At 38.5% G+C, this 44,418-nt stretch carries 29 protein-coding genes; 18 read left to right on the top strand and 11 right to left on the bottom strand.

What is annotated here, in order from left to right; genetic code table 11:
- The first annotated feature begins 228 nt into the window (after window positions 1-228).
- From QNJ50_RS17475 to QNJ50_RS17440, 8 genes are all read left to right on the top strand, one after another.
- Window positions 229-429, top strand: coding sequence for a hypothetical protein (locus QNJ50_RS17475; RefSeq protein ID WP_027843351.1), 201 nt, complete (start codon window positions 229-231; stop codon window positions 427-429).
- Window positions 430-1,133: 704 nt separating this feature from the next.
- Window positions 1,134-2,411, top strand: coding sequence for a GNAT family N-acetyltransferase (locus QNJ50_RS17470; RefSeq protein WP_300637485.1), 1,278 nt, complete (start codon window positions 1,134-1,136; stop codon window positions 2,409-2,411).
- 106 nt (window positions 2,412-2,517) lie between these two features.
- Window positions 2,518-2,964, top strand: coding sequence for a Holliday junction resolvase RuvX (ruvX, locus tag QNJ50_RS17465; RefSeq protein ID WP_300637483.1), 447 nt, complete (start codon window positions 2,518-2,520; stop codon window positions 2,962-2,964).
- 181 nt (window positions 2,965-3,145) lie between these two features.
- On the top strand, window positions 3,146-3,718 hold the full coding sequence (locus QNJ50_RS17460) for a DUF3727 domain-containing protein (RefSeq protein ID WP_300637480.1): 573 nt from the start codon (window positions 3,146-3,148) through the stop codon (window positions 3,716-3,718).
- Between the two features lie 123 nt (window positions 3,719-3,841).
- Window positions 3,842-4,903 (top strand): endolytic transglycosylase MltG, encoded by a 1,062-nt coding sequence (gene mltG, locus QNJ50_RS17455; protein ID WP_300637478.1) that lies wholly within the window; start codon window positions 3,842-3,844, stop codon window positions 4,901-4,903.
- A 214-nt stretch (window positions 4,904-5,117) separates the two neighbouring features.
- Window positions 5,118-5,657, top strand: a complete 540-nt coding sequence (locus tag QNJ50_RS17450) for a YqeG family HAD IIIA-type phosphatase (RefSeq protein ID WP_300637476.1) — start codon at window positions 5,118-5,120, stop codon at window positions 5,655-5,657.
- Between the two features lie 571 nt (window positions 5,658-6,228).
- Entirely contained in the window at window positions 6,229-7,338 is a 1,110-nt protein-coding gene (gene proB, locus QNJ50_RS17445) for a glutamate 5-kinase (protein ID WP_300637474.1), read from the top strand.
- A 582-nt stretch (window positions 7,339-7,920) separates the two neighbouring features.
- Complete coding sequence (locus QNJ50_RS17440; protein ID WP_300637472.1) at window positions 7,921-8,805, top strand: ParA family protein; 885 nt, start codon at window positions 7,921-7,923, stop codon at window positions 8,803-8,805.
- A 118-nt stretch (window positions 8,806-8,923) separates the two neighbouring features.
- Here QNJ50_RS17440 and ileS read toward each other — a convergent pair whose 3' ends face one another.
- Window positions 8,924-11,818 (bottom strand): isoleucine--tRNA ligase, encoded by a 2,895-nt coding sequence (gene ileS, locus QNJ50_RS17435; protein WP_300637470.1) that lies wholly within the window; start codon window positions 11,816-11,818, stop codon window positions 8,924-8,926.
- A gap of 884 nt (window positions 11,819-12,702) precedes the next feature.
- On the opposite strand from ileS, the gene QNJ50_RS17430 reads away from it, so the two are divergent.
- The 9 genes from QNJ50_RS17430 (at window position 12,703) to QNJ50_RS17390 (ending at window position 31,373) form a co-directional block, all read left to right on the top strand.
- On the top strand, window positions 12,703-16,161 hold the full coding sequence (locus tag QNJ50_RS17430) for a caspase family protein (RefSeq protein ID WP_300637468.1): 3,459 nt from the start codon (window positions 12,703-12,705) through the stop codon (window positions 16,159-16,161).
- A gap of 156 nt (window positions 16,162-16,317) precedes the next feature.
- Window positions 16,318-18,036 (top strand): alpha/beta hydrolase, encoded by a 1,719-nt coding sequence (locus QNJ50_RS17425; protein WP_300637466.1) that lies wholly within the window; start codon window positions 16,318-16,320, stop codon window positions 18,034-18,036.
- A 43-nt stretch (window positions 18,037-18,079) separates the two neighbouring features.
- On the top strand, window positions 18,080-22,525 hold the full coding sequence (locus tag QNJ50_RS17420; protein WP_300637464.1) for a caspase family protein: 4,446 nt from the start codon (window positions 18,080-18,082) through the stop codon (window positions 22,523-22,525).
- 212 nt (window positions 22,526-22,737) lie between these two features.
- On the top strand, window positions 22,738-24,849 hold the full coding sequence (ligA, locus tag QNJ50_RS17415) for an NAD-dependent DNA ligase LigA (protein ID WP_300637462.1): 2,112 nt from the start codon (window positions 22,738-22,740) through the stop codon (window positions 24,847-24,849).
- 256 nt (window positions 24,850-25,105) lie between these two features.
- Entirely contained in the window at window positions 25,106-26,098 is a 993-nt protein-coding gene (locus QNJ50_RS17410; protein ID WP_300637460.1) for a hypothetical protein, read from the top strand.
- Window positions 26,083-27,027 (top strand): MoxR family ATPase, encoded by a 945-nt coding sequence (locus QNJ50_RS17405; protein ID WP_300637458.1) that lies wholly within the window; start codon window positions 26,083-26,085, stop codon window positions 27,025-27,027. Before QNJ50_RS17410 ends, QNJ50_RS17405 begins: the two co-directional genes overlap by 16 nt.
- A gap of 166 nt (window positions 27,028-27,193) precedes the next feature.
- Window positions 27,194-28,678: a hypothetical protein gene (locus QNJ50_RS17400; protein ID WP_300637456.1), complete on the top strand. Its 1,485-nt coding sequence runs from the start codon at window positions 27,194-27,196 to the stop codon at window positions 28,676-28,678.
- Window positions 28,675-30,288, top strand: a complete 1,614-nt coding sequence (locus tag QNJ50_RS17395) for a formylglycine-generating enzyme family protein (protein WP_300637454.1) — start codon at window positions 28,675-28,677, stop codon at window positions 30,286-30,288. Before QNJ50_RS17400 ends, QNJ50_RS17395 begins: the two co-directional genes overlap by 4 nt.
- 299 nt (window positions 30,289-30,587) lie before the next feature.
- Window positions 30,588-31,373 (top strand): CHAT domain-containing protein, encoded by a 786-nt coding sequence (locus tag QNJ50_RS17390; protein WP_300637452.1) that lies wholly within the window; start codon window positions 30,588-30,590, stop codon window positions 31,371-31,373.
- Between the two features lie 25 nt (window positions 31,374-31,398).
- Here the strand turns inward: QNJ50_RS17390 and QNJ50_RS17385 are convergent, their stop codons facing one another.
- The 10 genes from QNJ50_RS17385 to QNJ50_RS17340 all read right to left on the bottom strand — a co-directional run bounded on the left by QNJ50_RS17385 (window position 31,399) and on the right by QNJ50_RS17340 (window position 43,099).
- The gene (locus QNJ50_RS17385; RefSeq protein ID WP_300637450.1) at window positions 31,399-32,265 is read right to left on the bottom strand and encodes an FkbM family methyltransferase; all 867 of its coding nucleotides are present in this window, start codon (window positions 32,263-32,265) and stop codon (window positions 31,399-31,401) included.
- A gap of 181 nt (window positions 32,266-32,446) precedes the next feature.
- Entirely contained in the window at window positions 32,447-32,983 is a 537-nt protein-coding gene (locus QNJ50_RS17380) for a hypothetical protein (RefSeq protein WP_300637448.1), read from the bottom strand.
- Between the two features lie 248 nt (window positions 32,984-33,231).
- Entirely contained in the window at window positions 33,232-33,450 is a 219-nt protein-coding gene (locus tag QNJ50_RS17375) for a hypothetical protein (protein ID WP_300637446.1), read from the bottom strand.
- 81 nt (window positions 33,451-33,531) lie between these two features.
- Window positions 33,532-33,765, bottom strand: a complete 234-nt coding sequence (locus QNJ50_RS17370; protein WP_300637444.1) for a hypothetical protein — start codon at window positions 33,763-33,765, stop codon at window positions 33,532-33,534.
- A gap of 111 nt (window positions 33,766-33,876) precedes the next feature.
- Entirely contained in the window at window positions 33,877-34,089 is a 213-nt protein-coding gene (locus tag QNJ50_RS17365) for a hypothetical protein (protein ID WP_300637442.1), read from the bottom strand.
- A 944-nt stretch (window positions 34,090-35,033) separates the two neighbouring features.
- Window positions 35,034-35,654, bottom strand: coding sequence for a heme-copper oxidase subunit III (locus QNJ50_RS17360; RefSeq protein WP_300637440.1), 621 nt, complete (start codon window positions 35,652-35,654; stop codon window positions 35,034-35,036).
- Between the two features lie 362 nt (window positions 35,655-36,016).
- On the bottom strand, window positions 36,017-37,762 hold the full coding sequence (ctaD, locus tag QNJ50_RS17355; RefSeq protein WP_300637438.1) for a cytochrome c oxidase subunit I: 1,746 nt from the start codon (window positions 37,760-37,762) through the stop codon (window positions 36,017-36,019).
- Window positions 37,763-37,849: 87 nt separating this feature from the next.
- Window positions 37,850-38,836 carry a cytochrome c oxidase subunit II gene (locus QNJ50_RS17350; RefSeq protein WP_300637436.1) on the bottom strand — a complete coding sequence of 329 codons (987 nt, stop codon included), beginning with the start codon at window positions 38,834-38,836 and terminating at the stop codon, window positions 37,850-37,852.
- Between the two features lie 1,877 nt (window positions 38,837-40,713).
- Window positions 40,714-42,327 carry an NAD(P)H-quinone oxidoreductase subunit 4 gene (locus QNJ50_RS17345; RefSeq protein WP_300637434.1) on the bottom strand — a complete coding sequence of 538 codons (1,614 nt, stop codon included), beginning with the start codon at window positions 42,325-42,327 and terminating at the stop codon, window positions 40,714-40,716.
- 613 nt (window positions 42,328-42,940) lie between these two features.
- Window positions 42,941-43,099: a hypothetical protein gene (locus tag QNJ50_RS17340; protein ID WP_201026174.1), complete on the bottom strand. Its 159-nt coding sequence runs from the start codon at window positions 43,097-43,099 to the stop codon at window positions 42,941-42,943.
- A 966-nt stretch (window positions 43,100-44,065) separates the two neighbouring features.
- On the opposite strand from QNJ50_RS17340, the gene QNJ50_RS17335 reads away from it, so the two are divergent.
- Window positions 44,066-44,418: COX15/CtaA family protein (locus tag QNJ50_RS17335; protein ID WP_300637431.1), on the top strand; the 353-nt coding region annotated here is incomplete at its 3' end.

The raw sequence follows: 44,418 nt of genomic DNA, 5'->3' as shown, positions 1-44,418 counted from the left end.
GACTCCTGACTCCTGACTCCTGACTCCTGACTCCTGACTCCTGACTCCTGACTCCTGACTTCTGACTTCTGACTCCTGACTCCTGAATCCCGACTCCCGACTCCCGACTCTCCTTAATCCTTCTTTACAAATCTCACCACAAGCATTACAGTTCTTTGCAAATAAGTTGGTCAAGCTGCCAGCACATGATAACTTTTTATAAAGTCTACTAAAGGAGAACTAATGGCAATGGAATCAAATTCTATCGTGAGCCAAGACGCAGAACGTGAAGATATCAGCGAATATGTTGCCCATTTGCAGCTTCATATGACTCTCCAAGCTCGTAACCTGGTTCCAAGCCTGAATCCTAAAAACCAAGACAGTCGGGAAGAATTACTTCATCAAACACAAGCTAATTTTGAAAAGTTAATCTCTCGACAAGTAATATAATCGAAGTATAAATATATTAATATATCCATTCAAATATTTTAAATTTTTTAGATTTTAGAGCAGATTTTGTTATTTTGTCTTTGCTGGAGATAATTAACAAATCTGCTTTTAAATTTTAGCGTTTAAGATGTAACTATTTAAGATTGACAATTTGAACCTGAAAAATTATACTGGCGAGGCGGTAGCACTTTTTTTGTTGATTACCGAATAAAAACACTATCTCCTGATTTAAACATTTTTATCCCAACAAAGTATTAGTTACAGTTTGTGCTAACCTATAAGAAAAAGTCAAATGTTTATAACAATAGCCATAGCAAAAGTAAAATTGAGTTCGAGAAAATAAGTTTGAAAATTTGAATGCACTGAAACTTGAATTCAAAAAAAATTGAACTTGAAAATTTGAACTTGAAAATTTGAACTCGAAAATTTGAACTCGAAAAGTTAAGAAATCAAGCTTTAGAATCTTATATCAATATCTAAAAATCGAATAAAATAGGCGATAAAGCAGGAAAATCTTTTCTATGCTTGATCGTATGATTACTTACTCTGAAGCAGAACTATTGAAATATCCACACTATAATGTAACGTGTTGGTGTGAGATTGTGTCACTAAAATCACTCTTTTGGGTCAGTGGTAACGAACTCAAAGCCTTTAAAATTATAAAGGGAATATATTCCCAACAACGGTAGTAAATTTAATGCTGAATAGCGGCTCGAATGAAAATGACTTCATTTCTACCTCGGAACCTCAGCGTTGTCATCCGTCCTCTGCAATACCGGGACTTGGATGGTATTGAACGCTTAACACAAGAGTCGTTTGCAGCTTCTTCGGAAAAAGAAGCTGAGATCGCTATGCAGCAGATGCATTGGTTGCGTCGCTGGTTTGGTTTTCTCAAATTTCTGAGTTGGTTCCCTAATCCCTTACAATATCGTTTTTGCGCTTATGTTGCAGAGCAGGGACGAACCTTACTGGGAATGGTTCAAGTTTCACCGTTCAACAAAACTCGCAGCACCTGGCGTGTGGATAGAGTAATGTTGAATCGTGCATTTGAGAAACAAGCAGTTGGTTCGCAGTTATTACGTCACTGCTTTGAATCAATCTTGGAAGCAAGAACTTGGATTTTAGAAGTAAATATTAATGACAAACAAGCATTAGCTTTATATCGACAGAATGGTTTTCAACGTCTTGCAGAATTAACCTATTGGGAAATTTCTCCAGATGCTCTGGCTGAACTCGCGAAGAACGAACCAGATTTACCCAACTTGTTACCTGTAAGTAACGCTGATGCTCAATTGTTATATCAATTGGATACCCAGTCAATGCCTCCTTTGGTCAGACAGGTATTTGACCGTCAGACTTGTGATTTTAAGACTAGTTTATTCAGCGCTTTAACAAATGCGATTGCGCAGTGGATCAACCGTAGTGAAGTGGTTAGTGGTTATGTTTTTGAGCCACAACGAAAAGCTGCAATTGGTTATTTTCAACTGAAAATAGATCGTAAAGGTCAAGAGAGTAATGTCGCACATTTAATCGTTCATCCGGCTTATACTTGGCTGTATCCAGAGTTATTGTCTCAGTTAGCTCGAATTACCCAAGATTTCCCCCAACAGCCTTTGCAACTATCAACTGCAGATTATTTGTCGGAGGGGGAAGAATATCTAGAGCATATTGGAGCAAACCGAATTGAGCATACCTTAATTATGTCTCGTTCTGTATGGCATAAAGTAAGGGAATCCAAATTTGTATCTCTAGAAGGTATTCAATTACCGGAAGTTTTGCAGGGTTTACAACCAGCACGTAAACCGATACCAGGTGGGATGTCTTGGAAAGCTCATCAGCAGATTTCTACCCAAGGGAACCGGACACCTAAAAATTCTTCCTCAGAAAGTATATCTTTACCTCAACATAAACGTAATTTAGAAATATCTAATAATAAAAAAGAACCAATAGACAAATCCCAGGAGAAATCTGGTGGAAATTGATCCCCACAACCAACCAGAAAATCAATCGAATCGAGGAGATATTTCTGAAGAAGAAGTTTCTGAAGCAGAAATATCTGAAGAAAAGAATAATTCAGAACAAGTAACTATTTCCCATAAGCAAGAGTCAAGCTCATTAGTTTTGGCTCTTGCTTTAGACGTTGGTCGGAAAAGAATTGGTGTCGCAGGATGCGATCGCACTGGTTTAATCGCGACTGGACTCACAACAATTGAAAGAACATCTTTTGAACGAGACGTAGAACAAATCCGTCAATTAGTCCGACAAAGACAAATTAATGTATTAGTCGTTGGGTTACCATATTCCATGGATGGTTCCTTAGGATTTCAAGCTCGTCAAGTCAAAAAATTTGCTTATAGAGTAGGAAAAGCACTAGAATTACCGATTGAATATGTTGACGAACGATTAACTTCTTATCAAGCAGAACAATTAATAATTGCGGAAAAGCGTTCTCCGTCCCGCAATAAAGGTTTAATTGACCGTAAAGCTGCATCTTTAATCTTACAACGATGGTTAGATGCTAGAGTAAGAACTTGATAATAAGCTATTTAAGTTAGTAGCATATCAGCTAAGTTATCATTGCTTGGAAATGATATTCTGAATTTTGTTGACTAGCATTGAATCTGTATCGAAAATTATTTAGTTAGCATCATCGCTTATTGAATAGTTCAACGATTCTCAGAGACAGCTGGTTGTTTTATAATCTCACAACACGGCTATGTTTCCCTCTCCATTTCCAGAAGAAAATGAGAATAATAATCTGACAACAGTTACTTTGACAGATGACAATAATCGGTCACTTGAATGTTATGTCGAAAATTCTCTAAGTGTTGATGGTCAAGAGTATGTTTTACTTCTCCCCGTCGATTCTCCCGTAGAAATTTTTGCTTGGCAAGGTGAAGAGGAAGAAGAAGAACCCGTATTCATCGAAGATGATGCAATTCTTGAGGAAATATTTAACACTGCTCAAGCTGTACTGTCGGAGTACGACCTAGTGTTAAAATATACTGCCTATGCCCTGACAGTTGCTGGTGAATTACCTCCATTTGAAGAATCAGAAATCACCATTTTAGAAATTGAAGATGAAGAAGCGGATTTAGAGCCAGAGCAATTACAGCTTCTAGCTGGCTTCTATCATAAAGAGCAAGAGTATAGAATTTATACGCCAGTAGATCCGCTGTTGTTCTTCGCACGAGTATCGAAAAACGGTAAACCAGAATTACTCTCTCCGGAAGAATTTCGCCAAGTTCAACCTTATTTGGAAGAACATCTGTTTGACGAAGTTGAATAATAAAAATTAAATGAGTGAATTCAATGATTAAAAATTGAAAATTAGAATGAAAATTTTAGTTTTCGGTTTTTAATTTTTTTAATGGTTAATTTTTTCTAAGTGATTGATTTTTTTAGTGAATTTATGGTTGTAGAGAAAAAAAATTGGTCGCGATTATTACTGTTTGGATTACCGTTAACTTTAGTAATTTTTATTTTGCAGAGTTTTATTTGGTGGACAAAAGTTAGTTCTCCCATTCACTCCATAGGGACTAATACAGAACCATTACAAATAAAAATTCTTCCTGGAACTGCGATCCAGGAAATAGGTAATAAACTTACAGAAGTAGGATTAATTCGTTCTCAGTTAGCATGGGATTTATGGGCGAAATATTTAAATTTTCAAGATCCCCAAGGTGGTTTTAAAGCAGGAACTTACAAAATATCTCCTTCATTATCTTTACCAGATATCGCCGCAAAAATTTGGCAAGGTGATGTAGTTCAATATTCCTTTACTGTACCGGAAGGCTGGTCTTTGCAACAAATGGCGGTTTTTTTTGAAAAACAAGGTTTTTTCCCCGCTCAAGATTTTTTCCAAGCTGCAGCAAAAGTTGATCGCAAGAAGTATCCTTGGTTACCTGCAGATATTCCTTTCTTAGAAGGTTTTTTATATCCCGACTCCTATAACTTCGATCCCAATAGTATTACTCCCGAAGCTGTGGTTACAAAAATGTTGCAACGATTTGAGCAAGTTGCATTACCCGTATATCAAAAAGCAAGTAATAATACTTCTCTGAGCTTAAAAAATTGGGTTACTCTCGCCAGTATCGTTGAAAAAGAAGCAGTAGTTGCAAAAGAAAGACGGTTAATTGCTGGTGTATTTACTTCCCGATTGCGGATCGGTATGCCGTTACAAAGCGATCCAACGGTAGAATATGCCTTAGGTATTCGCCAAACAGCAGATCGACCCCTTACCTTTCGACAAGTTAGAACAGCATCTCCCTATAATACTTATATTAATCCTGGCTTTCCTCCTACACCCATCGCCTCACCTGGGTTAGCAAGTTTGAAAGCAACATTGGATCCGCAGAAAACTGATTATCTTTATTTCGTCGCTCGCTATGACGGTACCCACATATTCAGTCGCACCTTACCAGAACATCAAGCTGCTGTGAAGCAAATCCGCAAACAAAGACAAAAAAGGTAAGTTTCTTTATCATCTTCCCTATTTATAAAGTGGTATCATTTCAGCCTATAAGCGTAATAAACGCGTAATATTCATAGACTTGTTATTATTTTTGACTCCGGGTAATGAAACAGACACTAATTTAGCAATTACCAATTATTAATTACCGGATATCCCTGAAAATAAAAGAGTCCGATTAAGATTTATTTTCTAGTTTCGATTTTGAGTTTTGATAATGACTTGGAGTAATCTTTTACAGCCCGACTTAATTTTACAAAATTCGGTTTTAGAATTGACACCAGACACAATCCGGAAATATGGACTTAAGGGTCTGATATTAGACGTTGATGAAACCCTAGTACCGGTAAAAGCAGCTTCTGCTTCTGAGGAATTACAAGCATGGGTTGAAGAAATCCGTTCTTGTACATCTTTATGGTTGGTTAGTAACAATCTGAGTGAAAGTCGAATTGGTAGTATCGCCCGTTCTTTAGATTTACCTTACTATCTTGGAGCCGCAAAACCATCCCGTCGCAAACTTCGGGAAGCACTCAGGGGAATGAATCTACCCGCACAGGAAGTAGGAATGGTTGGCGATCGCTTATTTACAGATGTGATTGGTGGTAACCGTTTGGGGATGTTCACCATTTTAGTTGAACCTATTGTTAATCCTGGTGTTGCACTACGCAGTCATCCGATTCGCAATTTTGAAGTCTGGATTTCTGAAAGCTTGGGAGCGACCATCACTGCAAAAAACACAAATGTACACAAAAATTGAGACTACTTGAAAAAAGTAAATCTAAAGAGATAATTAAGAAATCTGTCTTTGATACAAAAATCGGGGACGATAATAGTAATAAATACCGGGTCAGCCCAAATAAAGACCCAAAAATAGCAAATTTTTATATGTGTAGAATGTCAGCCTTCACGCTATAGAGGGACTGGCATTTTACAGTTTTTGGTAATTGGTATAGCGCTACGCGCAAGTAAAAAGTAAGAAGTAAAAAGTAAAAAGTCAACAGCTTACTACACATAGGTTTAAGAATTCATAGATGTTCTAACCTAACTACGTAGCGCTATATTTAGTGATTGGTGATTGGTCTTTAGAGTTACCAAGTTTGATTTCAGTTTTACTTGGTTGTTTTTGATAACTCTCTCCACCACAACCATGAAAATGGCGATCGCTTTTTCTAATCTACTCATCACTGTGCGCTAACATTACTTCTTATTACTTCTTACTCATTACTTATTACTTCTTACTTATTAACAATTACCCACCATCAAAGATATGATAAATCTTGAACCGGACATGGGATAACCAAGCAAATCTTGGTAATGCATTTTGATTGATGTCACAAACAATAGTCGTCAAAATTGGAACTTCTAGCCTTACTCAACCTGAAACGGGTAAATTGTCGCTCTCTACAATAGCGACTCTTGTAGAAACTCTTTCACAATTAAGACAGAAAGGTAACCGTGTAATTTTAGTTTCTTCTGGAGCTGTAGGGGTTGGTTGCGGATGCTTGGGTTTAACCGAAAGACCAAAAGCGATCGCTCTCAAGCAAGCAGTCGCAGCGGTGGGACAAGGTAAGTTAATGCGGGTTTATGACGATCTATTTACGACTCTACAGCAACCTATCGCTCAAGTTTTATTGACTCGTAGTGACTTAGTGCAGCGCAGTCGCTATCTTAACGTTTACAATACCTTCAAGGAACTTTTGGGATTGGGAGTTATTCCAATTGTTAACGAAAATGACACGGTCGCCATAGATGAATTAAAGTTTGGCGATAATGATACTTTGTCCGGTTTAGTTGCAAGTTTAGTAGAAGCAGATTGGTTATTTTTACTAACTGATGTAGATCGACTTTACTCAGCAGACCCGCGTTTTGTACCGGATGCTCGACCGATTTCTTTAGTGAGTGATATTAAAGAACTGACTAAATCGCAAGTAAAAACTGGTACTCAAGGCTCTCAGTGGGGTACTGGGGGAATGGTAACAAAAATTTCTGCAGCCCGTATCGCTACTGCAGCTGGGGTTCGTACGGTAATTACAGAAGGTAAATATCCAAGAAATATCGAAAAAATTTTGCAGGGAGAAAGTATTGGTACCCACTTTGAGCCCCATCCAGAAACAACTTCGGCTCGAAAACGCTGGATTGCTTACGGTTTAGTTCCATCAGGGAAGTTATATTTGGATGCTGGTGCAGTACAAGCAATTTCTACTGGAGGAAAATCTTTACTGGCTGCTGGAATTGCTGAAGTTGAAGGTGAATTTGATACCCAAGAAGCAGTGCTTTTATCTGACCGCGATGGTAATGAAATTGCCAGAGGATTAGTTAATTACAATAGTGTTGAGTTACAAAAAATTCAAGGTTCCCGTTCCGGTGAGATTCGAGAAATTTTAGGTTATGAAGGTGTGGAAACGGTGATTCACCGAGATAATTTGGTGCTGATTTAAGATTAGAAACCAATTGATAATAAGTTTGTAGCGATAGAATGTAAGTCCTGTCTCTTAACTTCTGACTTCTGCTACAAATTCTTAACATAGTTGACTAAAATTTTCTGTCATTATGACCTGATGAAAGCTATTTGGTAGTGAAGCATTATTAGTATATTCATCTTACATGGCGGTGCGTTACGTCGCAGTGCTCGAGGTGACATGAAATAAGATATTCTCTTACCCGTCTGACACATTAAAATCACTTTATTTTCTACTGATAAACACCTTTGAACAAGATTACCTTCTAACAAGATTTATAAATAAACTCCGATAAAATTAGAGCTTGAATCAACTATTAAAAATTAGCGTACTGTTATTAACCGGTCACCATCAATTAATTTGATTTAAGAAATCTAGTTTTTCTTAAAGCAGGGTTTATTGGAAATCCAGTGACTGATATAATTCTGACTGCTTATTGCGAAAATCGAACAAGTATATTACTTTTTGGTTACTAAGGAATCTTAAAGTTAAGCAAATCTTTCCATCGTCAGTAGAATTGCAAGTTACCTAGTTGGGAATGCGTCACCAGAGGAATAAAAAATGGGTCATGTAATTGCAACAGCCAATATGAAAGGTGGTGTGGGTAAAACAACCCTCAGCGTCAACATTGCGACTTGTCTCGCAAAAAATCATGGTAAACGGGTGTTAGTATTGGATTTAGATACTCAGATTAGCGCCACACTCAGTCTGATGTCACCTGTCGATTTTGCTAAACTGCGGAAACAAAGAAAAACATTCCGATATTTAATAGACGAAATTATTAATCCTGGGAGAAAACGCAAATATTCAATAGAAGATATTATTGAGTCTGGTGTTTGTAGGTTGGAATTACTAGATTTATTACCAGGAGATATCGATTTATATGATGAATTTGTAGTTTCAGAAATGCTGCACGAACAAGCAGTAACAATTGGTGAAAAGGATTTTGAAACTATTTGGAATCGTTTTGAAAGGGTTCTATTAGCTAAGGTTTTGGAACCGGTACGGGAAAAATATGATTTTATTATTTTAGATTGCGCTCCTGGTTATAATCTCTTGACTCGGAGCGCTTTGGCTACCAGTGATTTTTATATCTTACCAGCTAAGCCAGAACCCTTATCTGTAGTAGGTATTCAATTATTAGAAAGAAGAATTGCACGTTTAAAAGAAAGTCACGAACAGGAGACGAGTATCAACGTTGAGATGTTGGGTATTGTGTTTACTATGTCTAATGCAAACATTCTTAGCGGTAGATATTATAAACAAGTAATGAATCGTGTCAATCAAGATTTTGGGGAAGCAAAAGTTTTTCAGACCCAAATACCAACTGATGTAAATGTTGCAAAAGCTGTAGATAGTTTTGTTCCTGCTGTTTTAACTACACCTACTTCTTCTGGTTCTAAAGCATTTATTAAGTTGACCCATGAATTGTTAGATAAATTGTGAGTTGGTAATGGGTAATTGGTGATTGGTTCGTAGTTGCGCTTTAGCGCTTTCATTTTAAAACTTTTCGGGGCTAAAGCCCAACTACAAACCTAATAAAATTAATGCGGTCAAGGTTAAGTTAAAACTCTCCCGCTAAAGCTGGAATACAGCGCTCACAAAGCAGGGGATGTTCTTTTGACTCCCCGACTTTAGTGGAGTAATTCCAACAGCGATCACATTTTTTACCGTCTGCTTTTGCTACACCAATATCCCATTTATCCGAATGTAAATTGTATTGCAAGCTTTGGATTTTTTCTGCGTCATCAACAATTTCCACTTGGGATGTGATGAACAGATAGCGCAGTTCGTCTACACCGTTACCTTGCTCGGGATTGAATGATTTTACCGATGCAAGTAATTCTTGGTTGGGGATGTAAAGCAAAACTTTGGCTTCCAGGGGAGCACCAATCATTTTTTCGGCTCTCGCTTGTTCCAGTACTTTATTTACATCGGTACGTAATTCCCGAATTTGGTGCCATTTTTCGGCTAATTCTGGATTATGCCATTTTTCTTCTAAATGTACCCAACCCGATTCAAATACCGATTTGTAAGCTGTTTCATAGGGAAGAAATTGCCAGATATCTTCCGCCATATGACATAATACTGGAGCCATTGCTTTAGCTAAATTCTCCAAAGCAATTTGCAATACAGTTTGACAACTGCGACGACGGAAAGCTTTAGGTGCGCTGATATATAATCGGTCTTTCGCTGCATCTAAATAAAAGTTAGATAAGTCCACCACACAGAAATTCTGGATGGTTTGGAAGAAACGGGAGAATTGGAAGCTGTCATAGGCTTCGGTAATTTCCTGGAATACTTCAGTCATGCGGTGGAGCATGTAGCGATCAAGTTCGGGTAATTCCTCAAAAGCAACTGCATCTTTTTTGGGGTCGAAATCATGCAAATTTCCTAACAAAAACCGCGCTGTATTGCGAATCTTGTTTCTGATGTCGGTGATTTGCTTGAGGATGTTTTTACCCAAAGGTTGATCGGAAGTGTAATCAACCGAAGAAACCCACAAGCGCAAAACATCAGCACCATAAGCGGGTTCTTGCTTTTGATTTTTTCCACCTTCTATAACAACTTTGGGGTCAACTACATTCCCCAAGGATTTACTTTGTTTACGTCCTTTTTCGTCCAAAGTAAAACCGTGGGTTAATACAGTTTTATAAGGCGCACAACCATTTACCGCCACGCTAGTAAGCAAACTGGATTGGAACCAACCCCGATGTTGGTCGGAACCTTCCAGGTAAATATCCGCTGGGTAACGCAATTCGGGACGCTGTTGTACTACTGAAGACCAAGAAGACCCAGAATCAAACCACACATCCATGGTATCCGTACCTTTGCGGTACTTTTTGCCATTATTCCGGAAACTTTCTGGTAATAAGTCCTCTACTGGAAGTTCCCACCAAGCATCGGAACCCTTCTCAGCAATAATTTTTTGGACGTGAGCGATGGTTTCTTCCGTTGATACAGCTTCCCCAGTTTCTTCATCGTAGAATACAGGGATGGGTACGCCCCAAGAACGCTGACGGGAAATACACCAATCCGAGCGATCTGCAACCATTGGGGTGATACGATTCTCACCCTGCGCGGGAATCCATTTCACCTGTTTGATTTCTTCCAAGGCGCGATCGCGAAAACCTTCTACGGACACAAACCACTGTTCCGTAGCGCGGAAAATTGTTGGTTTTTTAGTACGCCAGTCATAAGGATATTTGTGGAGATATGGCTCGTGTTTTAATAAGGAACCTGCGGAAGTAAGAGCATCAATTACTGCTTGGTTACCTTCACTAATTTCACCTTTTCCTCCCACAACCTTCAAACCAGCAAACCGTCCAGCTTCCTCAGTAAATTTACCAGCATCATCAACGGGGGACACAATCGGTAAACCGTAACGTTGACCGACAATATAGTCTTCTTGACCGTGACCGGGAGCGGTATGTACCAAACCAGTACCGGACTCAGTTGTGATGTAGTCACCACCGATAATTACGGGACTTTCGCGATCAAATAAGGGATGACGATAAGTGCAATTCTCTAAATCTTTTCCTTTAATTGTGGCTTTGACAGTTAATTTTGCGTCAAAAGTTTCAGCAAGTCGTTCTACCAAATCAGCAGCAACAATCAGGTACCTTGTAGAGACGTAGCATGCTACGTCTCTACATTCGACTACGGCGTAATTAAGATCCGGATTGACCGCAACCCCCAAGTTACCGGGAATTGTCCAAGGTGTAGTTGTCCAAATTGCCACACCCAAATCAGGTAAAAACTCTGAAAGTACAGATTTAGCTGCATCCGCCAAACTTACAACTGGAAAAACAGCATAGATACTCGGCGAAGTATGACCCTCAGGATATTCCAACTCAGCTTCCGCCAAAGCAGTTCTGGAACTGGGACTCCAATGAACCGGTTTTAAACCGCGATAGATGTAACCTTTCAACATCATTTCACCGAAAACCGCAATCTGCGCCGCTTCGTATTCCGGATTTAGGGTCAGATAAGGTTCATCCCAGTTACCCCAAACACCATAGCGCTTAAAACTTTCCCGTTGATGATCTACGGTGGCGATCGCGAACTCTTTTGCTTTCTTGCGTAACTGCAAAGGCGTTAACTTTTGCCGTTCCGCTGACTTCATATTTTGCAAAACTTTAAGTTCCGTAGGTAAACCGTGGCAGTCCCAGCCCGGAATGTAGCAAACCTTACGTCCTTTTAATAACTGATAACGATTAATAATATCTTTGAGAATTTTATTTAAGGCATGACCAATATGCAGAGAACCATTGGCGTAGGGAGGTCCATCATGCAATATAAATAGTTCGCCTGGGTTTTCTTGGGACAGGCGTTCGTAAATTTGATTTTCTTGCCAAAACTTCTGGATTTCGGGTTCGCGCTTGACGGCGTTTGCCCGCATATCGAACTTAGTAGACGGTAAATTTACTGTATCTTTGTAACTTCCAGTTTCTGTCACGATTTCATGCCAAAAATTCTAAGGTAATATGCCCATCATTATCAATGAGACTGCCCAAGTCTTCAACCTGGAACAAATTGTTTTAAGTTTACAACTTTAGTTTGCAACTATGAGGGAAATTTTCCCGTTGATGATGATACACATAAAAATACTCTTTAATGATAATGTAATTAACATTTGAATTATCATACTGATAAGTAAAATCCTTTTTTTCCAAGTAGGATGCTAATACGCGCAGTGAGATGTCTCACCCAGTGGTATTTAAAAATTTATAACAATGTTGCCTTATATCCGATCCGATGATGTCGTAAGCTCTCTTGCATCTCGAAAATCGACCTTCCCATCATGGAAGCTACAGGAGTTTATCCTATAGTTAGTCGGGAATGTTAATAATAATTTTATTGTCAATATGAGTTTGGAATTTGAATTTAAAGCTGGGCTGTGGTGAGCGGGTAATGCTCTTGATACAACTGAATATCAAGTGCATAAGTTGCTTTGACCCGTACATATTTATATTTAAGTTCAAGTTATTATTATGTCTATGAAAAAAATAAATTAAGCTACCCACTGCTAACTTGAGTATAGGTACATTGCTAGACTTTCAAACCCTCAAAGCTTAAGCTTACCCAACACTCATACATAGAAAAAATTTCTTGAAAAAAAATAAGAAAAAAGATAATTACCATCTAAAATAATTACCATCGTAGCTTGAAAGTATAGCGGACAATTTAAAGATTTGCTTGAAAATTGCTTGTGTATTTCCATTTTTATTTATTTGGATCCGTAACCCAGAAAATGATATAGAAATGGTTCGCTATTTTTCTCCTATTTCTTTTTTCACCCAGTTTTAGCACCTACGACAGCGGTCTCCTGGAATGTTTAAGATGACTCGTAATATATATGCGTTATTAGTTGGAATTGATAACTACCTCAAACCTGTTACTCCTCTCAAAGGTTGCATCAATGATGTAGTAGCGATTGAAGAGTATTTGCGATCGCGTGTCAAAGTAGAAGGATGGAATTTAGATTTAAAAAGTCTTAAAGATGAGGAGGCTACACGCCAAAACATAATCAATAATTTTCGACAACACTTGGGTCAGGCAAAAAGTAATGACATAGTCTTATTTTACTATAGCGGTCACGGTTCTCGAGAAGAAGCACCACGGGAATTCTGGGATTTTCAGCCCGATAGATTGAATGAAACTCTAGTTTGCTATGACAGTCGTTCTAAAGGAGGGTGGGATTTAGCTGACAAGGAATTATCTAAGTTAATCTCGGAAGTTGCACAAAATAATCCGCAAATTACAATTATTTTGGACTGCTGTCATTCTGGAAGTGGTTCTAGAGATCCGTTTCAGGAAACTAATGTACGTGAATTTTCTGCAGATGAGCGTCAGCGTTCCTTGGATACATTTATTTTTTCACCTGAAGAAATTCAAAATTTAAAATCTTCTTATCAACGTGCTTCTGGTTGGAGTTTAGTCACAGGAAAGCATATCTTATTTGCATCTTGTCGAGAACAGGAAAAGGCAAAAGAATACAATGGCAATGATGGACAAACACGAGGAGCATTTTGTTACTTTCTCACAGAAGCTTTGAAGAAAGCTAAGGGAAATCTTACTTATCGAGATTTATTTAAGCAAATCAATGCTTTAGTACGTAGTAAAGTCCAAAACCAATCTCCACAATTAGAAGCAACAAACCCAAAAGATTTAGACCAGTTATTTTTAGGTGGAGCAATTAGCGATCGCAGTCCCTATTATACTATTTCGCATCATAAAGAATACGGTTGGGTAATTGATGGAGGTGCTGTACATGGTGTACCTCTTCCAGTTGGAGAAGAAACTATGCATTTGGCTCTTTTCCCTGTTGAAACCCGAGGTGAATCTTTACGAAAATTATCAGATAAAATTGCTGAAGCGAAGGTCACGCAAGTTTTACCGCAGTTAAGTAAGGTTGAAATTACCAGTAGTATTGGTTTAGATCGAGAACAAACTTTCAAAGCTGTAATTACCGCTTTACCTTTACCTCCAAAAACCGTACGCTTTGAAGGTGAAACAGAAGGGGTGCAATTATTACGAGAAGCATTGCAAAACATTGGAGACAACGGTCAACCTTCTGTGTATGTCCGAGAAGTTGAGGATACTGGGAAAGTAGAATTTAAGGTTTTGGCTCATAGGGGCAGATATATTATTACCAGACCTGCTGATGGTTTCCCTCTCGCGAGTTTGGCTCAAGGTTATAACCAAAGTAGTGCGATCGCAGTCATTCACAGACTGGAACATATTACTCGGTGGACAAATTTGAGCGAACTTTCCAGTCCTGCGAATAGTCGGATTAGTCCGGATGCGATTCAGATGGAAATTTATCAAGACGGTAAGGTCTTATCAGATGGTGAAATTCGTCTTAGTTACTATCGAGATGATAGGGGTAAATGGAAGAAACCTGCTTTTAAAGTTAAGCTCAAAAATACTAGCAACGAAACTCTTTATTGTGCTTTACTCGATTTAACCGAACAATTTGCCATTAATGCAGGCTTTTTTGAAGCAGGTTATGTAAAACTCGAACCAAATCAAGAAATTTGGGCGCTGGGTAAAAAATCAATTCGTGCGAGTGTTCCTCAAGAAGTATGGGAACAAGGAATTACAGAATTTCAAGATATTTTTAAACTAATTGTTTGTACTAATGAATTTGATGCTAGGCTCCTAGAACAGGATAAGCTCGATTTACCCTATCGAAAAGATACTCTCAGTCAAAGAGGAAGTATGCGTGCGGGTACTCTCAACCGTCTCATGAATCGCCTGCAATCTCGCGATCTAGAAGTTGATGACGAGGCTGAAGAATACGATGATTGGGTCACAAGTCAGGTCGTAATTAAAACTATCAGACCCCTAGAAACTACCCCCATACCTAAATCTGGAATTGGTGTTTCTCTTGGAACTGGAGTATTATTGCAAACTCATCCATACTTACAAGCCAATGCTCGCTTAATAAATACTTCTGCGTCTACAAGAGGTTTAGATGATAATCATTTACCACCATTGCTACGAGAAAATTCTCAAACCAATCAACCCTTCCCATTAACTAGTAGTCGGGGGATTGAACCTGCTTTGAATACCTTGGAACTAAGGGAAGTAAATATTGACACTATTGCCACAGTTAACCGCGAGAATCCTCTAAAACTAATCGTTGATACGCCCTTAATACGGGGAGAACGGGTATTACCATTTGCTTATGACGGTGAGTTTTATTTACCCTTAGGAGTTGGATATTCCCACAACGGTAGAACTGAAATTAGATTAGAACGCCTACCCGAACCAGTAAATCAAGGAGAACGGGATTTAAAAGGTGCCCTTAAGATTTTCTTCCAAAAAATCGTAAGTGAAAAGATAGGGTTAGAGTTTTCCTATCCCCATTTAGCGATCGCCAATGTAGCACCTGACGAAACTGTAAGTTACGAATCACACATAGAGCAAGTCAAACAACGGGTGACCCAAGCAGAGAAAATAGTCCTGTTCATTCATGGAATTACAGGCGAAACTGCCAATTCACTACCCAGCATGCAACGGGGGAAAGTAGAAGTAGATGGTCAAGAGAAATCACTAGCCCAAATATATGATTTAATTCTTTCTTTTGACTACGAAAATCTTCATACTTCCATTGAGGAAAATGCCAGACTATTAAAAGACCGTCTCGAAACAGTCGGTTTGGGTGCAAATCATGGCAAACAACTGGAAATAGTCGCTCACTCCATGGGTGGTTTGATATCTCGTTGGTTTATCGAACGCGAAGGTGGGAAGCAAATAGTCAATCATTTGATTATGTTAGGTACGCCAAATGCAGGTTCCCCTTGGTCCACGGTAGAAGACTGGGCGATCGCCTTATTAACATTTGGGTTAAATGGCTTATCTACATTTGCTTTTCCCGCGAAGATATTGAGTAATCTGCTGAGTTTGATTGAAAAAATTGATATTTCACTAGATCAGATGCAACCGGGTTCAGATTTTCTTAAATCCTTGGCTGCAAGTTCAGATCCAAGTATTCCCTATTCTATTATTGCCGGGAATAACTCGATGATGTCTGCAAATATTGAAACTGGGAAGTTGCAGCGATTAATGCAGAAACTGCGAAATAAATCCATAGATTTAGCTTTTTTTGGTCAAACCAATGATACTGCTGTAACTGTAAGGAGCATCACAAGTGTGGATCCTAAACGCATTCCTCAGCCACAAATTCAAGAAGTCGGTTGCGACCACGTTAGTTATTTCAGCGATGTGGAAGGATTAACAGCACTTACTAGGGCGTTGATAGAATCTCAAAAATATAAAAGAAAGGGGTTTTAAATATAGCGGTTTTCATTTGAATCAAATACATTTTCTAATTCCCAAATGTAGAGACGTAAAATTATGACCTTACGGTCACGCTGTGCTAATACGTCTCTACGAGGTGTACTACACTCAACCGAAAACCGCTATATAAGGGGGCTTTAAAAATCCAATTTGGTATTACACCAGCCTCCCGACCAAAAACTACTAGATAAATTTAATTTAGATACATATGCAGTCATGAAAACCTATTCGAATATTTTAAAGGCAAGTGCTGGCTTATTTTTTGGGACTGCGACCTATCTATTAAGCACAAGTATTCCTGTAAAAGCTGCTGAAAAAGTTATACTACGTTACGGTATTTTGTCCGAATCTATCTCGGTTGCGGAATTACAAAAAGTTGCCGAAAGCGGAAAAATACAGGGACCTTACAAAAAATATACTGACCGATTACCTGTGGAGGAACGCCAAAAATTATTAACAACACTGCGAACAAAATATCCTGTTAATTTTCTGACCTTAAGTCGACTTTTATATACCCCAGGTGGTAGTGCGATTCTAAAGGATTTGGCAAAAGTAACTTTACGTTCGGAAAGTGGGGGAATGCAAGCATTAAGGTCAGCGTTAGTTCGTGGTTCTAAAAATAGGGAAGGACTTTCGATTATTAGTTTTATTAATGCTTATCCCAGCGAACAACTAGAAATTGATGTGAAAGAAGCATCGAAAACATTTAACCACTTGAATTTAGCTTACCAGCAAACCCAGCAGTTTATGGATGCGATCGCTCCTCAATTGTCTGCGGTTAACAATTCTCAATTTAGTTCAAATGTCGATCCGACCCAACCAGGGAATGGGATTGTAGATGTTCTTAAACTCAATTTAAAGGATGAGAAACGCTCTTCCCGCTCAGTTCCCGTGGATATTTATTTTCCTAAAGCCTTAACTAGTAAACCCAAAGCGAAATCCGTAGTTGTCCTCAGTCATGGTTTTTCGTCGGATAAATCCGATATGGCTTACATCGCTAAGCATCTCGCATCCCATGGATATGTGGTTGCAGCAGTGGAGCATACAGGTAGCAACCTAAATTATCAAATTGATTTGACTAAAAAAGATGGAATCATTCCCTTGATAAAACCACAGGAATTTATAGAACGTCCTCGAGATATTAGTTTTGTTTTGGATAAGCTAGGGGAATTTAATAAACAGCCCAATCGCCGATTTTTTCCTCAAGTCTCCACCGATAATGTTACTTTGATTGGTCATTCCTTTGGCGGTGGAACAGCTTTAGCAATAGCTGGAGGTGAAATACAAATCGATGATTTAAAATCCCATTGTCCTAATCTTCCAGCTTCCACAAATGGGTCCCAATGGCTACAATGTTTTGCCCAAGATTTACCACAAAAGAGATACCAACTTCGAGATAATCGCGTCAAACAAGTAATCGCTCTCAACCCAACAACTTCTTTAATGTTTGGTAGAACGGGATTAGAAAAAATCCAAATTCCCGTTATGATGCTGGCATCCTCCGCAGACAAAACCACTCCTGCTTTAACCGAACAAGTGATTAGTTTTAATAAAATTCCGTCACCTAAATGGCTAGTAGGAATTGTCGGTGCGACCCACGGTAGTATTAAAGACCCAGCATCTACCGCAGGAAGAGAAAGCCAGAATAAAAGTGAAGTGGTGGGGGAAAAAGCTATCGATATTCGTAAATATATCCAGGGAATTACTTTGGCTTTTATTTACAGAAATAATTCCCCATCCTATCAGACTTTTCTCACGCCCGAATATGCTCAATACGCATCTACAAAGACATTTCCCATTCGTTTAGTGAGAGAAATTCCTGCAGATGTGATGAAATCAGTTTATCAAATTGTTGATAAAAATCAATAATATAAGATTCCCTTTTGCAGCTGCATTATTCAGCTAAAGTCAGATGTTTGAACGCAACCTAGCATTTATCATCGGCATCAATAACTACCAAAACGGCATTTCTCCCCTGAAAACCGCCGTCAATGATGCAAAAAAATTAGTAGAGACTCTCCGAGAAAAGCATAATTATCAAGTTTGGGTATGCTTAAACGAAATCGCAACCCTCAATAACCTAAATAAACTTTTAGAAAAAACCTTACCAGAACAAGTTACAGAAGATGACCGCTTATTATTTTACTTTGCCGGTCATGGAGTAGCCCTTAATGGTGACGATGGTCCTGCTGGTTACTTAATTCCCCAAGATGCAAAACAGGGCGATACTAATAGTTATCTACCGATGACGAGGTTACACGACACTTTAAGTCAATTACCTTGTCGTCACTTCTTGGGAATTCTCGATTGTTGTTTTGCTGGTGCTTTCCGGTGGTCGAGTACCAGGGATTTATTGACTGCACCAGAAGTAATTCACAAAGAACGCTATGACCGTTTTATTACTGACAGTGCATGGCAAATCATTACTTCCTCAGCCTCCGATCAAAAAGCCTTAGATAACTTTAAATTGGATACAGAGCGGGGTCAAATTGGTAATAATTCCCCTTTCGCTGCTGCATTATTAGAAGCGCTAGAAGGTGCTGCAGATATTTACCCTCCCCCCAAACCTGGTAAATCTGGTGGGGATGGAGTCATAACAGCGACCGAACTATATTTGTATTTGCGCGATCGCGTGGAAATCCCCACAGAAAAATACCGTCTGCGTCAAACTCCTAGCATTTGGTGTTTAAATAAGCATGATAAGGGTGAATATATCTTTCTTTCTCCCGGACACGAACTCAATTTACCACCCGCACCACCTTTAGATGAGTCACAAAATCCCTATCGCGGTTTGCAAGCTTTTGAAGAGGAACATAGCAAATTATTCTTTGGCAGACAAACTTTAATAGAACAATTGTATCAACAAGTTTGCCGACAACCGTTAACAGTAGTATTAGGTGCTTCGGGAACCGGAAAATCTAGTTTAGTTAAAGCGGGACTAATACCTTATATCAAACAGTTAAATTCACACAATGTAGAGACGTACCATGGTACGTCTCTAAATGGTACGTCTCTAAATGGTACCTCTCTACAAAAGCAATGGCATATCCTTGCACCAATGCGTCCTGGAGAATCGCCCTTAAAGGCTTTAGATAATGCATTAGCTGGGGATAAATTATTAATTAATATAAAAAATAATAATCCAGTAAATAATCTAAAAACTTGGTTACAAAAAAATCCCCAGTCAAAATTCCTGCTAGTAATTGACCAGACAGAAGAATTGTTGACTCTGTGTCGCAGCGAGCAGGAGAGGGAAGATTTTCTCCAACTATTGGCTAATTTAGTAGATAGTTACTCAGGAAATTTACATATAGTACTGACGGTACGTAGTGACTTTGAACCTCGATTATCCAACTCTGTCCTAGAGCCATATTGGTATTCATCTCGGTTTATAGTTCCAGCAATGACGCGGGAGGAGTTACGAGCTTGCATTGAGGAACCAGCTTCAGTTCGGGTAATGTACTTTGAGCCCCATAGTTTGGTAGAACGGTTAATTGATGAAGTAGTTCAAATGCCTGGAGCATTACCGTTACTTTCCTTTACCTTAAGCGAACTATATTTGAAATATTTGCGTAGTGTTAGATTAGGAACTAGAAAAGACCGGGTAATTACTCAAGCAGATTATGAAGAATTAGGGGGAGTGACCCGCAGTCTAACCCAAAGAGCAGACACTGAATATGACGAATTAGTGAAAAAAAATACTACATATTCTTCCAGTATTCGTAAACTGATGCTGCGGATGGTTGCGGTGGGTGGTGGAGAATTAGCCCGCAGACGGGTACCTTTATCGGAATTAGAGTATCCCGAACCGGAAAATACCCGTATCAAAGAAGCAATTCGGCGTTTCACAGATGCGCGCTTGCTAGTAGAAGGACAAGACCCTGAAGGTAAACCCTATGTAGAACCTGCTCACGACGCTTTGGTGCGAGGTTGGCAAAAGCTGCTAAGTTGGAAACAAGATGAAGAAGAAAACTTAATTTTACAACGCCGACTGACACCTGCTGCGGTGGAATGGCAAAATGTTAAAAGCAAGAAAAAAGCATTGGGGTTTCGAGCCAAGGCTAAACCTGTGTTTGATGGATTAGATCGTAAACTCTACCCGATAGAAAACTTACTCAGTAAAACTACTTCTAGGTTAATTCAACTTTTGCAATCGCAAAATAAACAAGGGCGATTACGAGAAAGACCGGTACAATTTCTTTGGAATGCAAATCCTTATCTTGACGTTTTAAAACAGAAACTCAATTCTGAGGAAAATTGGTTTAACAAGTTAGAAGATGAATTTGTAGAAAATAGCGTTTTGCAAAAACGTCGGAACAATAGCTGGCGCTGGCGGATTTTCATCAGCATCACCCTTATTATAAGTAGTCTGCTGGTATCTGCTTCCTATTGGTTGAGAATCTCACAGATCGAACGAGCTAATGAGTTGAGAAACTCTGCGGAAATAAACTTGTCCGATAATCAGTCTTTAGATGGGATGATTAGGATTTTGCAAGCAGGAAATCTTCTCAAACAACCACTTTTGCGTTTCTTTCCACCAGAACCCGAGCTACAGGAACAAATCGAAGGAACCCTACAAAGAGCAGTTTATACAGTTAGAGAAAGCAACCGCTTGGAAGGTTACAAGCGTCCCATTAGAAGCGTGGTCTTTAGCCCCAACGGTAAGCAATTAGCTACTAGTGGAGATGATGGTACAGCTCGTTTGTGGAACTCCCAGGGTAAAGAACTGCTGATATTTGGAAAAGAAAGAAAAATACACAAAGGTTCAATAAAAAGTATTAAATTTAGCCCGAATGGTAAGCTAGTTGCAACTACGGGAGATGACAGATTTGTACGCTTGTGGGACTTACAGGGTAACCCAATCCAGGAATGGAATGCAGGACAAGGTAAATTATGGGGAGTTGAATTTAGTCCAGATGGTAAGTTCGTCGCTAGCAAAGGAAATGATGCTACCGTGCGTTTATGGAACTTGCAGGGTCAGCTATCGGTAGAATTAAAAGGACATCAAGGATCAGTAAAAAGCCTTAGTTTTAGTCCAAACGGCGAGTCAATAGCAACTGGCTCAGATGATAATACTATACGGTTATGGAACTTTCAGGGTAAAGAGTTAAGTAAAATCGCAGGTCATAAAGCTTCTGTTAGCGGTCTTAGCTTTAGTCCTGATGGTCGGTTCCTTGCTAGTACTGGAGAAGATAAATTTGTTCGAGTGTGGAACGTGGAAGGTAAGCAACCTCCTCAAGAATGGAACGCACAACAAAAGAAAATTTGGGGTGTAACATTTACCCCGGATAGTAAGCAATTAGCGACCGCAGGAGGAGACGGTACTGTTAGGGTTTGGAATTTACAAGGTAAGGAATTAGAGAAATTTGTCGGTCATCAAGGACCAGTGAGAAGTGTAAGTTTTAGTCCAGATGGTAAGCAATTGGCGAGTAGTAGCGATGATACTATGGTTCGCATCTGGGATTTACAAGGTCAGGAATTAAGGAAGATTGAAAATATAAACGCAAATAAAAATAAAAATAATGGAAAAAGCATCAGCTTGGATACTAATGGTAAACAAATAGTCAGTGGTAGTAAGGACGGTACGATTACTGTGCGGGACTTACAAGGTCAAGCTTCCGAAAAAGTATTTAAAGCTGATTCAGGGGAAGTTACAAGTGTGGCTTCTATTCGAGATGAAAATAAAATAGTAAGTGGTGGTAAAGACGGTACTATTAGCTTGTGGAACCTGCAAGGTCAATCCTTGGAAAAAAGATTTCAAACAACTCATTCAGGTGCTGTTAAGAGTTTAGCCTTCAGTCCAGTTTGCAAGAAAATAGTAAGTGGTGGTGAGGACGGTACTCTTGGTTTATGGGATCTGCAAGGTCAACCCTTACACAAAAAACTATTCGAAGGTCATTTAGGTGGGGTTAATAGTGTTGCGTTTAGTCCAGATTGCAAACAAATAGTTAGCGGAGCAGAGGACGGTACTATTCGTTTGTGGAATTTACAAGGTCAGTGGAGAGGAATATTTCAAGTATATGGACCACAAATAACCTCAGTAAAGTTTATTCCAGATAGCAAAGAAATAGACGCCAAAATAATTATTAGCAGCGATAGCGAAGGTCGCATACTATTGTGGAGTTTGCAAGAACCCAAACAGCAATTACCATTAGCACAATGGCAAACCAAACAATCTACAGTTAGCAGTATTAGTTTAAGTTCAGATGGTAAGTTATTAACAACTCTGGGAAGTGATGGTAGCGCTAAATTATGGTCAATTCAATCATCTGACGAATTGATAAAACAAGCTTGCAATTGGGTACGAGATTATTTGAACAATAATCCTGAGTCTAGCATTCGTCATCTCTGCGACTAAAATGAGTGCGGGTTTTTGAGGATTTACAGTTAACTTAGGAGTGTGGATTAAATAAAGTACAAAAGTAGGGTGCTGTTAGCATCGCGTAACGCACTATTCCAAATTTCAGGATTACAGGTTATTAAATTCTCATTCCTTAGGGTTATAGTAGAAAACTTAGAGCAAAATAGTTAAATTTTATTATTATGTTTTAACGAGTGGAGACAATCACGGTGGTATCAGTTAAACCGGAAGTTCAACAAAGAATAGAAGAATTGCGCCAATTGTTGCAACAAGCTAGTTATGATTACTATATTCTGGATGCTCCCACCATGGAAGATGCGGTTTACGACCAACTATATCGGGAGTTACAGGATTTAGAAGCTGAATATCCCCAATTGATATCACCGGATAGTCCCACTCAAAGGGTTGGAGAAAAACCTGCGACTCAGTTTAACTCGGTCAAACATAATATTGCTTTGTACAGTTTGGAAAATGCATTTAATATTGATGAGTTAAAAACCTGGGAACAACGTTGGCGCAGACAGCTGTCATCTGGAGATGAGGTAGAATCTCCTAATAAAGCAGAATATGTCTGCGAACTGAAAATAGATGGTTCGGCTTTAGCTTTAACCTATGAGAATGGGGTTTTAGTTAGAGGTGTAACTAGAGGTGATGGGGTCGCAGGAGAAGATATTACCCAGAACGTGCGCACAATTCGTTCTATTCCTTTACGGTTGAACGTAGAGACGCGCCATGTAGAGACGCGCCAGAGGCTTAACGCCGACGCCGCAGGCTCTGGCGCGTCTCTACAAGGAAGAATAGAAATACGGGGGGAAGCATTTTTACCCTTAGATGTATTTAACCAAATTAACCAGGAACGGGAAAAAGCAGGAGAAAGTTTATTTGCAAATCCCCGTAACGCTGCAGCAGGTACCCTGAGACAATTAGATCCTAAAGTAGTAGATCGCAGGCGTTTAGATTTTTTTGCTTATACCTTACATCTTCCGGGAATGGATGATGCTGAGACGCCAAATACCCAATGGGAAAGATTGCAATTATTACATCACATGGGTTTGAAGGTAAACCCCAATAAAAAACTGTGTCAATCCATTGAGGAAGTAGCGCAATATTACGAGTATTGGGACACAGAACGTCTCAACTTACCTTATATGACCGATGGGGTAGTAGTAAAATTAAATTCCTTTGCACTTCAAGAAAATTTAGGATTTACTCAGAAATTTCCCCGATGGGCTGTAGCATTAAAATATGCAGCGGAAGAAGCACCCACCCGCGTGGAAAATATTCTAGTGAATGTGGGACGTACAGGAGCTTTAACACCCTTAGCCCAGATGCGTCCCGTACAATTAGCCGGAACAACGGTTTCTCGGGCGACTTTACATAATGCCGATCGCATCGCCCAATTAGATATCCGCATTGGCGATACCGTTGTGATTCGTAAAGCTGGAGAAATTATCCCCGAAGTATTACGGGTATTAAAAGAACTCCGCCCCAAGGATACTACACCTTTTATCATGCCCAGTGATTGTCCGGTATGCGGTCAACCCGTAGTCAGACAAAAGGAAGAAGCGGTAACTCGTTGCGTGAATACATCTTGTCCCGCGATTTTGAAAGGTTCAATCGAACATTGGGTAAGTCGCAATGCTTTGGATATTCGCGGAATGGGGGAAAAAGTTGTAGAGCAGTTAGTAGATAAAGGATTAGTTACTTCTGTCGCCGATTTATATGATTTAACACCTGAAAAATTATTAGAATTGGAGCGCATGGGGGAAAAATCTGCACAGAAATTAATTGATGCGATCGCAAAATCGAAAAACCAACCTTGGGCGCGGGTATTATATGGTTTGGGAATTCGTCATGTAGGTAGTGTTATTGCCGAAACTGTAACTAAAAAGTTTGCTTCTGTGGAACAATTAATGCAGGCGAAAGTTACAGATATTGAAGGAATTTATGGGATTGGAATTGAAATTGCTGAATCCGTACATCAATGGTTTCAAGTCAGCGCCAATCAAATTTTAATTGAACGTCTTCAAGCTAGTGAGTTGCAATTTGTTGCGACAACTCCCTGTAAAGAAGATGTTAACACTAATCAAAAACTAGCAGGAAAAACCTTTGTGGTTACTGGTACATTACCCACTCTCAAGCGTAATGATGCTAAGGCTTTAATTAAAAAACATGGTGGTAAAGTTACTGATTCCGTTAGTAAGAAAACCGACTATTTAGTTGTGGGGGAAGATGCGGGTTCGAAGCTGAAGAAGGCTCAAAGTTTGGGGGTTGTGCAGTTGAGTGAGGAGCAGTTGTTAGAATTATTGGGGGATGGATGAATAATTATTAAAGATCAAGTATTGGCACCTAAATTACGTATTATTATAGGATTCTATGATTTATTGATCATATACTCAGATAAAATTACTGAAAAAATAAAATCATATAAACACTAGTATTCATACTTCGTAAAACTGCTATTTCCCATTTTGGTATTGTAGCCAAATATTATTGAGGAAATACTAACATTCCTGAGAAATTAAAACTTCTGAATACTCCTGTCGGTATATGGCTAACCCCACCTAGGCTAACAACATGAACCAAAGTGAGGCACTGCAAAAACTACTCGATTTGCTAGAGGAGAAAATAATGCGTCTGCGGGTTGCAAAGGTAACTGAAACAGATGCTTTAGGTATCTTTAAAGTGGAAAAGCAGATTGAGGAAGCACAAGCTGAATGCGATCGCATAAAACAAGAGATTGAAAATCAAAATATATCATCAGCAAGTTGCGACCTATACCGTGCATTATTAAAACTCGGCTATCGAGAACAGATAATTTCATTTAAAAGATTTCTTAAGTCCCAATCAATTGCAGCTTTTCTCATTCATGGTTCGCCGGATTACGGACAACGTTGGTTACTGAATCGATTAATTACTCAACATATTCGCTACGGTACTACGGGTAAGTTAGTGCGAATTCAACTCAATCGCATTGCACGCAGAAGGGATATTAGTGCTTTATGGCGAGAATTAAGGGGTAGAGTAGGTTTGGTAGGAAAACAACATACACCCTCAGAGATTGTTGAGCAAATTTATAGATGGTGGCAAACTCAAAATGTAATCTTGGCTTTCCATGATGTTGATTGTATGCCACAGGAGTATTTACAGCAACTAATTCAGGATTTTTGGTTACCGTTAGCTGGTCAAGCACGAGAGGTTGTATCTGAAACAACTAACTATCAATTACTAATGTTTTTGGTAGATTATGAGGGTGATTTGGGTAAGCAAAACACTTTGTTTGTGGAGAAATTAGAACCGAGTTGGGAACCGGAAATTCCCATTAAACTACCTTCGATTAATCCATTTGGCGATCACATTTTAAAGGACTGGATGAATATGATCGCGGTAGACATAGAATTTGATACATTACCCTTGATAGAAGAAATTATTAACGATACGGAAGATGAATTAGTCCAGGAAATCTTAGACAATAGTGATAATGGGATTCCGGAACTAGCAATGTCAGAAATTTGTCACCTGTGTGAATGCAATTGGTATGAAGAGAAGGACAGATGGCTAAAATATTAAGTCACAATCAACCTGAATATCATAAGCAACTGGAATACAAGGGTAAAGTGCAGCCACAGTGGGGGGAAAGAGATACTAATGGTCAGTTACTGTACCCTTATTTGCCTTATGAAGAATTAATCGAAGCTGTAAACTTGGCGATTTATTTGGAACGTCCTTTACTACTCAAAGGGGAACCGGGATGTGGTAAAACTCGGTTAGCTGCTGCTGTGGCTTATGAATTGGGTTTACCGTTTGAAGCTTGGTACATTAAGTCTACCACTCAAACCAAGGATGGTTTGTATACCTATGATGCGGTGACTCGCTTGCGGGATGCTCAACTTGCAGCAGCAGGTAGGATAATTAAAGATGAGGATATTCCCCTAATTAGCAATCCTGCTACCTATGTTCAATGGGGACCAATAGGACGTGCTTTTCAGAATAGTCAACGGACAGTTGTATTGATTGATGAAATTGATAAAGCTGACATTGATTTTCCCAATGATTTGTTATTAGAACTCGACCAGCAAAAGTTTATTGTTAATGAAACTCAAGAGGAAATTACAGCGAAAGTAGCACCGATAGTTTTTATTACCAGCAACGACGAAAAGGATTTACCGGATGCTTTTTTGCGACGCTGCTTGTTTCATTATGTAGAATTTCCCAATCCAGAAAGGTTGATTGAAATTATTAATTCTCATTTTCCTGCTTCCAATCAAAAGTTAGTAGCTCAAGCTGTAATTCGTTTCTTAAAATTGCGGGAGGAAATGGGAAAAGATAAGGGGGAAGTTGGTAAGAAGGTAAGCACCAGTGAATTAATTGATTGGTTTCGAGTTTTGCGACGTTATCCGGAAGATGAGGTTTTGGGGAAATTGGATGGGAAATTGCCTTATGCTGGGGTGTTGTTGAAGAGTTGGCAAGATCATGTACGTTATCTGAAGAGGTCTTAACAAGTATTGTTTAGAATATTGGGTTCAGCAATAGACGGGAAATTGGCAACAGATGTGGTTTTGTAACGGATGGGATTAGGAATGGATGTGGTGAACTGTGGATGTGTATTTATGTTAGAAATAGATATCTATCTCTTCTATACATTGCTCAATCTTTCATCTAGTCATGAACACAAACGAACTACCCCTACAGGAACTCTTCACCAGGCTACGGGAAGCAGGTTTACCACTCGGAATTGACGAGTATCAGTTAGTTTTGCATTCTTTACAAGCTGGATTTGGAATTGCTGACAAAGCTGCTTTGAAACATTTGTGTCAGACTCTGTGGAGCAAATCTGCTGAGGAAAAAGCAATATTGGAGTATCACTTTGAACAAGTGATTCGCAGTGAGGCTGTTATTTCAAGCAAGGACACAAACAGCAATACTATTGTCCCAACCCCAGAAATAAACAGCAATACTGTTATCCCAACCTCGAGGAAAAAAAGTAAGACTGTTTTCCCAACCTCGGAAAAATTGCCTAAAAAACCTTGGCAGCCTCAAATTTATCAGATCGCTCGCTACTTAATTATGGGCATAGTAGGAGTGGGAATAGTATTGGTTGTTAGATTTTTCCTGGTAACACCCAATCAGATACAAACCCCAACCCAGACATCAAAGCCAAAACAAAATGAACCTGAGACAAATTTGATTATTTGGAGTTTTTTTACTGTCATAGCCTTGGATCGTGGGTATGTACTTTTCCGGTGGCTCGCTAAACGAAAGGCTGAACATACTCCAAGTACCCCTGATTCTTCTCTAGCTTCAGAAATTATGACTCAAGAGTCTGTTGAAAATAATACCTTTATTACCGGAGCTACTCCGAATCTTTCTACTTCTGCTCCACCATCAAAATTGACACAGACAAGAGAAGATGAGGTACAAGTAGTTAAACCAGTGATGCAAGCTACCAGCAAACGCGATCAAACTCTTGGTAATATCTCTGTCTTGAATAGAGAGTTTTTCCCTTTGACCCAAAGACAAATGAAACAGGTTTGGCGCTACTTACGGCGTCCAGTACGGGAAGGAAAACCTACGGAGTTGGATGTGGAAGCAACCATCGACCAAATTGGACAGCAGGGTTTATTGTTAGATATCATCTTGGTTCCACCCCGGGTAAACCGAGCCGAACTAATGATTCTAATTGACCAGGATGGCTCAATGGTACCTTTTCATACTCTGTCCCGTAAACTCACAGAAACAGCCTTGGGAGACGGTCGTTTGCGAAAAACTGGTATTTACTACTTTCATAATTCTCCCGTTGAATATCTTTACCGCGATCGCCATCATCAGCAAGGTGAATTAGTTACTGATACCCTCACCAATCGTTGCTCTAAACAAACAGCTGTGTTAATTTTTAGTGATGGTGGTGCTGCACGTGGTGGCTCTAATGAAGAGCGTTACAAATTAACTCAGGAGTTTCTTACCCAGTTGCAACAACGAGTGCTTCACATTGCTTGGCTAAATCCAATTCCGAAAGAACGTTGGTTTGGTACAACTGCTGCTAAGATAGCTCGCCTTGTTCCCATGTTTGAAGTTAGCAGACCAAGTTTGCAGGATGCTATTAGTGTGTTGCGCGGACGCCCTACAAATTTTGAGGGGCGGCGAAAATGAGCAAAATTAAACCTGAAGTTGTCCACCAACGCATCGAATCGTTTGCCAAACGCTTCGGTAAAAAGCACTTATATTTGGCTTCTCATGCTGCTTTCCCCTTAGCACTGACACCGGATTTGTTATATGGTCTGTGGGCTAATTTCCAGCAGGATATTCACGGTGAAGTTTTAGGTATCCCCTGGATAGCTGTAGCAGATTTGCTGCTTTCTAGCCTATGTGATGAAGTGGGTTATGAACTTTACGAGATGGATTTGGCTGTGCGAAATCAGCTGCTAAAGGAATTGCAGGCAGATGAACGCTTCGGTAAACAGCGGATTAATGAAATGTCAGACTTCTTGCTGGAATATGTCCACCAAAAGCTTCAGAGTCACGACCCTGACATTCAAGATTTTGCCAAAACTCAGCAATGGATAGCTTTAGCATACACGCGATCTAGTCAGGCAGCGCGTGAACTGGCACTGGCATTCTCAAAGTTAGATCAGCAGGAATCAGCAGAACTTTTGCGCATGGCATCATTGACGGAAACATTTGCAGAACCATTAGCTGAATTCCAGCCTCTATTGATTTATGCCCGTGGGATGGGGAAGTTTGCCCGTGGCAATTTGGAAGCAGCAAAAGCTGAGTTTGGGAAAGTACTGAAAGAAAGAAAGCAGATACGGATTGCAGGAGTCAGTTTACCTGTTCCGGAACAGATAAAGGCAAATTTTCAGGCTTTAGGTTTAAAAACCTTTTCATTTGAAACCGTCACTGTTGATGCACGGGGGAACATGACCAACCGTCACAACCGTGAAGCAAAATACTTCGTGGAAGACTTGGGCAATGGTATCACCTTGGAGATGGTACAGATACCAGGGGGAACGTTCACAATGGGTTCGCCAGTATGGGAAGCGGGGAGAAGTAACAGTGAACGACCACAGCATCAAGTTACTGTTACTGGGTTCTTTATGGGGAGGCTTGAAGTTACCCAAGTACAGTATGAAGCAATTATGGGTCAAAATCCTTCCAACTTCAAAGGGAAAAACCGACCTGTAGAAAGCGTATCTTGGAATGATGCAATGGAATTTTGCCAAAGGCTGAGTCAAAAGGTAGGATGCACTTATCGTTTACCCAGTGAAGCTGAATGGGAATATGCTTGTCGCGCTGGAACTACTACACCTTTTCACTTTGGCGAGACCATTACCACTGATTTAGCTAATTACAATGGTAATCAGACCTATGCTGATGCACCAAAAGGCGAATATCGTCAACAAACAACACCTGTGGGAAATTTTCTACCAAACTCTTTCGGTTTATATGATATGCATGGTAATATATGGGAGTGGTGTTTAGACACCTGGCATGAAAACTACAAAGAAGCTCCCTCAGATGGTAGTGCGTGGATTGGGAGTTATAAAGATAATAGATCTTTAACTGAAGAAGAACGTGGTATTTTTTACGAAAAATTAAATACAAGCGATTACAACATATTTAGAGTGCTGCGTGGTGGTTCTTGGGACTTCATTCCTGTATACTGCCGTTCTGCCTGTCGCAACTACATCGGTCCCGACGACGACCACAGCGACACTGTTGGTTTTCGTCTTGTCTGCGGTATTGCGCGGAGGGGTCTTTAGTAGCCCTTTACACTTTCATCCTTTTCCCTCTTCACTTCTACCTCGCCGGAGGCGGAAAATTTTTTTTTAAATATTTAATTTACCAAATACCAATGTTTCAAGTTATTTTCTTTGGGTTATTGATGATTAAACCTGGCATGACTTAATATGGTTATTTTTTTCAGTAAACTTATGTTCTGTCAAGGGCTTTCGGTGAAAATGATTTTGGTATGGTTGTGATAAATTCCACTGTAGGGGCGCGCCGACGTGCGCCCTATATACGTGCGTCCTGATATTATATCCTTCTATTTTTTTTACTAATGTTTTCACCCCACCAACTTAATGAACTCCAAAAACTCCAAGATTTGCTACAAGAAAAAATACTCCGTCTACGAACAGCCAAAGCAATCGAAACAAGGGCAGCAGTCATCTTCCAACTAGACAAACAAATTCAGGAAGCTGAAGCAGAACACGATAAAGTCGCCCAAGAAATTGCACAATTAAATCAAAAACAAACACCAAAACAATACCAAGAAATCAAAACCCTAGATACAAAAACAATATTGATTTTAGCCGCAAATCCTAAAGATACCCCTCAACTACGCCTCGAAGAAGAGATCCGAGAAATTGACGAAGGATTGCGACACGCTAACCACCGAGATAAATTCAAACTAGAAATGAAATTAGCGGTGCGTCAACGAGACTTCTACAGAGCAATTTTAGATACTCAACCGCAAATTATCCACTTCTGCGGACATGGTGAAGGGGAAGATGGTATCCTCCTCGAAGACGAAACCGGAATGACAGCTTTTGTCCGAGCAGATACCCTAGCAAGTTTATTTAAACTGTTTGCCCAAAAAGGGTTAGAGTGTGTGTTGCTAAACGCTTGTTATTCAGAAGTCCAAGCAGAAGCTATTAGTCAACATATTAAGCATGTAATTGGGATGAATCGCGCAATTGGCGATAGAGCAGCAATTAACTTCGCAGTAGCGTTTTACGATGCTTTAGCTGCAGGGGAAGACATAGAATTTGCTTTTGAATTGGGGCGATCGCAACTTATTGGTTTGCAAGAAAATCAAACCCCCATACTTAAAACCAAATCTTGAAATTTTGAAATCTTGAAATTTTTAACTAACCTTTATTAGTAACTTGGAAAAATTCTTGATGAAGCCTTTTGGGAACTAAAAATATCATCTTGGGAAGAATATCTTTGGGATATTCTGTAATTTGAATAAACCTTGGTTTTGAATGATATTTTGATTTATCTTTCGGTTTTACAAAAGCAAAAATTAAATAATCAAGCTGTTTTGCATATTCAAGCAAACGATTATCGGGAAAAGCCTCAGATAAAATTAAAGGCTGTTCTCTCTCAATTAAATTTTTCCCACCCAACAATACTTCAAGATCTGCACCCTCTACATCTGTTTTGATTGCAGTCACTCTTAAATATGGATGTTGACTGGCAAAATTATCTAAAGTATTAACTTTAACATTAATATAATCACCAGGGACTGCTTTTGATTTTATATTTAATTTACTTAATTCAGGTAATCTTGTAACATCAAACTGCATTTCACCAGCTTTTGAATAAACAGCTTCTTGAATCACCGTGATATTATCAACTTTTCTGGCATTTTCTTTTAAAGCTTTAAGACTTCTGGGGTCTGGTTCAAAAGCATAAACTTTATGACAATAAGGAGAGAGCAGTAAAGAGTAATAACCAATATTTGCACCAATATCTAAAAAACTTTTTTTCCTATCAAGATATCTAATGAAATATTCTTCACTTCCCCAATCAACATAACCATTTTTGACAAATAACTCGGTTCCAAACCTACTATTACGAGGAAGATTAATTGAAATTTCCTGATTTAAATGAATAATATTATCTTGTTGTAGAACACGCTTATAAAATTGTCTAATAAAGTATCTATAAAAAAATTTAGGGTAACCAACTTCAGAAGCAAGACTCCAATTTATCAAAGATAGATTATTCATTGATTTGGATAATAAGACTTAAACTTATTTTTTATAACCATCTATCAACATAACAAGTTTAATGTCTTGCAAATAACCGTAAAAACCCCGAAGGACTAAGAGGATGTTTGGGAAGTATAGCTTATTACCCAATATCATTATTGAGACGCTATGCTAATGACTTTTTAATTGCGCGTAGCGCCTATGTCTCACTTTCCCAACTATAGTTAGCAATTTTGCCCAAAAATAGTATAGTTCCTAAAGCATTAATAGTAAAAACAATTCCATCGTTGAATAAATCTACCAAACCTGTAATAGATGGCTTATCAAATCTTGGGTTCAAATTACGAGTAATATTAATTTCTTGTTCTAAGTAATGCTCTATTTCTTGATTATGAAGTGATTTGTTTTTGGAGTGATTTTCTGTAATCTCAGATTCTGAAAGCGGAAATGAAGGCAAAACTTGATTATTCTCAATTGCTTTATTTACTATTTCTTTTATCTGACTTGAATCAATTAGTACACCTTCAAGTGGGTTAGATCGATTTAATCCCTTAGCAATAGTAATTTCTTCACAATTATCTATTTGAGACTTAAGTTCTTCGGGAGAGATTTGAAGATATTCTGTAGATAAACTCTGTGACAAGTCTAGCTCAATTTCAATTGGAACCTTCAACATCAAATGAACCAAAAGTTTTTTAGTTCCTGAGTTAGATTTTAAAGTAGGAGAAGTAGACATAACTTTAAGTCACTATTATTACTATAAGGCGAGACTTGGAGAAGATTTAGTCAGCCATAATAAAGTTGGTTATCAAGGAAGCAATATATGAATATAAACACTGGTTATAATACTTCCTTGAATAACAGTTACTTATCGAAAACTAGCAATAAATAGTTGATAATCTAACCATCATTTGGTGATTATACTTAATATTTATTATTGTTTTCTCTATTGCTATTTTCAGCAACCGCGAAGAGGAATAGCGATTAATGCTTGCAAGTATCAACAGGCTTACAAATTGGTTTTTTACTCTTAATTTCTGGTTCTAGTAAAACATCAGGCTCCAAGAAAATAGGTAATTTTTCGTGAGCGGGATTCACTGGAACAACATATACTTGCGGACAAACTGTCACAGGTATGTTTAACTTAATGGGAACAGTAAATTCGCAAGTTTTTTCGTAATATTCTTTGGTATGTTCAGACATAATTAATTATCCTCTGATAGTTTAGATATTTGGTTGAGTTTTATTTTAAATTTGTTTGCTTGGTACGATTAGCAAATAATACTAAGCTTGATATGGCTGTTTCTCATAGCCATTTAAGGGATGACAAACTGGTTTCTTACTACTAACTTCCGGTTCTAGCAAAATATCAGGTTCTAAATAGATGGGTAGTTTTTGTTGAGTAGAATTTGCTGGAGTAACGGATACTTGTGGATGAACTGTAACAGGGATGTTTAACTTAATAGGGAAAGTAAATTCACAACCTTTTTCGTAGCTGTCGGTAATTTTATCAGACATAATTGACTATACTTTTATTCCTTTATGATGTTTGATGTAGTTGATTTTTACTACTAATTACAGATAAATTAGTTCATGATTACAGATAAATTAGTTCATGAAGTGAATATTTTAGTAACCACCTAAGGCTTGACAAACTGGTTTTTTACTTTTTACTTCTGGTTCTAGTAAAATATCTGGTTCAAAATATATTGGTAATTTCTCTTGAACTGCCTTAGCTGGAATAACAGATACTTGTGGATGAACTGTAACAGGTATATTTAACTTGATAGGGAAGGTAAATTCACAAGCTGTCTCATAGTGTTCGGTAATTTTATCTGACATGATTCAATATCCTTTATTAGTGTTATAAAGTGTTATAAAGTTGAAAAAAAGTAAATTTTATTTTTTTCATATTTAATCAATAGGCAATATAATATTAATTACCTACTATTAAATATCATTTCAAAGTAATTAAATCTTTGAAAATATAGCGGCAAAAATTACTTTTTCTCTCTACATTAGAATAGGTGCTGCTAAATTAACTTATGCACATTAAGAATAAAATTAAACTATATTTTTGAGTATTTAAAAGTAATTATCAAAAAACAAGATATAAAAATTAAAAATTACAGATTTAATCCGGCTAAACAACTTTTTTTCTCTGAATGTGCTTGTATTTGAAGTATTTTTACTTCAATTCTGCTCAGAAATAAATAATTAACCAACTTCCAAATTAACCAACTTCCAAGTAAATATTCGGTATTCTTATCCCAGAGCAAAATAACTACACCGCATAACTGCTAGCTTTGAAAGTTACTCGGGAAAAGTTGGGATTGGGGACTAGCGACTCTGGGAAAAAATTATCCAATTGCTTGCAAAATGACCCTTTTGTTAAGCGCTAACATTCATTACTCATTACCCATAACTCATAAGTAGGTTAGTAAGAAAAATCATAACTTGTTTGTAATAGCGCTTTAGCGCTAAAGCGCTACTACGAGCCAAATACGAGTATTTTATATTTCTTTACATAGTTTACTTTTTTCTTGCCTACTTACTTAACTCATAACTGTGCGCTTACGCGCCCCGCTTCGCTAACATAACTCATAACTTATTACTTATTACTCATAACTCATCACTTATTACTCATTACCCATTACCTATTACCCATTACCCATTACCCTACTGATCGCTAGTTCTCATCAAAAAATAAAAAACCCCACAATGGGGGTTAACAAAAATCACTATATTAAAAATTGATTTTGAGCCGAGATTAAAAGTACCCACAGCTAAAGTATGTAGAGTAAACCAAAAAGAATAATCCAAATTACGTCTACAAAGTGCCAGTAAATCTCTGCCGCCTCAATACCAAAATGAGATTCGCTGCTGTAGTGACCTGCTTTGAGAGAACGTAAAAATACAGCCAAAATTGCACATACACCAATGAAAACGTGCAAACCGTGGAAACCTGTCAATACATAAAATGCACTAGCATACAAGTTTGTGGTTAAACCAAATTCTAAATGGTAATACTCATACGCCTGTCCACAGAGAAAAACGATTCCCATCAACGCAGTAATGGCAAACCAAATTCTCATCGCTGTGACGTTATTTTTCTTAATCGCAGTATCTGCATTATGGATAACAAAACTGGAAGCAATTAGAATCGCGGTGTTCACTCCGGGTAGCAGCAGTTCTCTTTCTGGAGTTCCAGGGGGTGGCCAAACCGGTAACTCAGAACGGAAAATTAGATATGCTGCAAACATACCCATAAAAATCATTCCCTCAGCAATGAGGAAAACAAATAAACCAGTTATGCGGTGGTCTGGATGTTCGGCATGATGTCCTGCACTCGCCACGTGGTGATGATTAAGTTCAGTCTTTGCCGGATCTACTGTTTGAGTTTGCATAAATATTCGATACTTGTACTAATACTGCTGATGAGCTTTGCGAGCAAAACTTAAAGTTAAATATTCCCCATCCTGACTCATATCTTCAGAAATACAACTTAATCTGTTCAGAAATAATTCAATCAAAATTCTTTACAAAGTTATTCGAAGACTTCTTCAAAGACTTCTTCAAAGAATTATTCAAAAATTATTCAAGAATCCAAAACTAATTTATTTCCTTTCATTAAGCTTAATTTCTTGAGTCGGTCAAGTAACAAAATTGATTGGGGGTTTTCCCAGGTCAAACCTGGGAAATGTTAAATTTCTATCATCAGGCTATCAGGAATTAAAAAATTACCAGAGGTTTTTGCATAAGATTTAGCTTATTTTCCCTTGCTGGGAGTAGGATTTTTCCCTTCTGGTTCACTTCCTGAATTTGATTTGAAGCCTTTACTTTTAGCTAAAACTGCTTCTTTTTCCTTAGATGCAGTTGCATCAGCTTCATCAAGACTGTATCCCATACCATATTCGTATGGTCCACAGATAAGTACTGGAGTAGTTTCGAAGTTTTCAATAATTGGTGGCGAAGTTGTGTTCCATTCCAGGGTCAGTGCTTGCCATGGATTGTTACCAGCTTTTGGTCCATACATCCAACTCCAAATTACATTAATGATGAATGGAAGAGTGGAAACTGCCAGTAAGTAAGAACCGTAAGTACAAATTTGGTTGAGGTCGGTAAACTGGGGATCGTATTGAGCAATACGACGATTCATACCCATCATTCCCAATTTGTGCATGGGTAAGAAGGTCATATTCATACCCACAAATGTCAGAGCAAAGTGAACTCTACCCCAAAATTCATTAATCATCCGTCCAGTAATTTTAGGGAACCAATGATAGTAACCAGAGAAAATCCCGAAAACTGCACCACCAAAGAGGACGTAGTGTAAGTGGGCAACAATGAAATATGTATCGTGGACGTGAACGTCAAATGGTACGGAAGCCAGCATTACGCCACTGATCCCACCAATCACAAAGGTACTTAAAAAGCCCATTGCAAATAGCATGGCACTGTTGAGACGAATCTTTCCACCCCACATTGTTGCCAGCCAACTAAATATCTTGATCCCCGTGGGTACGGCAATAATCATGGTGGTAATCATGAAGAACATCCGCAACCAACCAGGAACGCCACTGGTAAACATATGGTGCGCCCAAACAATTAGACCCAAAAAGCTAATTGCTAAAGAAGAATAAGCGATCGCTCGATAACCAAAAATTGGTTTACGGGAGTGGACGGGAATTACCTCGGAGATAATGCCAAAGAAGGGCAAAATCATAATGTAAACCGCTGGGTGGGAGTAGAACCAAAACATATGTTGGTAAACTACGGGATCACCACCACCAGTGGGATTGAAAAATGCTGTTCCAGCAATCAAGTCAAAGGAAAGCAGAATTAAAGCGCCAGCAAGTACTGGAGTAGAAATCAATGCTAAAGCTGAAGTAGCTAACATCGCCCAGCAGAACAAAGGCATTTGATTGAAACCCATACCAGGGGTTCGCATTTTGAATGTGGTAACTAAAAAGTTAATGGCACCCAAAATTGACGATGTACCCAGGAGCAAGACACTTATAATCCAGATGGCTTCACCGACCTGACCCGTAACCAAGCTCAGGGGTGGGTAAGATGTCCAACCTGCATCGGGTGCATCACCAACAATCAAACTACTAATTAGTAATAGTCCTGCGGGAGGAACAATCCAGAAAGCAAGAGCATTCAAACGAGGAAATGCCATATCTTCTGCCCCAATCATTAGGGGAATTAGATAGTTAGCAAATCCTGCACCTGCTGGTACAATCCACAAAAAAATCATAATTGTGGCGTGCAGGGTAAACAAACCGTTGTAGGTTTCTGGACTTACAAAATCTGGTGCTGGAGTTCTTAACTCCGTACGGACTAAATCAGCAAATACACCACCCAAACAGTAAAACATGAAGGTGGTAACCAGGTATTGAATACCAATTACCTTATGGTCGGTGTTGAAAGTAAAATATTCCCACCATTTTCGTTGGCGGTGTTCAGTCACTGGGACTGATGGAACTTCCGGTTTAATCTGTGCTTTGGTCATAAAATAATTCTGAGTTAAGTCAGTTATTGGTTTTCGCTTGTTGGCTATGTTTTTCGTAGGGCTTTCCACCAACGACTAACTGGCTTCCTAATAATGGTGATGAGCAGCGTGCATATCATTGGGGATTACTGCGGATGAAATTCCCATTGGTTCAGTATAGGAAGCAAGTGCAACTGCTTGCTCCATTTGTTGAGCGCTAGCAATTTGTTGCTGTTTCATCCAGCTATCAAAATCTTCCTGGCTGTGAACTATAACTTGGGTTCTCATTGCGCCATGGTAGGGACCGCAAAGTTCAGCGCAAACTACAGGATAATTACCTAATTTGTTGGGGGTAAAACTTAATTCAGTCTGGCGACCAGGAATTAAATCTTGTTTTAAGCGAAATTCAGGTACCCAGAAAGCATGAATTACATCATTAGCATTCATATTTACTTTTACTTGGCGACCTTCAGGAACGTGAAGCTCCCCTGAGACAACTCCAGTATCTGGGTAAGTAAAGATAAAAGCATATTGTAAGCCAGTGACGTTAACGACTATTTCTGAGTTGTCGTTTACATTTACACTGGTAGGTAATACCTCACTATCTGCAGGATTATCTCCATCTGACTGGGGATCGGATGCTAATAGTGGTTGTCCATCGCTTAAAGTGGCAGCAACAGCAGTTCCCGGCGCGCTTCTAGTTTCTGCCGCCACTGGGTTGCTATTTTCTTTAATGGGACCCAATCCTCCGATTTGCTGATAGACATCAAAGCTGTAAACTGATATACCAAGTACAATAACAGCAGGAATAGCAGTCCAAAGTATCTCTAAGGGTACGTTACCATGTACTGGCGGACCATCCTCATTATCGCCAGCACGGCGACGATAGCGAATAGCGCAGTAAATTATAACACCTTCCACAATTAAGAATATGCCTGTGGAAACTGTCATCATGGAATTAAACAGACCATCCACTAAATCGGCTTCGTCAGAGGCTGCTGAAGGTAGCAATCCGTGGTTTTGACCGTACCACAGACTTACTAAGGTCAGAACAATGCCTATAAGTAATGTCCAGATTGAATTTGGGATTTTCACGGTTGATAAGGTTAACGACTTTACTGTCTCAGATAAAACGACCCATCTACTAAGGTAATCTAGCCTATCGGATATATAGACATTGAGTCTGAAATCTTTATTAAGTTTTTCGGTCGTTTTTCTTATTTAATGATTCTGTACAATTCTGAAAAAATAGGTAATTCGACCGAAGCAGGAAAGAATTCTTGTGTGTCTCTTGTATCCATTAAGGAGCATTTACCATCTGCTGGGAATGTTCAAATAATTAAATACCATAAAGATGATATTTTTGAGTTTGAAGATCTAATATTTTGTTAATTGAACTGCCCATAATTTGCAATCGGAACCTCGGTCTTCAAAATCTGTCTTGAGGACACCATGAGGTAAAAGCTTTGAAATTGAAAACATATTTTGATGCAGTGCAAATACGAACCTGGAAATTACGAACCTAAAAAACAAGAAAATACCAACTAAGAAACTGCGAACATAGAACAACTTTGCATTTATGACTCGTGAGAGTCCTAAGACTGAAGCAAATGCATGGAAATTAATTTCGATACTAAACCTAAATACTTATCTACAATATCGGCAAGCCAATTAATCAAGATATGGGACAAGATATGAATTTGGAAGCATGTTGCAAGCCTCCATTATAGCTTGGTAGTGTGCATCACTGTTTGATTAATTTCTCACTTACTAGAATAATCGTCGAAGCTCTCAGGTCAGATATGACCATGAGGTTATTACCTAAACCTCTGCAATTAATCTGTTCGGATTAATATTCTGCAATACTTGTCAATGTGTTAATACTTCTTCAGGGATTTAATTCTCTAGTGATTTAATTCTTCAGTACTTTAATTTAGAATTATTAAAGTAATTTTTATAGTCAAATATTACATTAACTATAAGATCTGGTTATGATTACTAAAACTGTGTTAGGAAACTATTATTTCCTATATTTCCTCCTACTCGAAAATAATGTTTTGCTAGGCTGGGATTACTCTATTCTAGGGATTACTCTATTCTAAGTGCCCTTTAAAGTAAAGCAAACTTGAGATTAATTATTGGACAACAAAGAAATAGGATTTTATGGATATAAGATACAGCATTCTAGTTTTTGACTAAAAGCTGACCTTTTAAAGCCGATCGTTTAAGAATTAGAATTTAATACTCAATTCTAATTAATACTCAAGTCCAACTTTAACACTCAAATCAAACTTCCATACTCAATTAATTTTTTGTCATAATTTATTCACCTCATTAACACTGCATAGCAATATATCATGATGTGTTATTGCTCACCTTGAAAACACTGTTTACCTTAATATTCTTGCCTCATATGGCGGTATATGTGCAGTTACTATCATTATTTATTCATTCTCTGGTGTGTCTTACCTTTTTCACTACTGCCTCACACAAGTCAAGCCTATAGTACTACAATAATGTTTTCCCTATTGTTTAAGTCAGGGATGATTTTGTCCACCCAGTAATTTGACACATTAATTTCGAGGGTTTGTAGAGACGTAAAATTTTACGTCTCTACAGGTTTTTGATGCTAAACTAGCCCTCTGAATATGGCATTATTACCCGCTCATTTCTGCAATCACATGTTGTTCTAAGAAAAAATAGCTAACCCCGTCTAAATAAATAGGGTGTAGACAGGGTTCAAGTGTTCAACAATTTTGTTCGAAGTCAGTCCGCGAGAAAAAGCGAACGTAATTAAAATTTAGTGTTTCTCTGGCAGACGGGATGTATCGGGAATTAATTTGAAAGTCAATTTAACAATCACTTCTGGATTTAGAAATTAATTCTTGGTTAAAAGACCAATTCTGGGTTACCGGAATCAATGCAGGTGCGATCTCTCACTTGACCGCACTTGCTTTCTTTGTTGAGGATATTTATTCGATAACACCAACCAAGGTTGAAATTTCAGAATCAGCTAATGTTGGAATTGTCAAAATGGGGGATTGCTGCAAGATAAATTCTTCTTTGCTCGCAACTACTGGTAAAAACTGACGCGCATGTGTTGCAACCTGTACAGTTTTAACATCGTACATTTGAGTAATCAGTTTGGGATATAAACCAACACCAATAATTGGAACTAACAAGCAAGCAGTAATAAACAACTCGCGGGGTTTAACATCAGGGACAAAAGTATCCAGTTTTAATTCCTCGTTTTGCTTGCCGTAGAAAACTTCACGCAACATGGAGAGTAGATAAATTGGAGTTAAAATTACCCCTACTGCAGATAACAGTACAATAATCACCTTGAAATTGGAACTGTAAACATCGCTGTTGGTAATTCCGAGGAAAACCATCAACTCGCCCACAAAACCGCTCATTCCTGGTAAAGCCAGAGAAGCCATCGCACCGGCGGTGAATAAACCAAAGGTTCTAGGCATTACTTTGCCCATACCACCCATTTTGTCCATCATCAAAGTATGGGTGCGTTCGTAGGTGACACCAGTTAGGAAGAATAAAGCTGCAGCGATCAAACCGTGGGAAAGCATTTGTAATACCGCACCACTCATACCAATTTCTGTGTAGGAAGCAATTCCAACTAACACAAATCCCATGTGAGCGATGGATGAATATGCTAAGCGACGTTTGAGGTTGGTTTGAGCAAAAGCACAGCACGCACCATAAATAATATTTACAACCCCTAAAACAGCTAACATTGGGGCGAAGTAAACATGTGCATTGGGCAACATTTCCATGTTGATGCGGATGAGAGCATAACCACCCATCTTCAATAGCACACCTGCTAAAATCATCGAACCTGGAGTTGAAGCTTCACCGTGAGCATCGGGTAACCAGGTATGGAATGGGAAAACTGGTAACTTAACACCAAAGGCAATAAAGAAACCTGCATAAGCAAGCATTTCAAAAGCTTTGGGATATTCCTTCATTCCCAAAGATGCCATGTCAAATGTGAATGTATCTCCGTGGAAAGCCATTGCAAATCCACCGACCAAAATGAAGATGGATGCAGCAGCGGTGTAGAGAATAAATTTAGTTGCAGCATAACGACGTTTTGCTCCACCCCAAATCGAAATTAGTAAGTATACAGGTACCAATTCGATTTCCCACATTAGGAAGAACAGCAACATATCTTGAGCGGCGAAAACACCTATTTGGGCGCTGTACATCACCAGCATCAATGCATAAAACAGACGTGGTTTCTTCTCTACTCTCCAAGCTGCAAATATTGCCACAGTATTAATTAAACCTGTAAGCAATATTAGTGGCATAGATAAACCATCTACTGCTAGCGACCAATTCATACCCAGTTGGGGTATCCAAGAATAACTTTCTGCTAGCTGTAAACTCGAGTTTTGTAAGTCGTAATTACGCCAGAAACCATAAATAGTTAATGCAAAATCTGCGACTGCTACTCCCAAAGCATACCAACGGACTGTTTTACCATTTTTATCTGGAATTAATGGGATAGCAAATGTTGCTAATAGCGGAAAAATAATGATTGCAGTGAGCAAAGGAAATTGAGTTATCATTCTTTTGGATACTCTTAAACTACGCGGGAATTTCGCCTTTCGATAGACTCGTATCTTGCACTCGCATCCGCTAATTATTGCGAATATATACTCTTATTTGAGAGAAAAACTGATAGTTTACCAAACAATTTCTGACAGGTTATAAAGACAACTTGTGAGTATTATTTTTTGTTTCCAACTCAAAATTTAATGTCTAAAACAACATGTCAAAATTTGTCTGTTTGATTATTAGTAGTCGGCTAAAAAAAATTACTAAATGTGATATATCCATATTTTTTGTGAGAAGTGCAACAAAGTTACATCTGGGATATGGACTTTGAATTCCAAAAAATTGCTTCTAACCGACTACTAACAATTAACTAAAAAAAACAAACTAATTTGCACAAAAAGTAGAAGTGTTACAATTTCCAATCTGGCCTATGGGAGAATTTGGATTCTTACTTTACCAAATTTGAGATTATTCTGGATCAGGTTGATCGGCAATGACTGAATTGTTTATACAGTACGTTTTAAAAATCTATTCCATCAAGAAATCAAACAATCAGCCAATTTCTATTTATTTTTGTAAACCTACAAGCTGAAATATATTCTCGGATACAACAGAAGTGAAAATTTAGATATCTACATGCTGATATTTATAGTCGATGCACATTTGACCATGGCGAGCTAAATTCATACTTCTTTGCATTACAAAAATATCGCCTGCGAGCTCAACTATTGTTTCGTACACCACTGCTTGTTCACCAGGTGCAACTAAATCAACGTTGTTCATTGCGAGTTGTTTATTTTTGTTCATTGCTTGTTATTTCATTCACAAAGCTTTGATAAAGCTTATTCAAAAAGAAGTGACAAACTGGTGACAAGAACGCGAATTTTTTCAAATTTTTTATTTTTAAGGGTAATTATGAGTAATTTTGCTTAAGGATAAAAAATATTATTGATAATAATTGGTGAATAGGAAATTGAAGAATTATATAGTATCTTCAAACGAATCGCGATAAATCTGATTTTGAAGCTTATGCTTCACTTTTCAAGCCAAGATTCAAGCCAAGAAAAGATGTTGTACAAACCTTATCGATAGTATTTTATTTTTATACATTTCTTAACATTAAGTAAAGTTTATCCTGCCAAAAAGTTTATCCCGCCAAGAGAATTAATAGTAAGATTTTAGTTTCGTGAATATTATTTTCGTAAATATTATTTTGGCCACTTTGGTTTTTGTAAGTCGAATATTCTCGAGTCAGACTAAAATGTATGGGAAAATAAACTTGTGAATATCAAGATTTCATCATTTGCAAGTACATCACTACTCAAATCCAAGTTCAAATCCAAGTACTTCACCACTCAAATCTTCAACAGCGTATAGTTAAAGAATAGGAGCGCTGAGATTAGTCGTAAATTTGTAAGTCTTAAACTTGTAAGTCTTAAACTTGTAAGTCGTAAACTTGTAAGTTATAAATTTTGTAACAAAAACCAAAGGGACTGCGAATTGTTATCATTTAGTCCCAAGAACCTGAAAAATACCTAAAGCTTCACGGGAAAACTAGCTAGGTTGCTTCAAAGTATTAGATGAGATTTAATATCTCACCCTGGTCTATACGCTAGGGTATAGGTAAATCAGTACTAATAAATCAGTACTGATAAATATTTGGAATATCTGTAGCTAAAATTTTCACAGCTAAGATGTCCATCAATAACACGTTCATAGCTAACATATTGCAGGCAAAAGGTATTGTTTATGAGCGAATTTGTCCTAGAGCAAGAGAATCTAGTAACTACAAAACAGCACGAACCAAAGGAAAAGATTCGTCGCCTGGTCTGGAAATTATGTATAGCGACTTTAGTTTTAATGGCTATAGGTAGTGCAACCCGAGTCATGAATGCTGGATTAGCTTGTCCAGATTGGCCTTTGTGCTATGGTGAATTGGTGCCTGCGAAGCAAATGAATCTTCAGGTTTTCTTGGAATGGTTTCATCGCTTGGATGCAGCACTCATTGGTTTTGGCGCGATCGCACTTTCTGGTTTATCTTGGTGGTATCGTCGCTCCTTACCTCGCTGGTTACCATTCGCAGCAACCTTCGCCCTTTTCTT

The organism is Mastigocoleus sp. MO_188.B34, from assembly GCF_030065675.1.
Taxonomy (GTDB): domain Bacteria; phylum Cyanobacteriota; class Cyanobacteriia; order Cyanobacteriales; family Nostocaceae; genus Mastigocoleus.
This window is presented reverse-complemented; position numbering and strand designations above follow the sequence as displayed.

Bases quoted from the DNA above. Each gene is read 5' to 3' on its own strand.
- QNJ50_RS17475 (WP_027843351.1), top strand. From the start codon at position 229: ATGGAATCAAATTCTATCGTGAGCCAAGACGCAGAACGTGAAGATATC.
- QNJ50_RS17460 (WP_300637480.1), top strand. From the start codon at position 3,146: ATGTTTCCCTCTCCATTTCCAGAAGAAAATGAGAATAATAATCTGACA.
- mltG (WP_300637478.1), top strand. From the start codon at position 3,842: ATGGTTGTAGAGAAAAAAAATTGGTCGCGATTATTACTGTTTGGATTA.
- QNJ50_RS17450 (WP_300637476.1), top strand. From the start codon at position 5,118: ATGACTTGGAGTAATCTTTTACAGCCCGACTTAATTTTACAAAATTCG.
- proB (WP_300637474.1), top strand. From the start codon at position 6,229: ATGTCACAAACAATAGTCGTCAAAATTGGAACTTCTAGCCTTACTCAA.
- QNJ50_RS17440 (WP_300637472.1), top strand. From the start codon at position 7,921: ATGGGTCATGTAATTGCAACAGCCAATATGAAAGGTGGTGTGGGTAAA.
- QNJ50_RS17430 (WP_300637468.1), top strand. From the start codon at position 12,703: ATGACTCGTAATATATATGCGTTATTAGTTGGAATTGATAACTACCTC.
- QNJ50_RS17420 (WP_300637464.1), top strand. From the start codon at position 18,080: ATGTTTGAACGCAACCTAGCATTTATCATCGGCATCAATAACTACCAA.
- QNJ50_RS17410 (WP_300637460.1), top strand. From the start codon at position 25,106: ATGAACCAAAGTGAGGCACTGCAAAAACTACTCGATTTGCTAGAGGAG.
- QNJ50_RS17405 (WP_300637458.1), top strand. From the start codon at position 26,083: ATGGCTAAAATATTAAGTCACAATCAACCTGAATATCATAAGCAACTG.
- QNJ50_RS17400 (WP_300637456.1), top strand. From the start codon at position 27,194: ATGAACACAAACGAACTACCCCTACAGGAACTCTTCACCAGGCTACGG.
- QNJ50_RS17395 (WP_300637454.1), top strand. From the start codon at position 28,675: ATGAGCAAAATTAAACCTGAAGTTGTCCACCAACGCATCGAATCGTTT.
- QNJ50_RS17390 (WP_300637452.1), top strand. From the start codon at position 30,588: ATGTTTTCACCCCACCAACTTAATGAACTCCAAAAACTCCAAGATTTG.
- QNJ50_RS17385 (WP_300637450.1), bottom strand. From the start codon at position 32,265: ATGAATAATCTATCTTTGATAAATTGGAGTCTTGCTTCTGAAGTTGGT.
- QNJ50_RS17380 (WP_300637448.1), bottom strand. From the start codon at position 32,983: ATGTCTACTTCTCCTACTTTAAAATCTAACTCAGGAACTAAAAAACTT.
- QNJ50_RS17375 (WP_300637446.1), bottom strand. From the start codon at position 33,450: ATGTCTGAACATACCAAAGAATATTACGAAAAAACTTGCGAATTTACT.
- QNJ50_RS17370 (WP_300637444.1), bottom strand. From the start codon at position 33,765: ATGTCTGATAAAATTACCGACAGCTACGAAAAAGGTTGTGAATTTACT.
- QNJ50_RS17365 (WP_300637442.1), bottom strand. From the start codon at position 34,089: ATGTCAGATAAAATTACCGAACACTATGAGACAGCTTGTGAATTTACC.
- QNJ50_RS17360 (WP_300637440.1), bottom strand. From the start codon at position 35,654: ATGCAAACTCAAACAGTAGATCCGGCAAAGACTGAACTTAATCATCAC.
- ctaD (WP_300637438.1), bottom strand. From the start codon at position 37,762: ATGACCAAAGCACAGATTAAACCGGAAGTTCCATCAGTCCCAGTGACT.
- QNJ50_RS17345 (WP_300637434.1), bottom strand. From the start codon at position 42,327: ATGATAACTCAATTTCCTTTGCTCACTGCAATCATTATTTTTCCGCTA.
- QNJ50_RS17340 (WP_201026174.1), bottom strand. From the start codon at position 43,099: ATGAACAACGTTGATTTAGTTGCACCTGGTGAACAAGCAGTGGTGTAC.